The sequence below is a fragment of the Nocardioides sp. YJ-D4 genome, from assembly GCF_054031495.1.
Genome location: NZ_CM132932.1, coordinates 1,917,624 through 1,974,783, shown reverse-complemented (window position 1 = coordinate 1,974,783; position 57,160 = coordinate 1,917,624). Strand labels below are relative to the sequence as shown.

Genomic DNA, 57,160 nt, shown 5'->3' with positions numbered 1-57,160 from the left:
GAGGATCTCGACGTCTCCGCGCCGCTCCCGCACAAGGCTGGTCATGGCCGGTCCACGAAGATGTCGTACTCCAGGTCGCCGGTCCCGCCGTACTTGGAGAAGTCCGTGACTCCAGCGTCCCGAAGCACGTCCACGTCCAGGAACGAGTTGCCGGTGCACTCGCGCGAAGGGCGCCCCAGGATCTCCACCGCGGCGTCGGCGACGATCTCGGGCGTACGCGACCTCTCCACCGCTGCGTCTCCGCCGAGGAGGTTCTGCACCGCGGCCGTGGCGATGAGGGTCTCGGGCCACAGGCAGTTGGCGGCGATGCCGTGCTCGGCGTACTCCGCTGCCCAGCTGAGCGTCAGCAGACTCATTCCGTACTTCGCCAGGGTGTACGCCGGGTGTGCGCCGAGCCACTGCGGCGCGAGGTTGATCGGCGGCGACAGCGACAGGATGTGCGGGTTGGCCGATGCGCGCAGGTGGGGAAGCGACTTGCTCGTGAGCAGGTACGTCCCGCGCAGCTGGATCTGCGTCATCAGGTCGAAGCGCTTCATCGGCAGGTCTTCGGTGCCGTCGAGCGCGATCGCGGAGGCGTTGTTGAGCACGATGTCGATGCCGCCGAACCGCTCGACGGTCTGGGCGACGGCGTTCTCCACCGAGGCCTCGTCACGGACGTCGCCGACCACTGCCAGCGCCTGCCCGCCCGCTTCCTCGATCTCCGCAGCGGCCGTGTGAACGGTGCCGGGGAGGCGTGGGTCGGGTGTGTCCGTCTTCGCCAGCAGCGTGACGTTGGCTCCCAGCCTGGCCGCGGCGATGCCCACGGCCAGGCCGATGCCGCGGCTGCCGCCCGACATGATGATGGTGCGTCCATAAAGGCTCATGCCCGGGGACGTTACAGATCCTCTGCGGCTGTGGCAATGATGTAAATAACACATCGTCTGCGGATGCGGGATTCATGTAAGATCCGCAGCGATGTCACCGACCCATCCCGATGCGAGCGCCCTTCGCCCTGTGTCCGCCCGATCGGCGCTCCTGGGCCTGCTCATGAGCGCCGAGGTGCCGACGTTGTCCGCCCGCGAGCTCGTCGCGGGAGGCCGTCTGGTCGGCTTCTCGGAGACGACGGTCCGGGTCGCGCTCTCCCGCATGGTCGCCGCTGACGACCTGGTCCGAACTGCGGAGGGGAGGTACCGGCTCTCCGAGAGGTTGAGCCACCGCCAGCGCCGGCAGGAGGCGGCGATCCATGTGCAGACCGGCGCCTGGGACGGTGACTGGGACATGGTCGTGGTGACCGCCACCGGCCGCTCCGCCGCCGACAGGGCGAGCCTCCGGGCCACGCTCACCGACCTACGTCTGGCCGAGCTGCGTGAGGGCGTGTGGGTACGCCCGGCGAACCTCGACCTCGAGTGGTCCGATGAGCTCGCCGGCCTGTGCGAGCGGCTGACGATGCGGCCCACGACCGACCCCGCGGAGCTTGCCGGCAGGCTGTGGGACCTGGCCGGCTGGGCCGACCGGGCGCGCGAGCTGCTGGCGGCCACCGACACCGACGACCCGGTGCTGCGGTTCACCGCCTGCGCCACCTCCGTACGTCACCTGCTCGCGGATCCCGTCCTGCCCGGCGAGCTGCTACCCGCGGACTGGCCGGGTGCCGCGCTGCGCAAGGCGCACCTCGACTACAAGGACTGGCTGATCGACACTCGCCGGGCGCTCACCGAGCGCATCTCCTGAGCGTACGAGCGTGATCGGATGTCGCGGTGGCGTGGTAGCCAGCGGGATACGATCCACAGGTTGAAGTACGCCACGGATGGTCGTCCGCAGGCGAAACGTCAGGGATTGCGGGGGAGACGTGAACACTTCTGAGGCCTTGCTCGCTCATTCATCCGACGGCCGCACCTTCGTGTACGTCGGGCAGGAGACCTTTGCCGTCGTTCCGGGCGACATCGTGGTTCTGAGCACCGAGGACAGCGAGGTGCTCGGTCAGGTTCTGGACTGCAACGACCCGGCCGTGCTGGATGACGGTGGGTCCGGCATCCTGCTCGGTCCGCTCGACGAGACCGGCGTACCGCGTCCGGAGCGCCGTCAGCCGTTTCGCAACGCCCGGCTCTCCGCGCCCAGCGCACGGCACCTCGAGCGACTGCAGCAGGTCTCCGGGGCCACGCTGGAGGTCGGCACGTGGCGGTCCGCCGGACACGAGGTCCCCGGTCGGCTGAGGGCTGGCGCCTTCAACCGGCACACCTTCCTGTGCGGCCAGAGCGGCTCCGGCAAGACCTATGCGCTCGGGGCGATGCTGGAGCGGTTGATCTTGAACACCGAGCTCCGGGTCGTCGTGCTCGACCCCAACGCCGACTTCGTCAGCCTCGGCGAACCGCGTGCCGACGCGCCGACGGAAGTTGCCGATCGCCTGTCCGCGACGGCGGTGCGGGTTCTGGGTGCAGACACGACCGACTACGAGCCGCTCAGGCTGCGCTTCTCCACGATGTCGCGCCGAGCCCAGGCGGCGTTGCTCGAGCTCGATCCGATGCGCGATCGCGAGGAGTACAACCTCTTGATCCACCGCATGGACGAGATGGCCTCGTCCGACCTGCAGCAGGTGATCCGCAAGCTCTTGGTGGGTGCCCCGGACGAGCGCGCGCTGGGTCAGCGGATCGAGAACCTGGGCCTCGACCGCTGGGAGGTCTGGGCCGGCGAGCTGCCGTCCGCCGCCGAGATCGTGTCCTCGGGGAGCCGAGCGACGGTGCTCGATCTGAGTGGTTTCGAGGATCCGCACGAGCCGATGGCGGTCAGCCTCGACCTCGTCGAGCGCTTGTGGGCGGAACGCACCAGCCGGGTTCCCACCTTGATCGTGATCGACGAGGCCCACAACCTGTGTCCGGCGGACGCTTCCGGTGCGTTGCAGCAGACGCTGGTGGACCGCATCGTGCAGATCGCGGCCGAGGGTCGGAAGTATGGGCTGTGGCTGGTGCTCTCGACCCAGCGACCCGACAAGATTCATCAGCAGGTCGTATCGCAGTGCGACAACCTCGTGCTCATGCGGATGAACTCGCCCGGCGATGTCGCCGCCGTTGCTCACCTGTTCGGCTTCGCGCCCTCGGCCATGCTGCGTACCGCGCCGTTCTTCCAGCAGGGCGAGGCGCTCTTCGCCGGACGCTTCGTGGCAACGCCGTCGTTCTTCCGGATGGGTGCGCGATTCACGAAGGAGGGAGGCACGGACGTGGCGGTTCCCGTCGCCGCTCCGTGACTCACCTGATCGGTTCGCCGACCAGCTGCCAGCCCGCCGCAGACGTACGCTGCTGCCAGAAGTCCCGATAGCGACCTCCGGCCGCGAGCAGGTCGGCGTGGCTGCCGCGCTCGGCGATCCGGCCGCCGTCGAGGACGAGGATCTGGTCGGCGGCCGTCACCGTCTGGAGCCGGTGGGCGATGACGATGACGGTGCGGTCGGCCGCCAGGGCGGTCAGCGCCTCCTGCACCGCCGCCTCGTTCTCGGCGTCGAGAGCCGCGGTGGCCTCGTCGAGGAGGACCACGGAGGCGTCCTTGAGGAGCGCACGGCAGATCGCGACGCGCTGGCGCTCGCCGCCGGACAGCGTTGAGCCGGCCTCGCCGACGCGGGTGTCCCAGCCGTGCGGAAGGCGGGCGACGATGTCGTCGACGCGGGCCAACCGCGCGGCTTCGTCCAGTCGGGCCGGGTCGGCGTCGGGAGCGGCGAGCAGGACGTTGTCCCGCAGAGTGCCCTCGAAGAGGTAGACGTCCTGGAAGACGATGGACACCTCGGCCATCAGCGCCTGGGTCCCCAGATCGCGTACGTCGACACCACCGACCCGCACCGACCCGGAGGTGACGTCGTGGAACCGGGCGGCCAGCCGGAGCAGGGTCGACTTCCCGGACCCGGAGGGCCCGACGATCGCGGTGAGCGAGCGGGCCGGGGCGGTGAAGGACACCCCGTCCAGCACCGGGGTGGAGCCGTCGTAGGAGAAGGAGACGTCGTTCATCTCCACCGCGCCGTCACGTGGGGTGGCGGGGACGGACGGCTCGGGGAGCGGGGCGGTCTCGAGCAGGTCCAGGACCCGGCGCAGCGACCCCTGGGCGATCCGCAGGGCGCTGGAGAGCTCGCCGAGGTCGACCATCGACTCCACGAACCGCACGCTGAGCACCAGCAGACCGATCGCGGTCGCGGCGGCAAGTGTGCCACCGAGGACGAGCTGGACCGAGAGGGCGACCACCACGGTGAGCAGCGCCTGGACGGCGAGCAGCTGGAGTCCGCGACCGCCGAAGCCGGTCACCAGCATCCGCCGGCTGGCCGCCCGCTGGGCGGCGAAAGCATCCTCGACCAGCTCGTTGCCATGGACGGTGCGGCCGAAGACCCGCAGGGCCTGCTGGTTGAGGGCGAACTCCACCACCCGCGCCGAGCCGTTGGCCATCGCGGCGTCGTAGCCGGCCTCGGAGCGCCCGATGATCACGCTCAGCAGGCGGGTCGCGGCGAAGACCAGGACCACGCCGGCCAGCAGCGCCACCCCGAGCCGCCACTCCATGACCAGCAGTGCGGCGACCACGGTGACCGGGCTGATCACGGCCGAGGTCATCGGCCGGAGCAGGTGACCGGGGATCGAGGAGATGTCGGCCGCGCCCTTGGACGCCATCCGGCCGACCATCCCGGTGCGGTCGGCGTCGTACCACCCCAGCGGCAGCCGGGCGACGTGTTCTCCGAGCCGGGCCAGGGTGCGGTCGAGGAGGTCGCAGGCCAAGTCGTAGCCGGCCAGGTCGGCGAGGGCGAGCAGGACGTGGTGGGCGACCAGCAGCCCCAGTAGCACGGCCGCCCACACGGTCACCCCGTCCCAGTCCTGGGCGAAGAGGGCGACCAGCAGCGGCACCAGCGCGGCGAAGGCGAGCCCCTGGAGGATCCCGGTGGCGACGAAGGTGGCGACCACTCGCAGCAGCCGGCGACGGCCGTCGTGGTCGAGGAGGGTGCTGAGCATGCGTACGACGGAGATCATCGGGCCACCTCGGTGGTCTGGGTGTGGACGGGTTCCAGGTGGGCACGCTGGTCGGCCTGCCACAGCCGCGCGTAGAGGCCGTCGGCGGCCAGCAGCTCGGCATGGGTGCCGGACTCGGCGACCAGGCCGGAGTCGAGGACGACGATCCGGTCGGCGCCGGTGATCGTGGAGAGCCGGTGGGCGATGACGAGCAGGGTACGCCCGGAGACCAGCCGGGAGAGCGCCTGCTGCACCTGCGCCTCGGACTCCGGGTCGGCCGCCGCGGTGGCCTCGTCGAGGACCAGAACCGGGGTGTCGGCCAGGATCGCCCGGGCGATCGCGACCCGCTGCCGCTCGCCTCCCGACAGCAGCGCGTCTTCGCCGACCACCGAGTCCAGTCCGCGCGGCAGGGCGTCGAGACGGTCCAGGATCTGCGCCGCGGACGCGGCATGACGTACGTCCTGGTCGGAGGCGTCGGGGCGGGCCAGCCGGATGTTGTCGCGGACGCTGGTACGCAGCAGTGAGGTCTCCTGGAAGACGAACGAGACCCGCTCGTAGAGCTGCTCGCTGGTCAGGGTGCGCAGGTCGCAGCCGCCGAGGGTGATCGACCCGAGAGTGGGGTCCGCGAAGCGGGGGAGGAGCCTCGCCAGGGTCGACTTGCCCGACCCCGACGGGCCGACGAGCGCGGTCACCGTGCCGGGTTCGAGGGTCAGCGAGATCCCGTCGAGCACGAGCCTGCCGCCCGGTGTGTAGGCGAAGCCGACCCCGCGCAGCTCGACACGGCCGCCCTCCGGGCTCGCTACGGTCGTCGGGGCCGGGAGCTCCGGGGTGTCCAACAGCTCCTGGATCCGCCGCGCGGCACCGGTCGCCTCGCGCAGCTCGCGACCGGCGTACCCGGCTACGGTCACGGGTGCCGTCATCGTCAGTCCCAGCACGAGGAACGGGACCAGGTCGATCGCGGCGAGGTGGCCGCCGCGCACCAGCAGCGAGCCGACGACGGCGACGAGCGCGAGGGCGAGCACCGGGGTCAGGGCGAGCTCCATCACCAGCATCCCGAGGGCGGAGTGCCGCATCCAGTCGCGGTTGAACCCGCCGAAGCGGCCCGCGACCTCGGTGAACCGGCGGTGCGTACGGCCCTCCCGGCCGAAGGTCTTGACCACCGTGATCCCGTTGACCAGCTCCACGGCGGCCGAGCCGAGCTCGGCCAGCCCGCGGTCGTACGTCTGGTAGAGCTCGCTCGCGCCGTGCATCGAGATCCGCAGGCCGATGATGCCGGCGACCAGCGGGACGCAGGTGACCAGCGCCATCGTGACGTCGACCGAGAGCAGGTACGCCGCCACGGTGAGCGGGAGCGTGATGGCAGCGGTCAGCTCCATCGCCGAGTGCGCGACCAGGTGGTGCAGCGCGGCCACGTCGTCCTGGACCGCCTTCTTCACCTGCCCCGAGGAGCGCTCGGTGAACCAGGCCAGCGGCACCCGGCCGAGCCGGGCGACCAGGCTGCGCCGCAGCAGCACCGAGAGGTCCAGGTCTGCGGCGTGGGAGAGCCAGGAGGCGGTCAGGATCGTCGCCAGCCGTACGCCGAGCGCGGCCAGGCTCACCTGGACGACCAGCCAGGCGCGGTCGGCGTCGACGCTGCCGCCGCCGGTGGCCGGTAACAGGATCCGGGCCAGCTCGACGATGCCGATCATTGGCACCAGCCCGGCGACCGTGGAGACCACGGTCAGAGCAATACAGGCGAGAAGGCGGCCGCGTACGGGCCGGAGGATGTCGCTCAGTGGCGAGGCCATCAGGGCATGTCCTTGTCCAGTGGAAAGGTCGAGGTCCGAGAAGCCTGATCAAGCTGGCCGACGGCCACCTCGGCGCTCCACGAGCTCATCCACGCCTAGAATCAGGAATCATTCTCATTTTGACATGATGGGTGGGCAGGAGGAAGTCGCCACGCCCAGGATCCGGAGCGGTCGAGATCGGGCAGAAGGCGGGCCCGGTTGGACGTATTGGCGGGCATGTAGATGGTTACCGTGCTGGGTGCCGACGGAGCCGTCTGGGTGACTTCGTCCGTGGCTTTCTCAGGGCTGTGAGGTTCAGGGCCGGTCGCAGGCAGTGACACCACGATGCGTGCCGCCGGTGCCGTGGCCTCGGACTGCTCCGGGGTCGCGGTCATATTTTCGAGCGGCGAATGATCCTGAACCGCATTCCTTACGCGTCGGGCATCGAGAGCCTGAAATGCAAGAAACTCCCGACCGAAACCGCTGGTCAGGAGCCTTGTTTGGTACGCCATGTAGGGCTTGAACCTAAAACCCGCTGATATCGCCGCGGCCCCGCTGCCATCGTCGCCTAACGGCATCCGCCGCGGCTTGAACCCACGTGTCCGTTGCGGTTGTTCTGTAGCGATCGACCCCCATTGTGTCCGCGATTGTGTCCGCACCCGTGAGGGAGACCAGATGAGTGCCACCGAACCGATAGCCAGCCAAGATTGCTCGGCGTTGCCTGGTGTCAAGGGTGGCGTAGCCCATTGCGTAGCAATGCATTTGCGCCCTTGATGCCAGGTGGCGGCGTGCAAACCCTGGGGATCGGGGCAGGGGCCGGAGGTGCAGCGCGCTGGGTCTCAGTCACCGATGTTGATGCTGAAGGTCGAAGGCTCGCCGTCGACTGGAGTTATGGTCACTGGCCCGAAGGTGATGAAGACGCTGGCAGCGCCGCTACTTCGATAGAACCCCGTAGCGCGAGTAAGCCGGACGGCGAGGGCTGCGAGGGTTGCTGCCAGTTGGTCGTCGGCCTCGAGCTTGGGCACGGTGAGGTTGGTGTTGCCGGTGTCGTTCGCCCAAGAGCGGATCGCTTCGGCGTCGGTGCGCATGGCCGGCAGGATGCTGTCGTTTGCCCAGGCCCACATCCAAGATGCGGCGTCGGCGTTGTAGCTGCCGAGGATCCGCGCAGGTGCGGTGGCCGTCTTGTCGGGGAAGGTCCAGGTGATGATGCCAGTCTGCTGGTCGAGTCCCCAGCGGTCGGCGGTACCGAGTCCCCAGGTGGAGGTGTGAGCGTTGGCGAGCTGCTCGATCATGGCTTCGCCTTCGAGGAGCAGCGTGCTGAGGTCGGTGTCGTGGGGGCTCGGGCTCGGCGGGGTCGAGGCTTGAGCTCGGCGGAAGAGTGCCATGCCGGGCAGTGTCGCAGATCGGCGAGGTCAGCGCTGACGGGATGAGGCCGCCAATGGTCGAGAGCGCCTTGGTCTACGGACTGGGCGCTCTTCTTCGTTTGCGCGGCACGCAGCGTGACCGGCCGCCAGGCCGCACGCCCCCGGAGGCCGCCTTGGGTCAGTAGAGAAAGTTCTCACGAGAACTGGGTAGTCGCGTGAGAACAGCAGACGAGCGTGTTGGCACCGGGGGAGGATGCTCGTGTGGTTGATACACCGTTCGGTGCGTTCGAGGCACGGCGTGATCTCGGCTCTCGGTACGTGGATTTGGAGCCGACGCTAGACGAGGAGCTCCCGGGCTTCGGCGAGGCTGCGGGAAACGTGACGCTCGCGCTGTTCGGGCTGACGGCGCAGGTAGTAGGGGATCAGGCGACTCACGCTGCGGTTCGACTCCTATTGAACTTGGCTGTCAATGACTTCCGGGATCTGCTGGAAGACCTGAAGCGGGGCGCCGGACGATCCGCGATGCGAACTGCCCGTTCACTTATCGAACACGCGATAAACATGCATGTGATTGCGGACGATCTTGCCGAGGCGTCTAGATATCTAGAGCACCTCGACCGGGGCCCAGCAATTCTCGTGGAGTTGGAACCTGGTTTCGCCCGGATTGAAAAGGCGAACAAGAAGGCTGGCAGTTCGTATCGTCACGCGCTGCGGAAGTACGGCGCTGCGGCGAATCGGCGGTTTGCGAAAGCCGTCGCGCAACACGGCCCGTGGTTTCGAAACGGCTGGACGACTACCAAGTTGCGTGATCGCGCGGTGGGGTCCGGCCTTGAGCATCTCTACCCGTACTACCAACTAGCTTCGCTAGTGGTCCACGGAAGCTCTGGTGGGGCTCTGGGCACGGTACGAAACCACTCTGACGGAAGATCCACCTACCGCACCGGCCCAGCGCTGGAGATCGCCCCAGTTGCGATGTGGGCCGGGCTCGCGGCATTCCGAGACGTTCTGTCGGGTTTGAGAAAGGCGCGTCCGGACATTGACCCCGCGCTGTACTCAGGGGACTTGGATTCATTGGACGCGCTCTGGGTTGACTACTTCCTGTTGCTCACGAGGCTCGACAATGAGCTGTGGCCGCGCGAGGGCGTGAGACCGCCGACAACTGTGCTTGCATTTACCCAGAAGCGAACACGGAGGTGGTATCTCCATATTCCTAGTCACGGTGTTCTAGTTCAGGCTGACGAACCGGTGCTTCCCGACTGGATCGAAGCCCAGGTTGACGGAATGATCGACATCATGCTGGCGCAGGAGCCTCAACTATTTCGGTCAGATCAAAGGTGGCTGACTGCGACGGTTCCTCACGTGGGATTGAAGATTCGTGCGGACTCTATCGCTATCCCCGACACTGCTCTACTGGAGACGCCTCCAGAGGGGTGGGAGATCCGAGAAATTGGCCGTGTGGAGCGTGACCGTTGACCTAACGAAATCGGTCGTTCCATACATTGATGTCGCTCTTGGCCGGTCGCATGCGCGGGTCAAGGTCCGGCTGTGGTCCGGGACGATTCGGCCGGTGAAGCGCTCGGGCAAGACGTATGCCGATGCGACCCGTCGTGTGCTCGATGCTGTCCGTGAGCTCCTGGAGCAGGGCGGCGGTCCAACCGGACTTACCAAGGCGTCGACGTTCCGGCAGGCTCACGCTTCGTGGCTGGCCTCGTCCACGTTGCAGGTCGAGAAGGGTAAGCGGGCTGAGTCGCCCCTTGCGCTCTACACCACAGAGAGTGAACGCGTTGTGCTGCCGGCTCTCGGCGATCTTCGCTTGGGCGAGATCAACACTCCGGTTGTGGAGCGGTTCATTCAAGGGGTGGTCGCGGACAAGGGGCCGTCGACTGCGAAGGTCTGCAAGTCGGTGGTCTCCAACACCTGCTCTCATGCTGTGCGTCAAGGCGGGATGAGCACCAACCCGGTGCGCGACCTGACGCCGATTTGAGGCCACGAAGAAGCGGAAGGCCAAGGCGCTGCGCGGTAAGGAGATCAAGGCGTGGCTCGATGCTATTGACGCTAGCGACCTCGGCCGGTGCAAGGACTATCACGTCCTGGCCCGGTTCATGCTGGCGACCGGGGTACGCATCGGCGAAGCGCTCGCGGTGACGTGGGCCGACCTCGACCTCGCGGCCGGCACGGTCAAGATCGAACACACTGCATACCGGTCAAGGGCAAGGGCGTGGTGTGGCGCAAGGTGAAGTCGGCGACCTCGGATCGTGCCCTGCTGCTCCCGACATGGTGTGTGTCCTTGCTTAAGGAGCGGCGCAAGAAGATGCGGGCCTTCGACGGTCCGGTCTTCCCTGACGCCAAGGGTGGTTTTCGGGACCGGAACAACGTTCAGCGCGACATACGCAGCATCCGGAAGGGTACGGGACTTCGAGTGGTTGACGACCCACACCTACCGAAAGACGGTCGCCTCGACGCTCGATGAAGCCGGCATCAGTGGGCGCCAGGTCGCGGACCAGCTGGGGCACTCGCGGGTGTCGATGACCCAAGACACCTACCTCGACCGCCGGCCGGTCAACGAGAATAACCTGCGTGCGCTGGAGGCGATCGACCCTGACGTAACAGAGAGTGACGAAGGCGACGGCGGCGAGGACGAGCTGACCGTGGAGGCGGGATCGTGAATCGCGTGCACTGTGTCCGCGATTCTGTCCGCACTGCTGGATTTGGTCGTGAAATGAAAGCAGCCCCTTACCTGTCATCCCAGGTCAGGGGCCGATTTCCTGTACGCCATGTAGGACTTGAACCTACAACCCGCTGATTAAGAGTCAGCTGCTCTACCAATTGAGCTAATGGCGCATGTCTTGGAGCCCGTCAGGCGCGCTCGGCGACGAGAAGAACAGTAGCAGCGGGCTCGGATGCGCCCCAAATCGAGGACGTCGTCAGCGGAGCTCCAGGACGGCTTGGGCGGCGTTGTGGCCGCCGAGGCCGGAGACGGCGCCGCCGCGGCGGGAGCCGGAGCCGCAGAGCAGGATGCTGCCGATGTCGGTGGCGACGCCCCAGCGGGCGGCGGGGGTGGTCAGGTCGGCGTCGTCGGGGGCCCAGGGCCAGGCGAGGTCGCCGTGGAAGATGTGGCCGCCGGGCATGGCCAGGTCGGCCTCGATCTCCTGGGGGATCTTGGCCTCGATGCACGGCTCGCCGTCCGCGGTCCGCGCGACGACGGAGGAGATCGGGTCGAGCAGGTGACGGTCGAGGGAGGCGATGGCGCGTTCGACCGCCTGGGCCTTGCGCTCCTTGCGGGTAGCCGAGTCCTCGAAGAGGGTCGCGGGAGCGTGCAGGCCGAAGTAGGTGAGGGTCTGGGTGCCGGGCGGTACGTCGCCGAGGATGGAGGGGTCGGTCAGCGAGTGGCAGTAGACCTCGCCAGGCATCTCGGTCGGCACCGAGCCGGCGGCGGCCTCGGCGTACGCCCTCTCGAGCTCGGAGTAGGACTCGCCGAGGTGGAGGGTGCCGGCGAAGGCGACCTTCGGGTCCTCGCCGGAGCGCAGCCGGGGGAGGCGCTCGAGGAGCATGTTGATCTTGAGCTGGGCACCCACCGGCTTGTCCGCGGGGGCGGGGGTGCGGCCGAGGAGGCCGTCGAGGACGTACGGAGCCAGCCCGGAGAGTACGTTGTCGGCCGCCACGGTGTGGGAGCCGGAGGCGTCGGTCCAGGTGACCTCGGCGCCCTCGCCGACGGAGCCGCCGCGGATCGAGGTGACGGTCGCGCCGGTGCGGACCTGCGCCCCACCTGCGTACGCCGCCTTGGCGATCGCCCCGGTGACCGCGCCCATGCCGCCGATCGGGACCCGCCACTCCCCGGTCCCGTTGCCGATCAGGTGGTAGAGGAAGCAGCGGTTCTGGATCAGGCTCGCCTCGCTCAGGCCGGCGAAGGTGCCGATCAGGGCGTCGGTGGCGACCACGCCGCGGACCAGGTCGTTGGCGAAGCGGCGCTCGATCGCCTCCCCGAGCGGCCGCTCGACGATGTCGCGCCAGATCGGCGCACCCACCTCCGAGCGGATCGAAGCACCCGCGGGAAGCGGGGAGGTGAGGGTCGGCGCGACGACCTGCGCGAGCTCGCTGACCTCGGAGTAGAACGACTGCCACGCGGCGTACTCCTCGTCCGACCCGGTCACCGCGCGGAAGCTCGCCGCGGTGGCGTCGCCCTCAGGCGTCTCCACGAGCAGGCCGGTGGCCCGCGAGCCGTCGAGGTAGGGGGAGTACGACGCGGTCTGCCGTGACGCGAGCTCGATGTCGAGCCCGAGGTCGGTGCGGATCTGCTCGGGCAGCAGCGAGACCAGGTAGGAGTAGCGCGACAGCCGGGTCGGGAAGCCCTCGAACGCCTGGGCCGAGATCGCCGCGCCGCCGACGTGGTCGAGCCGCTCGAGCACCAGGACCGAGAGGCCCTCCCGGCTGAGATAGGCCGCGGCGGTGAGGCCGTTGTGACCGCCGCCGGCTACCACTACGTCGTACTTCTCCTGTGCCATGGCCCCGATCCTAGGAGGTGGCCAGAGCGGCGTTGGCCCGTTCGGTGAGGGTGGCCAGGACCCGCGCGGTCACGACCAGGTCCTCGGCCGGGATGTCGGAGAAGAACGTCCTGGTCAGCGGCTGGGTCCGCTCGGTGATCTGCTGCTGGAGACGGTCGCCCTCCTCGGTCAGGTTGAGGCCGTCGGCGATCAGGCCGCGGGCGATCGCGGCGTCGAGATGCGACTCGACCTCGGCCGCGGAGACCTTGATGTTGTCGGCCGTCGATGCGACCAGATCGGCACGCGTGGCATCGCCCTGGCGCAGGTAGTTGAGCAGGAGCGACTGCTCGAAGGTCAGGTCGTAGTCGTCGAGCACGTTGAGGAGGTTCTTGCGCACGGCGAAGTAGGCGACGCCGAGGTTGGCGCCGCTGAGCGGAGGAGTGGCAACGGTCATGATCAGTCTCCAGATGTGGGATCGGTGTCGATGGGGGCGGCGAGCATCGCCTCGAGCGCTGCTTGCGCCTCGGCGGCACGACGGCTGTTGCGGCCGCCGAGCGGTGCGGTGAGCTGGTCGAGCAGCCGACCGGTCACCGCGATCGCCTCGCGGGTCACCTCGGTGCCCTCGGGCGTGATGACGAGGCGTACGGCTCGGGTGTCCCTGGTGTCGCGGACACGCTCGACCCAGCCCCTCGTCTCGAGCTGGCGGGCGAGCTTGGAGACGTACATCGGCTCGAGGCCGGTGAGGTCGGCGAGCTGCTTCTGGGTCGGGGCCTCGGAGGCGCGGAGGCCGTGGAGGGAGGCGATGAGTGAGTACTGCGCATGGGTGAGCCCCAGCGGCGCGAGCGCTCTGTCCATCGACACCCGCAGACGCATGGCCAGGCGCCACACGACGTATCCGATCGTCTGCTTCTTCATGGAAGAAACCGTACATGTTGATCATAAACATGTATAGCAATTAAGAATGTCCGTGGTGCCTGGCAGGATCGGAACCATGGCTGAGCGTCCTGAGGTCCCCGAGGCGATGGTGGCGCGGTTGAGGGAGATCCTCGCCGCCTTCCCGAAGTGCCTGGAGGACGACGCCTGGGTGGGGGTGCGCTGGCGGGTCGGCCAGGAGACGGTCGCGCACGTCTTCGGCGGCGAGGATCAGCTCTTCCGGATCGTGTTCCGGGGCGAGCCCGACGAGGTGGTGGCCTTCGAGCACCTCGGCCACCCCTATTTCAAGGCCGGCTGGGGTGGCAACGTGGTCGGGATGATCCTCGACGACGACACCGACTGGGACGAGGTCGCCGAGCTCCTGACCGACTCCTACTGCATCCAGGCGCCGGCCAAGCTGGCCGGTCTCGTCGAGCGTCCGTCGGTGACGACGGAGTAGGTCCGCTCACCTTGGGCGGGTGGCGTACTCCCGATCAACCAGCTTTCGCTGGTCACGCCCTGGTTTCTCGTGGCGCCGGTGATTCCGGTGCTCGTCTGCCACCTCGTGCCGTGGAGATGACTGCGAAGAGTTGCAGCTCGGATTGGGACTTTAGACCCTAGGCCGACCGGCCAGACTCCGGCATGTTACCTTGGCAAATCCAAGGGAACAGTTTCCCTTCCATGGCAACAAATTTCATAAGGAGTGCGTGTGCGTCGCATGGCCATGCTGATCCTCGGGGGAGCCGTTGCGGCGGCCGGGGTTGGCTGCGGTTCGGACAGTTCCATCGACTACGGGTTCTATAGCAACAACCACGGCGAGAACCCCGCGATGGAGAAGAAGGTGATCACCGTCGACAGCACCGAGAGGATCGAGCAGAACCAGCAGCTCGGGTTGACGGCTGAGGGAACCATCAAGGGCGAAGCACCCGGAATCCTGTTGAGGGTGATCGTGCAGGACGTCTTCGAGACGTCCTTCACGGACGGCACCGAGACCCCGCCGGGGTCGCGCGTGATGGCCGTCGAGATCCAGGTCGTCAACGCCGGGTCGAGGGTCTTCAACGACAGCCCGGCCACCGGCACGACGGTCATCGATGCCTCGGGCAAGAAGTACAAGAGCCTGCCCAGCACGGTGACGGTCGACGGCGGCGAGGTGTTCCCGAACCCGTTCGGTCTGCAGCCGCGTGACCAGCGGACGGCCCTGGTGCCGTTCGTCGTCCCGGTCGGGGTGAACATCAAGCAGGTCGGGTTCCAGATCGACAAGGGCGGCGAGAGCGGCCTGTGGCGGGTTCCGTAAGCCAGAACCTTTAAATCTGAATCCAGCATCAGCCTCCAGGCAACCTTCTGGCGGCATTACGCGTCACCATCTCTGTGGTGATGAGACGATGAGTCTTCTCGGACGTAATGCTGCGTGGTCAAACAGGAGGTGTGGTGCGGGTCCGGGTCCTAGGTGCCGTCGAGCTGGTGTGTGACGACGGCACGGTGCAGAAGCTGTCGCGCACGCGGCGGACTCTGCTTGCCCTGCTGGCGGCCGCGCGCGGAGCGCCGGTCTCCTCGGACCTCCTGGTCGACGAGCTGTGGAGAGGTTCACCCCCGGCAACGGGGGTGAACCTGCTTCACCAGCGCGTCCGTGACCTGCGCCGGGCACTCGGCGAGGATCGCCGCCATCTGCAGAGCCGGGCGAACGGCTACGCGCTGGTCGGCGCCGACATCGACCAGGCCCGCTTCGAGGAGCTGGTCGAGCAGGGCCGTACCTCGGCCGAGGCCGGAGACCACGAGCGGGCGAGCATGCTCTTCGACGCCGCCCTGGGACTGTGGACCGGGGGCGCGTACGGCTCGGTCGGTGAGTCGCCGATGATCGCGACCGAGGCCGCTCGGCTCGAGGAGCTGCGGCTCGTCGCCGTCGAGTCCCGGGCCGCCGCTGACCTGGCGCTCGGCCGGCAGGCCGCGGTCGTGGCCGACCTGGGGCCGATCGTCCGGGCCAACCCGCTCCGGGAGGGCCTGTGGCTGCTGCTGATGACGGCGCTGTGGCATTCCGGCCGCACGGCGGAGGCGCTGGACGCCTACCAGCGTCTCTTCCGTGTCCTCCGCGACGAGCTCGGGGTCGAGCCGTCCAAGGACGTACGCGACCTGCAGCTGCGGATCATCGAGGGAGACGATCCCGAGCCGGTGCAAGCACGGACGTACGAGGAGATCGTGCCGCGCCAGCTGCCGCCGGTCGTCGCCGCCTTCGCCGGCCGCGAGGACCACCTGACGACGCTCGACGAGCTGGTGGCGAAGGAGGACGGCGGTGCCGTCGTGATCTCGGCGATCGCGGGCACAGCCGGGATCGGCAAGACGACGCTGGCGCTCTACTGGGCGCACCGGACCGCTCCCCGCTTCCCGGACGGCCAGGTGTTCGTGAACCTGCGCGGCTTCGACCCGTGTGACGCGCTCGACCCGTTGGACGCGCTCGGGGTGCTGCTCGAGGCGTTCGGGGTGGAGCGGTCCCGCCAGCCCCAGGACATCGACGGCCGGGCAGGGCTGCTGCGCAGCAAGCTCGCCGGCAAGCGGGTGCTGCTCGTGCTCGACAACGCCCGCGACAGCGAGCAGGTACGCAGCCTGATCCCCGGCAGCCCGGGCTGCGTGACCCTGGTGACCAGCCGAAACAGGCTCTCCGGCCTGGTCGCGGAGGCCGGTGCGAGCCCGATGGAGCTGGGCCTGCTCAATGACGCCGAGGCCTACGAGCTGCTGGCCGGGCGGCTCGGCGAGGACCGTCTCCTGGCCGAGCCCGAGGCCGTGGAGCGGATCATCGAGCTGTGCGCCTCGTTGCCGCTGACGCTCTCGGTCGTGGCCGCCCGGGCGGCGATCCGGCCGGCCTACTCCCTCGCCGACCTGGCCGAGGAGCTCGGCGAGTCCCGCCTCGACGGGTTCGGCGGCGGACGCGGTGACCTCCGGGCGACGTTCTCGTGGTCGGTCCGGCACCTGTCCGACGCCGCGGCCCGGCTGTTCCGGCTGATCGGCCTGCATCCCGGGCCGACGCTCACCTGCGTGGCCGCGGCCAGCGTGGCCGGGATCTCCCGCGTGCGGGCCCGCCGCCTGCTCGACGAGCTCACCGAAGCCAACCTGCTGACCGAGGTCGCGCCCGGACGGTTCGTGCTGCACGACCTGCTCCGGGAGTACGCCGCCGACCTCGCCACCGGCGAGCCCGCGGAGGTCCGCGAGGCGGCCGAGCTGCGGATGATCGACCACTACGTCTTCAGCGCTCGGGCGGTGCACAGCGCCTACGACCCGCACCAGCGCCACCTCGATGCGCAGGAGCCGATGCGCGACGGGGTCACCCCCGAGGTCGTCGGCGACAGCGTCGAGGCGCTGGCCTGGATCGGCACCCAGCTGCCGGTGATCTCTCGGGTGATCGACGTCGCCGTCGCCCGGGGACTCGCACCCGACCGGATCGTGCTGCTCGTCGGTGCCCTCGAGCGTCTGCTCGACCTCCAGGGACGCTGGATCGAGCTGGCAGCGCTGGCCGAGGCTGCGCTCCCGGGTGTGCGCCGCAGCGTCTCGCAGGGCGGCGACCCCGCCGGGCTCGGCGTCATGCACCGTGCCGCCGGGGCGGCCTGCGGGCGCCTGGGGCGCGTCGAGGACGCCCTCGACCACCTCGGCCGGGCCCTCGATCTGGCGATGGAGTCCGCCGACCTGGTGGGCGAGGGGAAGACCCTGCACCGGCTGGCCACCGTGGCCACGGCCTCCGGCGATCATGCCGGGGCTGCAGCGTACGCGGCTCGGGCGGCGGAGGTCTTCGCTCGCGCGGGCGACCCGATCCGGGCGGCCTGGACGACCGGGCGGCTGGGTCTCTACGAGGCCCTCGACGGTGCGTACGAGTCCGGGCTCCGTCACTGCGAGGCGGCGCTCGAGGAGCTGCGCCGGGTGGCGCCCGGCTACCGCAGCGAGGGCAACGTCATCGCCACCATCGGCTGGATCCACCAGCAGCTCGGCTCCGTCGACGAGGCGGCCGGTCACTTCGAGGAGGCCGTGACCAAGCTCCGTGCCGCCGGCGACCTGCCCGGTCTGGCCGACGCGCTCGGCCACCTGGCCGACGCCCGCGCCGCCCTCGGCAAGGACGAGGACGCCCGCTGCGCGAGGGTCGAGTCCGCCTCGATCCTCGCGCAGCTGGGCTGACCGCTCCGGCTACGCCGTGGGCAGCTTGTAGTCGGCGTACTCCTCGCGCAGAGTCTTCTTGGAGAACTTCCCGACCGAGGTCTTGGGCACCTCGTCGATGAAGACCACGTCATCGGGCACCTGCCACTTGCCCAGGTTCTCCGCCAGGTAGCCGAGCAGCGCCTCCTTGGTCACCGACTCGCCGTCCTTGACCACCGCGAAGGCCAGCGGCCGCTCGCCCCACTTCGGGTGCGGCACCGCCACGACGGCCGCCTCGGCGATGCTCGGGTGGCCCATGATGAGGTTCTCGATCGCGACGGTCGAGATCCACTCGCCACCCGACTTCACCAGGTCCTTGGTGCGGTCGACGATGCGTACGTAGCCCAGCGGGTCGATCGCGGCGATGTCACCGGTGCGCAGCCAGCCGTCGGGCGAGAACGACGTCGGTGCGTCGACCTTGTAGTAGCCCGACGCGATCCACGGGCCGCGGCACTCGAGCTCGCCGGTCGTCTCGCCGTCCCACGGAAGCTCGTCGGTCGTCCCGGGCTCCACGATGCGGAGCTCGACGCCGACGGCCGGGATGCCAGGGGACGTACGGTAGTCGGCCTTCTCCTGCTCGGAGAGGTCCGTGATCTCGGCGCGCTCGTTGAACACGCTGCCGAGCGGCGACATCTCGGTCATCCCCCAGGCCTGGGTGATCGGCAGGCCGATCGCCTCGCGCCAGGCCTCGGAGAGCGACTTCGGCACCGCGGAGCCGCCGCAGATGACCACCCGCAGCGAGGAGAGGTCGGCGTCCTTCAGCAACGGGACCATGCCCATCCAGATCGTCGGTACGCCGGCCGCGATCGTCACCTTCTCGGCCTCGAGGAGCTTGATGATGCCGGGAGGCGAGAGGTCGGGGCCGGGCAGGATCAGGTTGGCGCCGGCCAGCAGGGAGGAGTGGGCGAAGCCCCAGCCGTTGGCGTGGAAGAAGGGCACCACCGGAAGCACGCGGTCGCGGTCGTTGGTGCCGAAGAGGGTGCCGGCCAGGGAGGCCAGCGCGTGCAGGTACTGCGAGCGATGGGTGTAGACGACGCCCTTCGGGTTGCCGGTGGTGCCGGAGGTGTAGCAGATCCCGGCAGCGGTGCGCTCGTCGGTGACCCGGCCCTCGATCGCCGCCTCCTCGGCGTCGGCCATCAGCTCCTCGTAGGAGACGACCCGCGGGTCCTCGGGAAGCGGGGTCGGCGCGCCGTCATCCATCACCACGATGTGCTTGAGCGTGGTCAGCTGGGGGAGAAGCGGAGCCAGCAGACCGAGCAGCGACCGGTCCACGAAGACGGCCTCGTCCTCGGCGTGGTTGAAGGTGTAGACGAGCTGTTCCGGGAAGTAGCGGATGTTGCCGGTGTGCAGCACCCGCCCGGTGCAGGGGACGGAGTAGTAGAGCGCGAGGTGGCGCAGGGTGTTCCACGCGAAGCTCGCGACCCGGCCGTCCTCGGAGATGCCGAGCCGGTCGAGGACGGTGGCCTGCTTGCGTACCTCCACGGCCAGGTCCTTGAACGTGTTGCGCTCCAGACCTGTGGCGGTCTTGGTGACGATCTCCCGCGTCGGGAAGACGCGCTCGGCGCGCCGGATGATCGTGTCGATGGTCAGCGGTGCGTCCTGGATCAGTCCTTGCATGCTGCACATCGTGACCCAACGTGGCGTGCGTCACAACGTCTTCCGCGAACTTCTTGCCGGGCGATGCGGCCGACCTGTGGCGCGCGGGATGCCCAGCGGTCAGAATCGTCTGCGTGAGCACTCTCTTCGTCGCGGCCGGTGGTGGGGGTGATGCGCTCGGCGTGCTCCTGGCGCGCCGGGTACTCGAGCCCGAGATGGACGACGGCGACGTGTTGGTGTCGACCTGCGCCTGGGAACGGCTCCGCATCGACCCGGTGCCCGGCCCACGCTCGCGCGGCGACTTCATCGGGCTCCGCCTGGTCGATGGCGTCCGGGCGGAGATATCGACCACGACGGACACCCTTCCTCCGGGCCGGTCCGTGCTGCCGCGGCTTGCCGGCGACGTCGACGCGCGCCTCTTCCTGCACGACCTCGCGGACGGTGCGGTCGGACTCGCCGAGCAGTTCCAGCATCTCGCTCGGGCGCTCGGCGCCGACTCGCTCACGGTCGTCGACGTCGGTGGCGACGTGGTCGCCCGGGGAGACGAGCCCGGCCTGCTGAGCCCGTTGGCCGACTCGCTCACGCTGGCCGCGGCGTTGCGCACGGGCCTGCCGGTGCGGCTCGCCGTCGTCGGCCCCGGTGTGGACGGGGAGCTCCCGGCGGAGCAGGTGATCGCCATCCTCGGTGGGCTCGGTGGGATCCATGCGGGAACGCTGGGGACGGCGGATGTGGACCGGGTCGGCGACTCGCTCGGCTGGCATCCCACCGAGGCGACGACGCTGGCCGCTGCAGCCGCGCGCGGCCTTCGGGGCGCCGTGGAGATGAGACGAGGACAGACCCCCGTCCCGGTGAGCGAGGCGAGTGCGACCGTGTGGCGCCTCGATGCCGTCGTGACGTACGACTTCCCGCTCGCCGAGGCGCTGATCAACACCCGCTCCCTGGGGAGCGCGGAGACGATCATCCGCGGCATCACCACCGTCGACGAGCTCGACTACGAGCGGCGACGGGCCCGGGAACGTCGCGAGATCCCGTCGCGAACCGTGACTGCTGCCGACATCGCTCACGCGAGTCTCGCGCGAGGTGCCTCGCACATCACCACTCGCCGCCTTCTGGAGGCGACGAGCGGGGACGTACCGAGCTACGAGGCAGCACGCTTCGACGGGCTCGGGCTGTGGGCCCTGGAGGCTCTCGCCCGGGGTTGAGTCCGAGGTCGAGCTCGGTCAGACGACGGCCTCGGAGGTGGTGAGGGCCAGAGCCGGGGTGGAGGCGGCACGCGGCCAGACCTCGGCGAGGATCTCGACCCCGCGCCGGACGAGCTCGGGCCGGGGCGTGATCGCCAGCCGCAGATGACGCTCGTAGGCGCCGTCGACCCCGAACCGCGGCCCGGCGGTGACGAGCAGTCCGTGGGGGCGGGCGGCGAGGGTGAGCTGGGAGCTGACCGGTGCGGGCAGGCCCACCCAGGCGGAGAGGCCACCGTCGATACGCGGCGGCAGCTCCCAGTCGGGAAGGTGCTCGCGCATCGCGTGGTAGAGCGCGGCGCGGCCGGCGGCGAGCTGCGCGGCGCGCTCCTCGAGGATCTCGGGCAGATGCCGGAACAGGATCGTGGTGACGAGCTGCTCCCAGATCGGGGTGCCGAGGTCGGTGGCCGAGCGTCCGCTGGCGATCTGGGTCAGCAGCACCGGGTCGGCGCGGATCCAGCCGACCCGCAGCCCGCCCCACAGCATCTTGCTCGCCGAGCCGATGTGGACGACGCGGGCCTGGTGCTCGCCGGCCATCGCGGCCAGCGGCGGGAACGTGTGCGGGCGGTCGATGTTCAGCTCGGCGGTGGTGTCGTCGGCCACCAGGAGGGTGTCGACCTTCGCAGCGGCGTGCAGCAGCCGGAGCCGGTCCTCGGTCGACATCGAGCGAGACGTCGGGTTGTGGAAGTCGGGCATGACGTACGCCATCACGGGGGTGGTCCGGGCGATGGCCGCCTCCATCGCGGGCATGTCCCAGCCGGCGTCGGTGGTCACCGGACTCGTGATGATCCGCGCTCCGGCGAGGCTCAGGGCGTCGTACGCGTTGGGGTAGGACGGGCTCTCGGCGTAGGCCCGGTCGCCGCGGTGGATCACGGTGCGGGCGAGCAGGGCGATGGCGCTCTGGCCGCCGGTGGTCACCATGATCTGGTCGGGATCGGTCGGCAGACCGCGGTCGGTGTAGCGCGCCGCGATCTCCGCGCGAAGCTCCTCGATGCCCCACAGCGTGTAGCCGGGGCCGGTCATGTGGTCGGCCAGCCGCCGGGTCGCCTCGACCGCGGCCTCCGGGAGCCGCCGGGTGGCGGGCAGAGTGGCCCTGACCAGGTCGATCTCGCCGCCCTCGGTGAACGAGTCGGGCGCGGTGGGTGGGAGCTTCGTCGTCGTACCCGACCCCTGGACGCTCAGTGCGTACCCGTGCTCACGCAGGCGCCGGTAGGCGGCCGTGATCGTGGTGCGGCTCAGCATCAGCCGCTCGGAGAGCTCCCGCTCGGAGGGGAGACGTACGTCGGCGGAGAGCCGTCCGTCGATCAGCAGCAGCTGGATCCGTTCGGCGAGGTTCTCGTACGCCGGGCCTTCCCCTTGCCACTGACCGAGCAGGCCAGCGAGCGCAGTGGCACCGATTCTTCCGCGAGGCATGAGGCCACCTTACCGCGATTGGCTTCTTTACCTTCGATTGGACCCGTGATTGGCTTTGCAATCGTGAAGGATCTCTCTGTGAAGTCGCTCTCCTGGTTGATAACTGGACTCTTCCTCTACGGCATCGCACTCGCCATGCTCCTGCGGGCCTCGCTCGGCGTCGGGCCGTGGAACGTGCTGACCTCGGGTCTGGTCGAGGTCACCGGCATCTCGTTCGGCCTGATGACCAATCTGATCGGGCTCGGCGTGCTGCTGATATGGATCCCGCTGCGCCAGCGGCCCGGGATCGGGACGGTGCTCAACGTGCTCCTGGTCGGCACCTCGGCCGACATCGGCCTGTGGCTCATCCCGCCCGTCTCCGGCGTGTTCGTCCAGATCGCGATGTTCGCGGGCGGGCTGTCGCTGCTGGCCGCGGCGACCGGCATCTACATCGCGCCCGGCCTCGGTCCGGGCCCGCGCGACGGCCTGATGACCGGCCTGCACCAGCGGACCGGCGCCCCGGTCTGGCTCTGCCGTGCGGGCGTCGAGATCACCGTCCTGGCGATCGGCTGGCTGCTCGGCGGACTGGTCGGCATCGGCACCGTCGCCGAGGCGCTGCTCATCGGTCCGATGGTGCACCGCACCCTGCCGTTCTTCCGGACCCTGTACGCCGGGCGGGCGGCCGCTGCGGCGCTCAGCGCCGAAACACGCGCGAGTGCATGATTTAACCCACACGAATTTCCTGTGGCGCCCCCGACAGGATTCGAACCTGTGACCGTCGGATTAGAAGGCCGATGCTCTATCCAGCTGAGCTACGGAGGCGTGGCCTGTGTGAGCACCCCGCTGGAAGGGGGTTTGCGCAGGCCGCGCACGATCTTACCGGTGCCCGTATCCCCTGTGTGCATCGGAATCCGAAACGCTGGCCGGAGTGTTACCAAGGTGTGGGGGGTATTTGGGTGCACTGTCCCCACACTGTCGACGTGAGTGTCCGATTGGCGGACCACGAGGGTTCGAGACTGGGCCCGATCATCGGTAAGGTCCCCGGACATGACTATGGAGTCCATGTGCACCTCGTGCGGTGCAGCCGTCACCGGTATGCGCTTCTGCACAGGTTGTGGGACCCCCGTCAGAAGCGCTCATCAGCCGCCGTCGCAGGGTGCACCGGAGCCGGTCGCACCGCCGCGACTGCCGCAGCGGGGTGCCGATCCTGAGCAGGGTGGTCTGTCGTTGCCGAGGCGTGGGCAGGGAAGTGCTGCGCCCGCACCCGAGGCCGACACGGAGCCGGCCCCGTTGCCGCTCGAGCAGGTCAGGCGTACGCCGGGGGCCTCGATGGCGCCTCAGCTGAGCATGACCGCGCCCAGCGGTGAGCAGCCGGCCTTCGGTGGTGGCATGGCCCCGCCGCCGGCGGGTTCGGACGGTGGTGGCCTGTTCGGGCTGGCGGCGCGTACGCCGAAGTTCGAGCCGGAGCTCGCCTCCCAGTCGCAGTCGCTCTTCCTGCCCAAGCGCAAGCGCGTCGCGGAAGAGCCCGAGCCGGCCCCGGAGCCGGATCCTGAGCCCGAGGCACCGGTGGCCGCACCGGCGCCGCTGCCGGATCTCCCGACGCGGCCGGCAGCACAGGACCGCGCGGCCGAGCCGCTCGCGCCAGCGCCCGCCCCCGCCCCTGCGCCCGATCCGCAGATGCCGGAACCGCAGGTGCCGCAGACCCCGGAGCCCATGGCCGCGCCCCCGCTGCCGGAGCGTCCGGCCGCTGCGTACCAGAGCGCGGAGCACCCGACCTTCGTCGAGCCCGCGCCGCAGTTCGGTGGCCAGGCCCCCGAGTCGGCCTACGAGGCGACCCACGAGGCGATGCCGCCGGTCGAGCGACGCCAGCCCGAGCCGGTCCGTCCGGACGAGACCCAGGTCGCGATGAGCCCCCGGTTCGACGCCGTCGACGAGGAGGCCTCCGGAGGCACCCGTCCGCGCGACGAGTTCGAGCAGTTCGCGCCGCCGCAGCCGCAGTTCGACGCCCCGGCGCCCGAGTCGCGCTACGACGACGGCCAGCCCGATCTCGGCCAGCCCGACCAGGGACAGCAGGCCCCGACGTACGGTGACCCCGCCTACGCCCCGCTCGCACCGCAGCTGGAGCCGGACCAGGGCCAGTGGTCGCCGGGCTACGACCAGCCCTACGGACAGCCGTACGGACAGGGCGCCGACCAGGGCTTCGACCAGGCGTACGAGCAGTCCTACGGCCAGCCGCAGGACCGGTCCCAGGACGACTTCGGCCAGCCGTACGGCGACCCCTACGGCCAGAACCCCTACACCGACGCCACCCTCGTCGGGCAGCCGCCGGTCGGCGGCGGGCCCAACACCCCGGCGCCGCCGCCGATGGCGCCGCAGGGCTACGACCCGTACGGGAACGGCTACGACGCCCGCTATGAGCCGCAGCGCGGCCAGGGCGGCCAGGGCAAGGGCCCTGGTGGTCTCGACCTGAAGCGCTGGGGCCTGATCGTCCTCGCGCTGGCCGTCGTGGTCGCGATCATCGCCTTCGTCATCGGTCTGACCAGGAACGACGACGCCAACGCGAAGACGGGCTCCACCACGGATGCCACCACGACCGAGGGCGGTGCCGCGGCCGAGGCGAAGAAGATCGACGACCTCATCAAGACCTCGGCCAAGGACAAGGCGGCCATCGGTGCCGCTCAGGCCGACCTCAAGGCCTGTGAGAACATCGACGAGGCGATCCAGACCTTCCAGGACGCCGCAGCCTCCCGCGAGAAGCTGGCTGCGGATGTCGCCAAGATCGACACCGCCGTCCTCCCGGGGTCGCGGAAGCTCGTCAAGAACCTCGAGTCCGCGTGGATGACCTCGCAGAACGCCGACCTGGCCTTCGCGGCCTGGGGCGAGAAGCGCAGGGTAAACGCCGATGGCGAGTGCGTGGGCGGCAAGGGCAAGCTGGAGAAGGCGACCACGCTCAGCCTGGCCAGCCACGACCCGAAGAAGGCGGCCGCCAAGGCGTGGGGGCCGATCGCGGAGGAGTACGGCCTCGAGCCCGTCGAATGGACGAAGCTCTGAGACGACTGGAGCGAGGCCGAGCGGCGAGCTTGCTCGTCCGCTCGCGCCGAGCGAAGGAGTGACCGCGCGAAGCGCGGAGCTGAGGCTTGGTCTCAGCGTGAGCGGAGGTACGCCGCCATCGCCCGTTTGATGGCGGCGGCCGTCCGCGCCTGGAACCGGTCCGACTTCAGCAGGCGCGCGTCCTCGGCGTTGCGCATGTTGCCGGTCTCGAGGAGCACCTGCGGCACCGTGGTGAGGTTGAGGCCGGCCAGGTCGTCGCGCTCCACGAACCCGCCCTCGCCGAGGTAGGAGGCCAGCGGCATCCCGGTCTTCCGCATCTCGGTGCGGAGCAGCTGCGCGTAGCGTCGCGAGGGCTCGACGACCTCGTCGTTGGTGCCCGAGGGCACCGGGATCAGCAGCGAGTAGCCCCGCTCGGAGGCGGCCGCGCCGTCGGCATGGATGTCGATCGCGACGTCGGCCTTCGCGTCGTTGATGATCTTCGCGCGCTCGTCGATGCACGGCCCGACCCCGTCGTTGCTGTCGCGGGTCATGACCACCTTCGCGCCGGACTCGCGCAGATCGGCCGCGAGCTTCGTGGCGACGGCCCAGGTGAAGTCGGTCTCCGGGTAGCCGTCGTCGGTCGCGGTGCCCGTCGTGTTGCACGGGCTCTGCGAGCGCCCGTTCCACACCGGCTCGTTGATCACCTCGGGCGCGCCCGCGTTGCCGCCGTTGTGGCCCGGGTCGATCCCGACCACGGCTCCCGCGAAGACGTCGTCGGAGCTGCTCGACGCGGGCGCGGACGCCGTCGCTGATGGCGAGGCGGCGGGCTGCTGCCGTGGCGTACTTCCTGGGCTGCAGGCCATCAGGGCCGAGGCCAGGGCGACGCAGCCGGCCACGGCGATCGCCGACCGAGGTAACTCGGTCAGCACCCGCTTCCCTCGTGGAACTCCACGAGGGAAGCGCGACTCGACTGAGTTACCTCGGTCAGCATTCACCTCACAGATACTGACCCATCCACGCCTCGACGTCGTCGGCCGTACGCGGCAGGCCGGCGGAGAGGTTCACGGAGCCGTCCTTGGTGACGACGATGTCGTCCTCGATGCGGATGCCGATGCCGCGCAGCTCCTCGGGGACGAGCTTGTCCTCCTTCTGGAAGTAGAGGCCCGGCTCGACGGTGAGGACCATGCCTTCCTGCAGCGGTCCCTCGATGTAGGCATCCTTCGACGCGGAGGCGCAGTCGTGGACGTCGAGGCCGAGCATGTGAGAGACGCCGTGGAGGGTCCAGCGGGAGTAGGTCTTGTTGTCCTCGGAGAGCGCCTCGTCGACCGAGACCGGCAGCAGGCCGAGGTCGTCGAGGCCGTGGGCGAGGATCTCCATGGCGGCGAAGTGGCCGGCCCGGAAGGTCACGCCCGGGCGGATCGCCTCGATGCCGGCCTGCTGCGCCTTGTAGACGAGCTCGTAGAGGTTGCGCTGCAGCGGCGTGAAGGTCCCGGAGATGGGAAGGGTGCGGGTGATGTCGGCGGTGTAGAGGTTGTGGCCCTCCACGCCCATGTCGAGCAGCACCAGCTCACCGGGGACGATCGGCCCGTCGTTGTCGATCCAGTGCAGCGTGGTGGCGTGGGACCCGCCGCCGACGATCGAGTCGTAGCCGAGGTCGTTGCCCTCCGCGCGGGCGCGGCGGAAGAAGGTGCCCTCGATCCAGCGCTCGCCGTGCTTCAGGACCTGGTCCCACTCGCGCACCGCGTCGGTGAAGCCCCGCACGGTGATGTCGCAGGCCTCCTTGAGCTCGCCGAGCTCCCACTCGTCCTTGATCAGGCGCAGCTCGGAGAGCGCCTTGGCGAACTCCTCGTCACGGGAGGCCTCGGCCGGGGCGACCAGCTTGTCGACGTCGGCCGAGACTCCGCGAAGGACGCGGGTTGGGGTGTTGCCGGAGAGGTCGGACTCGAGCTGGTCGACGTGGCGTACCTCGATGCCCAGCGAGTCGGAGAGCTCACGGGCCGAGGGACGCGCACCGGCCCAGAGCGCGCCGTACTGACGGTCGCGGAAGAACTCGTCGGTGTCGCGGCCGCTGCGCGGGCGGGCGTACAGGACCGAGGTGCCGTCGGGCTCGATCACGGCGACGGCGTCGGAGGTCTGGTTGCCGGTCAGGTGCACGTGGGCGGTGTCGGCGCGGAAGCGGTAGTCGGTGTCGTTGGCGCGGACCTTGTAGGTGCCGGCCGGGACGACCAGGCGCTCACCCGGGAAGATGCCCGAGAGGCGCTCCCGGCGGGCGGCCGCCCACGGCGTGATCGGATGCTCGGGAACCTCGACCTCGCGGTCGTCCCAGCCCTCCCTCATGAACTTGGACCACGCCTCCGGAACCGTCTGGTCGTGGCTCTCGGTGTGGTCGTCTGCAGGAGTGGGGGCGCCTTTGTCCGTCATACCGGAATCGTACGCCGCGCCGGATCGACAACGCTCGTGAGTTCCCAGGCCACGCGGGTGGCGAGGACGTCTCGATCGGTGTCTGGTCGCACGTGCGGTCCGGCCGCCCGATAGTCTGGCGCGCATGGGGGCGATCCCGAAGGATCCGACGAGAAGCAACCGCACGTTCACCATCGTGGTGGGCGTGCTTGTCGTGCTGACCTCTTTGCCGGTGCTCGGCATCGTTCTGCTCAGCACCAGCGTCGTCAACGACCATCTTGCCCCGACCGGCGCGATCCTGGGTGTGCTCTTCGCGGCCATCCCGGTGGTGCCGCTGGTCTACGCCTTCCTGTGGCTGGACCGCTACGAACCCGAGCCGAAGTCGCTGCTCGCGCTCGGCCTCGGGTGGGGCGCCTTCGTCGCGGTCGCGGCCGCGCTGATCGTGCAGAGCGTCGGGGCGCTGCTCGCCGGGTGGAGCGAGCCGACCCAGCTCGCGATCGTGGCTCCGGTCACCGAGGAGGCGGCCAAGGGGCTGTTCCTCTTCGTGCTGCTGGTCTGGCGCCGCCACCTCCTCGACGGGGTGCTCGACGGGATCGTCTACGCCGGCATGGTCGGCATCGGCTTCGCCTTCACCGAGAACATCCTCTACCTGGGCGGCACCTACAACGGCACGCCCGGCATGGGCGACAGCTCCACGGGACACATCGGTGAGTTCACCGCCGTCTTCGTGATGCGCTGCCTGTTCAGCCCCTTCGCGCACCCGCTCTTCACCGCCTTCACCGGCATCGGTATCGGCATCGCGGTGGTGACGCGCAAGCGCTGGCTGAAGGTCGTGGCGCCGCTGCTGGGTTACGCCATCGCGGTGCTCGCCCACGGCACCTGGAACGGCTCGACACTGCTCTATGACGGGGCCGGGTTCCTGCTGGCGTACGTCGTGGTGATGGTGCCCGCGTTCGTCTCGATGGTGGTCTTCGCGGTGTGGCGGCGAAAGTCCGAGCGCATCGTGCTGACCCGGTCGCTGACCGACGCCGCCCAACGGGGGCTGATTCCCTACACCGACATCGGCTGGGTGGTCGATCTGCGGCGCCGGGAGCAGGCGCGGAGGTTCGCGTCGACCCATGGAGGGGCTCAGGGGGTTGCGGCCATGCGTGAATACCAGCAGGCTGCCATCGAGCTCGGATACTTGCACTGGCGATTCCTGCGCGGCAACCCGCCGCCAGACTTCGCCGCCCGGGGGAGGGCATACGTTGACCGCATCAGTGAGGTACGTCCACACATCGCGTTCCCGAGCGGGCAGGTGATGACCGGATGAACGAAGAACACAGAGACGACGACGCTCCGGAGGCGGCTCCGGAGACCAGGCCTGCTGCCTACGAGGCGCTGACCGCAGGGATGCTCGCGGAGAAGCCGACCACCGAGTTCGAGGCCGCCCGGGCCGAGATCGAGGCGTCCGGCGGCGAGGGCAACCGGATGGTGACCTCGCTCATCCAGCTCCACCGCGCGCTGACCGAGGTGACCCTGCCGCTGGACCTGCCCGGCGCCGACGAGCAGCGGGCCGCCAGGCAGAACATGGTCGAGCAGCTCGAGGACTACGTCATCCCGCGGATGATGACCATCGACGCGCCGCTCCTCGCGGTCGTCGGTGGCTCCACGGGCGCCGGCAAGTCGACGCTGGTCAACTCGCTGGTCGGCACCAAGGTGACCACGCCGGGGCTGCTGCGGCCGACGACCCGCTCGCCGGTGCTGGTGCACCACCCGGACGACGGCCGCTGGTTCGGCCAGGACCGCCTGCTTCCCGAGCTGGAGCGGGTGAACCACCCGACCAACGACCCCGGTGCGCTGCAGCTGGTCGCCAGCGACCGGCTCCACCCCGGCCTGGCGATCCTGGACGCGCCCGACGTCGACTCGGTCGAGGAGGCCAACCGGGTGCTCGCGGCCGAGCTGCTCGCCGCGGCCGACCTGTGGATCTTCGTCACCTCGGCCGCACGCTACGCCGACCAGGTGCCCTGGGAGTTCCTCCAGCTCGCCGCCAACCGCTCCACCGCGGTGGCAGTGGTGCTCGACCGCACTCCGACCGAGGCCGTCCAGACCGTCGCCGGCCACCTGGCGCGGATGCTCGCCTCGCGCGGGCTCAAGGATTCACCGCTCTTCATCGTCCACGAGGGCGAGGTCTCCGAGCAGGGGCTGCTGCCCGCCGAGCACGTCGCCGAGGTACGCGCCTGGCTCGACATGCTCGCCGACGACGCCACCGCGCGACACCAGGTCGTCACCCAGACCCTCGACGGTGCGGTGCGGGCGCTGACCCTGGAGGTCCACCCGATCGCCGACACCGCGGACGGTCAGGGAGAGGCCGCGCAGCGGCTGCGTACGGATGCGGACATGGCCTACGACGAGGCGCTCAGGTCCATCATGGCGGCGACCGCCGACGGGACGCTGCTGCGCGGCGAGGTGCTCGCGCGCTGGCAGGAGTTCGTCGGCAGCGGCGAGATCCTCAAGGCGCTCGAGACGAAGGTGGGGATGCTTCGCGACAAGATCCTCGGCTCGATCAAGGGCAAGCCGCAGCAGGCCGAACGGGTGACCGCTGCCGTACAGGGCGGCCTGGAGATGCTGATCCTGGAGCAGTGCGAGGCGGCTGCCGAGAGGGCCGAGGCGGCCTGGCAGATGAGCCCCGCGGGCCGCGGGCTGCTCGCCACCGGCCCCGCCGACCTCGGCCGGGCCTCCCGTGCGCTGCGGCCCAAGGCCGAGCGTGCGGTGCGCGACTGGCAGCAGGACGTGCTCGACATGGTGCGCAGCGAGGGTCAGGACAAACGTACGACCGCGAAGTTCCTCTCCTACGGGGTCAACGGCCTCGGGGTCGCGCTGATGGTGGTCGTCTTCGCCTCGACCGGCGGGGCTCTCGTCGGTGCCGAGGTGGGCATCGCCGGCGGCACCCTCCTGCTCGGCCAGAAGCTCCTGGAGGCGGTCTTCGGCGACCAGGCCGTGCGCGGGCTCGCGTCCCGGGCGCGCAAGGCGCTGGAGGTACGCATCGTGGGGCTCGTCGACGAGGAGCGTGCGCGCTACACGGGTCAGGTCGACGCGCTGCAGATCGACCATGGTGCACCGGAGCGACTGCGGCACGCTGCGCGGAAGGTCGGCGACGCCCGTTTCGCCAGCCAGCGCGGCGATGACTGAGACTTGTCAGACTGAGCTTTTTCAGGAAGGGAAGGGGGATCCTTGAGCGGTCTGCTCGAAGGTGCAAAGAACCTGGTCAGCCGAGGCGGAGACCTCGGTGATCGGCTGGACGGACTGACGGCTGCGACCGTGGCGGCGACGGGGCGTCTCGACGACGGACTCGTCGAGGACGCGCGCGCCGTGGTCAACAAGGCTCAAGGACGCCTCAAGCTCTCCGCCGACCACACGGTCGTCGGGGTCGCGGGGGCGACCGGGTCGGGCAAGTCGTCCACGTTCAACGCCCTGACCGGGCTGGAGCTCTCCGCCGTCGGTGTCCGGCGGCCGACCACCTCGTGGGCCACCGCCTGCGTGTGGGGTTCGGAGGGCGCTCAGGAGCTCCTCGAGTGGCTGGGCATCCCCGAGCGTCACCAGACCACCCGCGACTCGATGCTCGACACCCGCCGTGAGGGGCACGAGCTCGACGGCGTGGTGCTTCTCGACCTGCCCGACCACGACTCCACCGAGGTCTCGCACCATCTCGAGGTCGACCGGCTGGTCGAGCTCGCCGACATGCTGGTGTGGGTGCTCGACCCGCAGAAGTACGCCGACGCGGCCATCCACGACCGCTATCTGCAGCCGCTCCGGACCCACTCCGAGATCATGGTCGTGGTGCTCAACCACATCGACCGCGTTCCCGAGGACCGTCGTGAGGCGATGCTGGGTGACGTACGCCGCCTGCTCGACCAGGACGGGCTGCGCAACGTGCCGGTGATCCCGGTCTCGGCCAAGCTCGGCTGGGGGATCCCGCAGCTCAAGACCGAGATCGCCCAGCGGGCCGCGGCGAAGCGGGCCAACAAGTCCCGGCTCTCCGCCGACATCAAGACCGCCGCCGTGAAGCTCGCCAAGGCGTCCGGTGACGCCAAGCCGCGTTCCCTGGCCAAGCCCCGGGTGGAGGCCCTCGAGGACGCCATCTCCGAGGCCGCCGGAGTGCCGACCGTGGTGGACGCGGTCGAGCGATCCGTACGCACCCGGGCGAGCGCGGCCACGGGCTGGCCGCTGGTCTCGTGGGTCTCCCGGCTGAAGCCGGACCCGTTGAAGCGGCTTCACCTGGCGCTGGGGGAGGAGGCGACCCAGCTGGCCGGGCGCGCCCGGACCTCGCTGCCGCAGACCACCGCCGTCGAGCGCGCGCGGGTCGACACCGAGGTGCGTCAGCTGGCCGACGAGGCCGGCGCCGGGCTCGCCTCGCCGTGGCGGGACGCGATCCGGCGGGCATCGGTATCCCGGATGGACGACCTCGCCGACAGGCTCGATGCCTCGGTCGGCGGAGTCGACCTGAACGCCGAGCGGCTGCCGCTGTGGACCGGGCTGGTCAAGGCGCTCCAGTGGCTCCTCATCATCCTCGCCACCGTCGGGTTGGTGTGGTCGGTGGCGCTGCTTCTCTCCGGAGCCGCTCAGATCGGCGACGTGACGCCCTCTGTCGCCGGGGTCGAGCTGCCGTACGTCCTCGTCATCGGGGGTGTCGGGCTCGGGCTGGTGCTGTGGGCCGTGTGCCATCTGCTGGTGATCAGCACCGCTCGACGTCGGGCGCGGGCGGCCGATGCGCGGCTGCGTACGGCGGTCGCCGACGTGTCCCGTGAGCTCGTCGTCGACCCGATCGAGACCGAGCTGGGGGCCTACACCGCCCTTCGGCACGGGGTGGCCAAGGCGCTGCGCTGACCGGTCGACGGGCCGATCACTGTCCACAGGCACGGTTCGATCCGGGGTTGTCCACAGGCGGACGTACGCCGCCCGGAACTGTCGGTGGTCGAGCGCAGGGTTGTCTCCGAGGCCCGCATCAGGCGGGCGCGAACACGAGGAGACAACGATGAACGACTCGATCATCACCCTGCGCGGCAACGTCGGCGCCGACCCCGTCGTGCGGAACGTCGGTGAGGTCTCGGTCGCGAACTTCCGGATCGCATGCACGCCGCGGAAGCTCAACCGGTCCACCGGAGAGTGGAGCGACGGCGTGACGCAATGGTTCTCGGTGAGTGCCTGGCGTCAGCTGGGGGAGAACGTCGGGCGCTCGCTGCGCAAGGGCGACCCCGTGGTCGTCCAGGGACGGCTGTCCGCCCGCAGCTACGTCAACAAGGACGGGCTCGAGGTCAACACCTTCGAGGTCGAGGCGACCGTCGTCGGCCACGACCTCAACCGTGGCATGTCCAGCATCTCGCGCAACCCGCGCTCGCTGGCCGCGGTCGCTGCTCCGGCCCCCGGACCCCGCGACGACGACCCCGAGCGCGACCCGCTCTCCGACTGGCGGGCGCCGGGTGCGGACCCGTGGGACCAGCAGCCGGCGACAACGGACGATGGCGAGGCGACTGATGAGACGGAGGCGTCTGTGGCAGCCTGAGGTGAGCCGGGCGGTCGCACGGCCCTGTGGCAAGGTGCGCCGGTTGTACCGGCGTGCCTCTCCCTCATTAGGGTGGGCACCATGGCCGACTACATCCTCTCCCTGCGCAATGTGCGCAAGGCCCACGGCGACAAGGTCGTCCTCGACAACGTCACCCTCTCGTTCCTGCACGGTGCCAAGATCGGCGTCGTCGGCCCGAACGGCATGGGTAAGTCCTCGCTGCTCAAGCTGATGGCGGGGCTGGACCACCCGAACAACGGCGACATCGTCCGGGACCAGGACGCGACCGTCGGGATGCTCCAGCAGGAGCCGCCGCTGACCGAGGGCAAGACCGTCCTCGAGAACGTCGAGGAGGCGGTCGGCGAGATCAAGTCGAAGATGAAGCGCCTCGAGGACGCCTACATGGAGATGGGCGACCCCGACGCCGACCAGGACGCCCTGATGGCCGAGACCGGTGAGCTCCAGACCTTCCTGGACAACATCAACGCCTGGGACATCGACTCCAAGCTGGAGCAGGCGATGGACGCGCTGCGCTGCCCTCCGGGCGACGCGCTCGTCGACAACCTCTCCGGTGGTGAGCGCCGCCGCGTCGCGCTGTGCAAGCTGCTCCTGCAGGAGCCCGACCTGCTGCTCCTCGACGAGCCCACCAACCACCTCGACGCCGAGTCGGTGCAGTGGCTGGAAGGTCACCTGAAGAGCTACAAGGGCGCCGTCCTGGCGGTTACCCACGACCGTTACTTCCTCGACAACGTCGCCGAGTGGATCGCCGAGGTCGACCGCGGCTCGATCCACGGCTACGAGGGCAACTACTCCACCTACCTGGAGACCAAGAAGGACCGTCTCAAGGTCGAGGGCCTCAAGGACGCCAAGCGCGCCCGGATGCTCGAGAAGGAGCTGGAGTGGGTCCGCTCCAACGCCAAGGCCCGCCAGACCAAGTCGAAGTCGCGTCTGGCCCGCTACGAGGAGCTCGCCGCCGAGGCCGACAAGGCCCGCAAGATCGACACCGCCGACATCAACATCCCGCCGGGCCCGCGCCTGGGCGACGTGGTGATGGAGGCCAAGGGCCTGGTCAAGGGCTTCGAGGGCCGCACGCTGTGGGACGACATCTCGTTCTCGCTCCCGCGTGCGGGCATCGTCGGCATCGTCGGCCCTAACGGTGTCGGCAAGACCACGCTGTTCCGGATGATCACCGGCTCGGAGAAGCCCGACGCGGGTGAGCTCAACGTCGGCCAGACGGTGAAGATCTCCTACGTCGACCAGAGCCGTGGCGGCATCGACCCCAACAAGAACGTCTGGGAGGTCGTCTCCGACGGCCTGGACTTCATCAAGGTCGCCAACTTCGAGATGAACTCGCGGGCCTACGTCGCCTCCTTCGGCTTCAAGGGTCCCGACCAGCAGAAGAAGGCCGGCGTGCTCTCCGGCGGTGAGCGCAACCGCCTCAACCTCGCGCTCACCCTGAAGCAGGGCGGCAACATGCTGCTGCTCGACGAGCCGACCAACGACCTGGACGTCGAGACCCTCTCCTCGCTCGAGGACGCGCTGCTCGACTTCCCCGGCTGCGCCGTGGTCACCTCCCACGACCGGTGGTTCCTCGACCGCATCGCCACCCACATCCTCGCCTGGGAGGGCACCGAGGAGAAGGAGGGCGAGTGGTTCTGGTTCGAGGGCAACTTCGAGTCCTACGAGGCCAACAAGATCGAGCGCCTCGGCCAGGAGGCCGCCCGCCCCCACCGCGTCACCCACCGTCGCCTCACCCGCGACTGACCAACCCGCGCCGAGTCGGCGCGTTCTGACCAGAACCATCGCCGAGTCGGCTCGTCATAACGAGCCGACTCGGCGCGTTTGTCACAGGGGTGCGGGCTCGTGGGCCGCTGCCGGGCGTACACCGTTCACGGCGGGGGTGATCCGGCGCTCCAGGCGCATCGAGGCGGCGACGATGAAGACACAGCCGACCACCATCAGCGCGATGAATGCCGTCGACTGGCCGTGCTCGAGCAGGAAGCCGGCGAGGATCGGGCCGATGATCGCCCCGGTCTGGAACGAGGCGGAGTTGATCGCGTTGTAGCGCCCTCGGAGATGGTCGGGCGCCATGTCGTTGGTCAGGGCGGGGTAGGCCGACTGCATCAGCGTCTCGCCGAGGGCGAAGAAGATCCCCTGGAAGGCGACCACGCCGACGATGGCCGCGACGGAGCCGGGGACCAAGCCGGTCGCCCCGAACACCACCCAGGCCAGGCCCCAGATCGCGGCGGTGGCGACGAGCACTCGAGTGCGCCGTCGGCCGCTGACCCGGTTCATCACCCAGAACTGGGCGAGCACGATCACCGCGCAGTTCACCACGAACGCGAACCCGATGACGCGGGTGGAGACCTCGGCGATCTGACGCGAGTAGGCCGGGAACCCGCTCTCGATCTGGCCATAGCCCAGGGTCGAGAGCAGCACCCCGATCACCACCAGCCAGACGACCTCGGGACGGCGCAGGATCGTGGCGTACGACGCGGTCGCGTCGGGCTGGTCGGCGGCAGGTCGCGCGGCGCGGCCGTGTAGATGACGCAGCGGGCCGAGCAGGACCAGGGCCGGGATCGTGAAGGTGGCCGCGTTGGCGAGGAAGGCGTAGGTGAACGTCTCGGGCCGGCTCACGTCGATGAAGAGACCACCGACGACGCCGCCGACGCCGATACCGAGGTTGATCAGCGCGAAGTTCACCCCGTAGTAGCGCTGCCGGAGCTCACCTTCGACCACGGTGGCGACCAAGGCGTTGGCTGCCGGCCAGGACACCCCGGCCTGGACGCCCAGCAGGCACAGCGCCGCCGCGGCGAGCACCGGCGTGGTGGCGAAGGCGAGCATGACGTCGCCGGCGATCGCGCAGACCAGGCCGCCGAGGATGACCGGACGGGCTCCGTACTTGTCGATCAGGCTGCCCGCTGGGCCGGTGACGATGAAGCCGGCGATGGCGATCAGGCCCATCAGGGTGCCGGAGAGACCGAGGTCGAAGCCGCGTACCTCATGCAGGTAGATGATCGTGAACGGCAGCGTCATGCCGCGACCGAGGAGCTGGATCGCAACCGTCGACAGGAGCCAGCGGCCCTCGCGTGGAAGTGCGGCTATGAAGTCACGGAGACCGAGAGCAGGGGGAGTCGACACCGAACAATTCTCGCCTTTACCTGGAGCCGTGGCGAATTGTTTCTGGGGCCTGCGATGCCTCGGTCTGGTCTCATCGCCGGTCTCCTCGCCCGTCTCATCGCCGGGCTTAGGTCCCGGCTCATTCTGCCGTTGGTCCCGACTGTTTCATGGCTCTCGTCCCGGGTTCGGATCGAACCTTCGGTGACAACTTCCTCGCTGTTAAGGGGTGCCAGTGCATGGAACAGCCCGTAGAGAGGGCTAACGTAATGCCCCGTGGGTGATGAGACTCGGTGGCTGGACGAAGAGCAACAGCGCTCCTGGCGTGCGCTGATGATGGGGATGACCCTGCTCGATGACCGCCTGGACGCCGACCTACGCACCCGCTTCGACATCTCGCTCCCGGAGTACGAGATCCTCGTACGCCTCTCCGAGAACGACGGCGCCATGCGGATGGCTCAGCTCGCCGACTCCCTGGCCCACTCGCGCTCCCGGGTCACGCACACGATCACCCGGATGGAGCGTGCCGGGCTGGTCGAACGCCGCAACTCCGCCGAGGACGGTCGCGGTGTCGTCGCCAACCTCAGCGAACGCGGCTTCGAGCTGCTGCGGGAAGCGGCCCACGTTCACGTCACCGGCGTACGCGAGTACCTCATCGATCTGGTCAGCGAGGAAGACTTCGCGGCTCTGGGGCGAGTGATGAACGCCGTCTCCGACCACCTCATCAGCGACCGCCCCGGCATCGAGATGCGCTGAAACGCCGACTCGGCGCGCCTGCCTGGGGCAGACGCGCCGAGTCGAGGGGTGGGTGTCAGATGCGCTCGAGGATCATCGCCATGCCCTGGCCGCCGCCGACGCACATGGTGATCAGACCGGTGGTCTTGTCGTGCCAGTCGAGGCTGTTGAGCATGGTGTTCTGCAGGCGCGCGCCGGTCATGCCGAAGGGGTGACCGACGGCGATGGCGCCGCCGTTGATGTTGAGGCGGTCGATGTCGATGCCGAGGTCCTGGTAGGACGGGATCACCTGGGCGGCGAAGGCCTCGTTGATCTCGACCAGGTCGATGTCGCCGATCGACATGCCGGCGTACTTCAGCGCGTTGCGGGTCGCCTCGACCGGGCCGAGGCCCATGATCTCAGGGGAGAGGCCGGAGACGCCGGTGGACACGATCCGGGCCAGCGGGGTGACGCCGAGCTCGGCGGCCTTGGTGTCGGACATGACCACGACGGCGGCGGCGCCGTCGTTGAGGGCGCAGCAGTTGCCGGCGGTGACGGTGCCGTCCTCGCGGAAGACCGGCTTGAGGCCGGAGATGGCCTCCAGGGTCACGCCCGCGCGGGGGCCGTCGTCGGCCGAGACGACGGTGCCGTCGGGGGTCGTGACCGGGGTGATCTCGCGGGCCCAGAAGCCGTCGGCGATCGCCTTCTCGGCGAGGTTCTGGGAGCGTACGCCGAACTCGTCCATCTCCTGGCGCGAGATGCCGCGCGAGGTGGCGAGGTTCTCGGCGGTCTGGCCCATCGCGATGTAGACGTCCGGCAGCAGGCCGTCCTCGCGCGGGTCGTGCCACTTCTCGTTGGACGTGGCGGTGGCGGTGGTCCGCGACTGGGCGTCGTCGAAGAGGTGGTTGACGGTGTCGGGCAGGTGGTCCGAGGTGCCCTTGAAGAAGCGGGACACGGTCTCGACACCGGCCGAGACGATGATGTCGGCCTCGCCGGCCTTGATCGCGTGCAGCGCCATCCGCGAGGTCTGCACCGAGGAGGAGCAGTAGCGGGTGATGGTCGCGCCGGGCACCTTGTCCCAGCCGTTCAGCACGGAGACCACACGGCCCATGTTGTTGCCCGACTCGCCGCCCGGCAGACCACAGCCGAGCAGCAGGTCGTCGATGTCGTTGGGGTCGAGACCCTCGACCTTGCCGACGGCTTCCTTGGTGATGAGCGCCGCGAGGTCGTCGGGACGGAAGTCCTTCAGAGATCCCTTGTTGGCTCGCCCGATCGGGGTGCGGGCGGCGGCGACGATGACTGCCTCAGGCATGAAGACTCCCGGTTACTGATGAGTAGGTAGAACTGTGGTCGACACCATACTCGCCCGGACAGCGTCTGGTCGCCAGGCCCAGTGCCCAAGATGATCTGGAAGGATCGGCCACGTGCGCCACCTCTACGAATGCCCCATGCGTTGGGCCGACCTCGACATGCTCGGCCACGTCAACAACGTCGTCTACGTCGACTACCTCCAAGAGGCGCGCGTGGACATGCTGCGCACGCACGCCCGGAGCCCGCAGACCCAGGGCCTGGCTGAGGGAGTCGTGGTGGCCAGCCACCAGGTCACGTACGTCGCCCCGCTGCTCTTCGACTTCAAGCCGGTCTACGTCGAGTCGTGGGTGACCGACATCCGGGCGGCCAGCTTCACGATGGCCTACGAGATCTTCCGCGACCAGCCTGATGGCACCCGCAAGATCTTCCTGCGGGCGAGCACGGTCCTGGCGCCGTACGTCTTCGCCACCGAGTCGCCGCGCCGGCTCAAGCCCGAGGAGAAGGCCAACCTCCAGCCGTACCTCGAGGGCTACCCGGAGGAATGGTCGCCGAAGCCGCTCGCCCTGGGCGAGCCGAAGCGGCTCGAGGACGGGCGCTTCCCGCTCTACGTCCGGTTCTCCGACGTCGACGCCTACGGGCACGTGAACAACGTGAAGTACTTCGAGTACTTCCAGGAGTCGCGACTGGCACTGATGATGCGGCTCAGGTCGCAGCACGGCATCGAAGGCTGGCCGTCCGTCGTGGTCGCGCAGACGGACGTCACCTACCACGCTCCGGTCCTGGCTCGCTCGGAGCCGTACGACGTGTGGAGCTACGTCTCCCGGCTGGGCACCAAGTCGATGACGATCGAGTCCGAGATCGCCGACGGAGACCTTCGGCTCGCCCGCGGGCAGGTCACGCTGGTCTTCTACGACCTGGAGTCCGGGAAGGCCGTCGAGCCCAGCCCCGAGGTGCGTGCGGCCGTCGAGAGCGTGCTCTAGTTCGCCTCAGTCGCGCCGGTCGTCATCGTCGCAGTCGTCGCGGCGGTCGTAGCGGTGCTCATAGTGCTGGTCGCGCCGGCAGTCGTCGCCGTCGTCGTCGCTGTCGTCGCTGTCGCCGTACCAGCCATCCGCGTCCCACTGACTCCAGTCCCAGCCGTCCTGGGTCGCGGTGAAGTCCTGCCCGGGCATGGCCGGGACCTGACCTGAGGTCTCGTCCGACTTCTCGCCGCCGCGCGTCTTCCGGGCGCTCAGTGTCCTGCCCTCGGTGGGCTGGTTCGCTTTCGGCGCCGAGTCGGGCGGCGCGAGCAGGTCGCGGGAGGCGAGCTGGGTGGCGGCGTCGGGAGGAGGAGGCAGCGTGCCGACCGAGGTGTCCTCGGCGGCGTCGATGGGCTCGGGCGGGCCGGTCGGGTCATCGGCGAGCGGAGTCTGCTGACCGGTCGCCTGCTGCGCGGGCTGGGTCGCCTGGTCCGGTCCGATCGACCGTATCCCTCCGATGAGCAGTGCCATCGCGACGAGGGCGACGACTGCAAGCCCGACTCCGACGATAGCCCGCTGAATTGCCCGCATGCGTCCTCCGAGAGCGCTCTGGTCAACTAAATGTTCTGCTTGAGTCCAGTAGCCTCCCAGTGCTTGCGTCAGATGTCGAGAAGCGGGACCTTTGTCAGCGTTTCCTGACCCTCCGGACGAACCGGGCGCGTCGCTCGGAGATCCGTTTCCACACCACCTGCTGGATGCCGAGCGTCGCCCAGCCGGCGAGCGCCATCCCGGTGATGTTGAGGAGCAGTTGCAGCACGCTGCCCCGGATCTCGTGGCCCACGCCGAAGGCGAGACCCAGGGCGATGTTGGCGGCTGCCGGGATGGTGGTCACCGAGATGAAGACCCCGGAGAGGCCGCCGACCCGGGCCGAGGTGAGGGCGAGCACGCCTGCCGACGCCGCGATCAGCGCCACGATGAACGACCACTTGTCCGGGGTGTAGATGAAGCCGGTCCCCGGCCGGTCGGCGAGCACGTCCTCGAGATCGATCCAGCCGAGAGCGCGGCCGATGAGCGCGGCCACCGTGGTGACCGCGATGCCGACCAGGAATCCGAGGGCGAGAGTGCCCAGCGAGCGGCCGAGGAGGTGATAGCGGTGCCGGACCAGGGCGACTCCCAGCGCCGCGATGGCGCCGAACTCGGGGCCGATCACCATCGCCCCGATCACCAGGATCTGGGAGTCGAGGACGATCGCGATCCCGGCCAGCAGCGTCGCCAGGGTCATCAGGCTCATGAAGGTCCAGTTGGCCTCGGTGTCGTCGTAGGCCTGCTGGGTGACGTCGGCCCACACCACGCTGTCCGCGCTGCTGCCCGGAGCCAGGTCGGCGGCCTTCAGTGCACTCTCCGAGAGCCACGCCTTGGCCGAGTCGACGTGGATGCTGCCCTCCTTGTGCACGTCCAGGTCACGGAGCCGGTCGATGACGTCGTTGGCGGCCTCCCGCGCCACCCCGGCCATCACCACGTCGCCCTCCGGACGCAGCGATGCGCCGGGCAGCGAGGAGAGCTCGCTGACCGCCGGGTCTGCGGTGAGCACGTCGATGACCTGAGGCGTCAGATGTGCCGGCGAGGTGATCCGCAGCTGCAGCATGGCGCACATTGTCGCCTACCGGATCGCCGCGTGGCCGCACCCGTCGCCCGGACCTCGGGTCAGAGCCAGTGTTTGGCCTTGAACGCCCTGTGCAGGACCACCGCGGTGACGATGATGGCGATGGTCGAGGCGATGAAGCCAGTGGTCTCGCCGGACCCGGGGTAGGGCACGTTCTGCCCGAAGAAGCCGGTGATCAGGGTCGGTGCGGCGACGATCGCGACCCAGGCCGAGATCCGGCGCATGTCGTCGTTCTGCCGCACCGAGGTGGCGGCCAGCTCCTCGGTGGCCAGGGCCAGGTGGGTGCTGGTGCGGGCCTGGTAGAAGTCGATCACCCCGCGGACGAAGTCGCCCTGCCCGTCGGCCATGGTGCGCACCATCTCGAACCGGTCGGCGATCTCCGCTGCGCGCACCGCCAGGCCCGCGACCGGTCCGTTCCCACGCCGCGCCACGGCTCGGTAGGTCTCCGCGCTGTGGGTGGCGATGGTGCGTACGGCCAGCAGTGCGTGCCCGACCTGGAACAGCTCCTCCAGCAGCGTCTGTGGATCGTCGTCACGGTCGTCGTCGGTGACCTGCTGCTCGATCCGGCCGGACTCCCGGGCGAGGTCGGCCACCAGCTGGGTCTCGCGGCGCACCATCGAGGAGACGATGGAGTGGGACAGGTCCCAGGACGTACGGGGATGGATGTCGCCCTTCAGGATCCGCTGCCGCACGCCGTCGGTGTCGATGTGCGCCACCTCGGGGTCGACCACCGGGTTGAGCGGACCGTGCACGGTCACCAGGTAGTTCGGGCCGATGAACTGGTCGAGCTCGACATAGTGCACGTGTCCGCCGCTGCCGAGCTTCGGGGCGTGCAGCACCGTGAAGACGTGGTCGTCGTAGAAGTGGAACTTCGAGATGTGGTTGCGGGCCACGCAGTCGCTCAAGGCGAGGGAGTGGAACGGGAACCAACGGCTGAGCTGCTCGGACATGGCCGCGTCGCACTGAGGAAGGTCGATCCACACCACGGTGTCGGGTTTGTCGAGCAGCTCGGTGACCTCGTCGAGGTCGTGCTCGGTGAGTCCGGTCGGACGTAGTGCGTAGACCGTCATGTGGGGGCCTCTCAGATCCAGTTGCGACGGCGGAACAGGATATAGAGCACCACGTTGACGGTCAGCATCAGCCCGAGCGCCATGAAGTAGCCGTAGCGCCACTGCAGCTCGGGCATGAAGTCGAAGTTCATCCCGTAGACCGTGCCGACCAGTGTGGGAGCGAACAGGATCGCCGCCCAGCCGGAGATCTTCTTGACCTCGTCGTTCTGCTGCACACTGAGCTCGCTGAGCGCCTTCATCTCCTCGTTCTGCTGCTGGGCGACCAGGGTGGCGTTGACGGTCAGGATGTCGCGCAGCAGGTTGCGGAACTCGTCGATCTGCTCGACGGTCCCGATCACGTGGTCCTCGACGTCGCGCAGGTAGCGCTGGAGCTCCTCGTCGGTGCGGTACTTCTCGAATCCAGCAGAGAGGGAGCGGACCACGTTCAGCAGCGGCCGGGTCGCCCGCTGGAACTCGACCACCTCGCGGGAGAGCTCGTAGATACGACGGGACACCTGAGTGTCACCGCGGAACATCTCGGTCTCGATCTCGTCGATGTCGTTGGCGAGTCCGGCGACCACCGGCGCGTAGCCGTCGACGACGCGGTCGAGGATGGCGTACAGCACCGCCTCCGGGCCGAGCCTGAGCAGATCGGGGTTGCTCTCCATCCGGCGCCGCACCGGGGACAGGTCGGGCTGGGCGCCGTGGCGGACGGTGAGGACGAAGTCGGGACCGACGAAGAGGTGCAGCTCGCCGAAGTCGATGTTCTCGGTCTCGTCGACGTACCAGGCTGCCCGCAGCACCACGAACAGCGTCTCGTCGTAGCGCTCGATCTTCGGTCGCTGGTGAGCCAGGATGGCATCCTCGACGGCGAGCTCGTGCAGGCCGAACTCCTCGGCCAGCGAGGCCAGCTCGTGCTGGTTGGGCTGGTACAGACCGATCCAGGCCATCGCGTCGTCGTGGTCGCGCAGCGAGCGGTACGTCTCGGCCAGGGTCGAAGGCGAGTCGACCCGGTCGCCGCCGACGTAGACGGCGCTGTCGATCATGCTGCCGCGCGCCGCCGGCACCGGCGTCGTCGGCCGACCGCCTCCGCCGTGCAGCGGCGGGATCGTGGGCGGGTCGGAACGGCGCTGCTTGGTGAACGGGCGCAGGAACGGGTGCTCGGACATGATGGCCTCCGGAATGATGCGAGCGGGATCGCGACGCGGGAACGCGACGCACCAGCCCGGCACGCTCTCCAGGTGGGCCGGACCGGTCAGGGCGAGGTGGTACTCGGAGGTTGGCCGTCCATCTCAGCCACCTCCTCTTCTCGCTCGCGGTAGCAACCGACTGCCTGTTCATCTGCGCGGAGCCACGTCCGCACGGGGACATGGTAGGCGCCCCCGGTCAAGGATGCGTCAATCGCGAGGCGTACCCCGTCAGGGAACCGTCAAGGCCGGCCCTCTACGGCCTCGGGCGGGGCTGCAATGGAGCCGTGCTAGATCTCGTCTACATCCTCATCACGCTGGTGTCCTTCGCAGGGCTCGCCGCGCTGGTCGGAGTCATCGACCGGCGGTTGGGCCAGCCCTCCGACACCGACACCGGCGCCGCCCCCACCGAGACCGAGCCGCGGGCGGTGAGCCGATGAGTCCCGTCGCCGCCGCCATCCTGCAGATCGTCGTCCTGATCGCAGCGCTGGCCCTCGCGGTTCCTCTCCTCGGGCGCTACCTCGCCCACATCTACACCAGCCCGAAGCACCTGCGTGCCGAGACGGTGGCCTACCGGGCGCTCAAGGTCGACGCCGAGGCCGACCAGCACTGGCGCTCGTACGCGACGTCGGCGCTGGGCTTCTCGCTGGCCGGAATCCTGTTCCTGTTCGCCTTCGGCCGGCTGCAGAACCTGCTGCCGCTCGACGGAGGCTTCGACCCGCTCCCCAGCGACGGCGCCTGGAACACCGCGGTCTCGTTCGTGACGAACACCAACTGGCAGTGGTACTCCGGCGAGGCGGCCACCGGCCACCTGATCCAGATGGCCGGGCTCGCCGTGCAGAACTTCGTCTCCGCCGCGGTCGGTCTCTCCGTCGCCGCGGCCTTCGCGCGTGGGCTCGCCCGCACCCGCAGCCAGGGGAGGATCGGGAACTTCTGGGTCGACCTGGTGCGTACGACGGTCCGGGTCCTGCTGCCGGCGGCGTTCGTGGTCGCGATCGTGCTGGTCGCGGCCGGGGCGGTGCAGAACCTGCACTCCGTGCACGAGATGACGACGCTGACCGGCGGCACCCAGCCCTTGACCGGTGGCCCGGTCGCCAGCCAGGAGGCGATCAAGGAGCTCGGCACCAACGGCGGCGGCTTCTACAACGTCAACTCCGCCCACCCCTTCGAGAACCCCAACCCGTTCACCAACCTGCTCGAGATCTGGGCGATCCTCGTGCTGCCGTTCTCGATGGCCTGGGCCTTCGGCCTGATCGTCAAGGACAAGCGCCAAGGGGGCGCGGTGCTGGCTACGATGGGCACCCTCCTCACCGTCGGCATCACCCTGCTGACCTGGGCGGAGATGGCCGGTCCCGGCACCGCTCCGCAGCTCGCGGGAGCCGCGATGGAGGGCAAGGAGACCCGCTTCGGCGAGGCGGCCACGGCGCTGTTCGCCGCGGCCACCACCGGCACCTCGACCGGTGCCGTCAACGGCATGCACGAGAGCCTGACCGCACCCGGTGGCGGTGTCGCGCTGTTCGGCATGATGCTCGGCGAGATCGCCCCCGGCGGCGTCGGCTCCGGTCTCTACGGCATGCTCATGCTCGCCGTGGTCACCGTCTTCCTGTGCGGCCTGATGGTGGGACGTACGCCTGAATACCTCGGCAAGAAGATCAGCCGCGACGAGATGGTGCTGGTCGCGGTCTACATCCTGACCACCCCGATCCTGGTGCTGGTCGGCGCGGCGATCGCGCTGACCGCTCCGGCAGGCTTGGCCGGCCTCTCGACCGACGGCCCGCACGGCCTCTCCGAGGCGCTGTACGCCGTCACCAGCGCCGCCAACAACAACGGCTCCGCCTTCGCCGGCATCACCTCGGGCACCCCGTTCTGGAACACGCTGCTCGGGATGCTGATGCTGCTCGGCCGGTTCGTCCCGATGGTCTTCGTGCTCGCCCTGGCGGGCAGGTTCGCGACCGCCGGCCGGCTGCCGGACAACGCCGGCACCCTGCCCACCCACCGCCCGCTCTTCGTGGGCCTGCTGACCGGCGTCGCGCTGGTCGTCGTCGGCCTGACCTTCGTCCCGGCTCTCATGCTGGGCCCGATCGTGGAGTCCCTGTCATGACCCAGACCCCCGAACGTACCCGTGAAGAAGACACCGAGCACCCGCCCCGTGTCGAGGCGGCACCGTCGGTGCTCACGACCAAGCAGATCGCCGAAGCGGTGCCTGGTGCACTGCGCAAGCTCGATCCCCGCAAGCTGGTGGCGACGCCGGTCATGCTCGTGGTCGAGATCGGTGCGGCCGCCACGACCGTCATGTCGGTCCTCGACCCGTCAGTGATGGGCTGGCTGGTCACGATCTGGCTGTGGCTCACCGTCGTCTTCGGAGCCCTGGCCGAATCGGTCGCCGAGGGCCGCGGCAAGGCTCAGGCGGCCAGCCTGCGTGCCCTGCAGACCGAGACCACCGCGCGCCGCCTGCATGGTGGCCCGGGCGGTGCCGAGGAGGTCGTCGCCTCCACCGGCCTGCGCGCCGGCGACGTCGTCGTGGTCGAGGCCGGCGAGCGGATCCCCGGTGACGGCGACGTCATCGAGGGGGTCGCGAGCGTCGACGAGAGCGCGGTGACCGGCGAGTCCGCTCCGGTGATCCGCGAGTCCGGCGGCGACCGGTCGGCGGTCACGGGCGGCACCCTGGTCCTCTCGGACCGGATCGTCGTCCGGATCACCTCCGACTCGGGCCACTCCTTCGTGGACCGGATGATCGCCCTGGTCGAGGGCTCGGAGCGGCAGCGTACGCCGAACGAGATCGCGCTCAACGTGCTCCTGACCAGCCTGACCGCCATCTTCGTGGTCGTCTGCTGGAGCCTCTACTACCTCGCCGGCTACTCCGGCGCGCGCCAGTCCTGGCTCGTCCTCACCGCGCTGCTGGTCTGCCTGATCCCGACCACCATCGGCGCGCTGTTGAGCGCGATCGGCATCGCCGGCATGGACCGGCTCGTACGCCGCAACGTCCTGGCGATGTCGGGAAGGGCCGTCGAGGCGGCTGGTGACGTCGACGTGCTCCTGCTCGACAAGACCGGCACGATCACGTACGGCAACCGGCAGGCGTACGAGATCATCCCGGTCACCGGGGTCACCCTGACCGGCGCCGAGAACGCAGCGGTCCTGGCCAGCCTCTCCGACCAGACGCCGGAGGGCCGGAGCATCCTGACGCTCGTGGGTCGCTCGATGGGCGGGCCGGCGGAGGCCACGATGGTGGAGTTCTCGGCCACCACCCGGATGTCCGGCCTGGACAGCCCCGGTCTGAGCGTACGCAAGGGCGCCGCCTCCGCGGTGACGGCCTGGGTCAAGGAGAACGGGGGCCAGGTGCCCCCGGAGACCGGGGTGATCGTCTCCGAGATCGCCGAGACCGGTGGTACGCCGCTCGTCGTCGCCGAGCACCGCAACAGCGACCCGGCACGGGTGCTGGGCGTCGTACATCTCAAGGACGTCGTCAAGGACGGCATCCGCGAGCGGTTCGACGAGCTGCGCGCGATGGGCATCAAGACGGTCATGATCACCGGCGACAACGCCGCCACTGCCGCGGCGATCGCCAAGGAGGCGGGCGTCGACGACGTCCTCGCCGAGGCGACCCCGGAGGACAAGCTCGCACTGATCCGGCGGGAGCAGCGCGGTGGGCGGATGGTCGCGATGTGCGGCGACGGCACCAACGACGCGCCCGCGCTGGCGCAGGCCGACGTCGGCGTCGCGATGAACACCGGGACGACCGCGGCCAAGGAGGCCGGCAACATGGTCGACCTCGACTCCGACCCGACCAAGCTGATCGACGTGGTCGAGATCGGCAAGCAGCTGCTGATCACCCGGGGCGCGCTGACCACCTTCTCGGTGGCCAACGACGTCGCGAAGTACTTCGCGATCCTGCCGGCCATGTTCGTCGGCGCCTTCCCCGCGCTCGACGTCCTCAACGTCATGCGGCTCTCCACGCCGGAGTCGGCCATCGTCTCCGCGGTGGTCTTCAACGCGCTGATCATCATCGCGCTGATCCCGTTGGCTCTGCGCGGCGTCCGCTACCGGCCCTCCTCGGCCTCGGCCCTGCTGCGCCGCAACCTGCTGCTCTACGGAGTCGGTGGCCTGATCGTGCCGTTCGTCGGGATCAAGCTGCTCGACCTCGTCATCTCTCTCATCCCAGGACTGTGAACATGTCTGATCTCTTTGCACTGCTACGTCACTCCCTCGCCGGGCTCCGCGTGCTCATCGCCGCGACCCTGCTGTGCGGGATCGTCTACCCGCTCGTCGTCACCGGCGTCGCTCAGGCCGCCTTCGGATGGCGTGCCGACGGCTCCCTGGTCACAGAGTCCGGCGCGCACACCAACGACCCCGCCGAGGCGGTCGGCTCGGCCCTGATCGGCCAGGGCAACGACGACGAGGGGCTCTTCTACCCGCGTCCCAGCGCGGCCGGCGACGGCTGGGACACGCTGTCCACCTACGGCTCCAACCTCGGCCCGGAGGACCCGGACCTGGTCAAGGCGATCACCGAGCGCCAGCGCGAGATCGCCGCGCGCGAAGGCGTCCCGGTCGACCAGGTCCCCGCCGACGCCGTCACCACCTCTGCATCCGGCATCGACCCCGACATCTCACCGGCTTACGCAGCCCTCCAGGTGTCCCGGGTGGCCCGCGCCAACGGGCTCTCGGAGGAGGAGGTGACGGCGCTGGTGGCCGAGCACACCGACGGCCGGACCTTCGGGATCCTCGGTGAGCCGCGGGTCAACGTGCTCGAGCTCAACATCGCGGTGCGCACGCAGAGGGTTGAATAGGGACGTGCAGACCACGTCAACGGACGGACGGTCCCCGCGGAAGCGGGGCCGTCTGACCGTCTATCTCGGAGCCGCGCCAGGTGTCGGCAAGACGTACGCCATGCTCGGCGAGGCGCAGCGGCGCCAGGCGCGCGGGACCGATGTGGTGGTCGGGTTCGTCGAGACCCACGACCGCAGCAACACCGCGCGCCAGATCGAGGGACTCGAGGTGATCCCGCGCCGGGAGATCGACTATCGCGGGGCGACGTTTACCGAGCTCGACGTGGAGGCGGTGATCGCCCGCGACCCGAAGGTGGTCTGCATCGACGAGCTCGCCCACACCAACGTGCCGGGCAGCCGGCACACCAAACGGGCCCAGGACGTCGAGCAGATCCGGGCGGCCGGGATCGACGTGATCACCACGGTCAACATCCAGCACCTGGAGTCCCTCAACGACGAGGTCGAGCGGATCACCGGCGTACGCCAGCGGGAGACGGTGCCCGACGACCTCGTGCGGACCGCCGACATGATCCATCTGGTCGACATGGCTCCGGAGGCGCTGCGGCGTCGGATGGCTCATGGCAACGTCTACAAGCCCGAGACCATCGATGCGTCGCTGACCTCCTACTTCCGGGTCGGCAACCTCACCGCGCTGCGGGAGCTGGCCCTGCTGTGGCTCGCGGACCGGGTCGACGATGCGCTGGGGGACTACCGGCGCGAGCACCGGATCGAGCACCCCTGGCCGACCAAGGAGCGGATCGTGGTCGCGGTCACCGGAGGCCCGGAGTCGGAGACGCTGATGCGGCGAGCGGCCCGGCTGTGCCAGCGCGCGAAGGGGTCTGAGCTGCTGGCGGTCCACGTGGTCACCGCCGATGGGCTGGCCAGACCGGAGGCCGGTTCGATCGAGCGCGTCCAGGCGCTGACCGCGTCGCTGGACGGCACCTTCCACAGCGTGATCGGTGAGGACGCGGCGACCGCCGTGGTCGACTTCGCGACCGGTGCCAACGCCACCATGATCATCGTCGGCGTCTCCCGGCACGGGCGGTTGCGTCGGCTCTTCACCGGCACCACCGGAGACCGGATCGCGGCCGCGGCCGGGTCGATCGACGTACACCTCGTCACCCACGAGGAGATCGCCCGCGGCTCGCGGGTCCGCGGCGGCCTCGGCTCACCGCTCAGCCGCACCCGTCAGGCTCTGGGCTGGCTGTGCGCGCTCCTGGTGCCCTCGGCGCTGGTCTGGCTGCTCCACAACGACGGCATCGAGGGCGACATCTCCAACCAGCTCCCGCTGGCCAGCATGCTGCTGCTCGCCGCCACCGTCCTGGTCGCGCTCGTGGGTGGGCGCTGGCCGGCGGTGGCCGCCGCGCTGGCCGGGTTCCTCCATCTGAACTGGTGGTTCACCCAGCCCGTACACCGCTTCACCATCGCCGAGCCACGCAACCTGGTGATGTTGGTGATCTTCGTCGCGGTCGCGGTCGGCGTCGCCACCGTCGTCGACCGCGCCTCCCGGCGAGCGGCCGAAGCACGCCAGGCCAGGGGAGAGGCGGCGACGATGGGGGCGCTGTCGCGCTCGGTGCTGACCGGCCAGGACACTGCCGAGGCGATCGTGAGTCGGGTGCGCGAGACCTTCGCCCAGCAGGCGGTGGTTCTGCTGGAGGAGACACCGCAGGGATGGGTGCGGCTGGCTGGTGCCGGGGTCGGCTACCCGGCAGACCCGGACCAGGGCGACGCCCAGGTGGCCGTCGACGACACCCACGTGATCGTCTTGCGCGGCACCCCGCTGCGGGCGCGCGATCGGCGGGTCCTGGAGGCCTTCGCGGTGCAGACGTCACTGGTGCTGGAGCATCGCCGACTGCGCGACCAGGCCGACCGTGCCCTCGCCCTGGAGCGGGCGGAGCAGACCTCGACGGCCCTGCTTCGAGCGGTCTCTCACGACCTGCGTACGCCGCTGGCGACGATGCGGGCCGCCCTGGACGGACTGCTCGTGGGCAGGGTGCCGGAGGAGGACCGCAAGGAGCTCGTCGAGTCGGCCGCGACCTCCGCCGACCAGCTCGAGGCGCTCATCGACAACCTGCTCGACCTCTCCCGGGTCGAGGCCGGTCTGGTGCACCCCGCGATGCGGGACGTCAGTCTGGAGGAGTCGCTGCCGCTGGCGGTGGCCGGCCTGCCGCCCGGATCGATCGCCTTCGAGGTCGGCGAGGACACCCCGCTCGTACGCACCGACTCGGGCCTGCTCGAGCGCATCGTCGCCAACCTGGTCAGCAATGCGGTCCGGGTCAGCCGACAGGGACCCAACGCCGGCGAGCCGGTGCGCGTCCTCGCACACGAGACACCGGAGACTGTGGAGGTGATGATCGTCGACCGTGGACCAGGGGTGCCCGAGGAGCAGCGGGACCGGATGTTCGAGCCCTTCCAGCGTCTCGACGACACCTCGGCCGGCGGGCTCGGGCTCGGTCTGGCCGTGGCCAAGGGCCTGAGCGAGGCGCTGGGCATCCGGCTCTCGGCCGAGGACACCCCCGGCGGCGGCCTGACCATGGTCGTCGCGGTGCCGCGCGCGAGGAGCGGGCGATGAGCCGCGTACTGGTCGTCGATGACGAGCCCGCGCTGCTGCGGGCGCTCGCCATCAACCTGCGCGCCGCCGGCTGGGAGGTCGAGACGGCGACGGACGGCCGCTCGGCGTTGGCCGCCGCCGCGGCTACCCACCCCGACGTCGTCCTTCTCGACCTCGGGCTCCCGGATCTGGACGGCACCGAGGTGATCGAGGGGCTGCGAGGCTGGACCCAGGTGCCGGTGGTCGTGCTCTCCGCTCGCCAGCATGGCGACGACAAGATCGAGGCGCTCGACCTGGGCGCCGACGACTACGTCACCAAGCCGTTCGCCATGAACGAGCTGATGGCCCGGCTGCGGGCCGCCGCACGCCGCTCCCAGGAGTCCGCGCCCCCGGCCGCGACCACCCTCGCGATCGGTGACCTGGAGATCGACTTCGCCCGTAAGCGGGTGCACAAGGCAGGCGATGACGTACGCCTCACCCCGACCGAGTGGTCCTTCCTGGAGCTGCTCGCCCGCAACGTCGGCCGGCTGGTCCCGCGCGAGCAGATCCTCAAGGAGGTCTGGGGTCCCGCCTATGCCAAAGAGACTCACTATCTGCGCGTCTACGCCGCCCAGCTGCGCCGCAAGCTCGAGGACGATCCCTCCCACCCGAGATACCTCGTCACCACCTCCGGGGTCGGCTACACCCTCGACCCGGACGGATCTTGACGAAATCCTTACGGTCTCCCGCGTAGCCGGGATGTGGCGTCGCGACGCCTGAAACGGAAGCGTTGTCCTCGTGACCGCAGCGATCGCAGAGAGCGGCCGGGCGGCCGTCCCGGAGCCCACGGAGACCCCCGAGAAGAAGCATTCGTGGTGGCAGGTGATGTGCCTGACCGGTGTCGACTACTTCTCGACGCTGGGCTACCAGCCGGGCATCGCGGCGCTCGCCGCCGGGCTGCTGTCGCCGATCGCGACGCTGGTGCTGGTCGGGCTGACCCTGCTCGGTGCTCTTCCGGTCTACCGCCGCGTCGCGGCCGAGAGCCCGCACGGCCAGGGCTCGATCGCGATGCTGGAGCGGCTGCTGTCCCGATGGGGCGGCAAGGCGTTCGTGCTCGCCCTGCTCGGCTTCGCGGCCACCGACTTCATCATCACGATGACCCTCTCCGCCGCCGACGGCGCCGCGCACGTGGTGGAGAACCCGCTCTTCCCGTCCACGTGGCACGGGCACAACATGGTGATCACCCTGGTGCTGCTGGCCGCCCTGGCCGCGGTCTTCCTGAAAGGGTTCAAGGAGGCGATCGGGATCGCGGTCGCCCTGGTGGTCACCTTCCTCACCCTCAACGCCGTCGTCATCGCCGTCGGTCTGGTGCATGTGTTCAGCGACCCCAGCGTCTTCACCCGCTGGAACGACGCCCTCTTCGTCGAGCACGGCGACATCACGACGATGATCGCCGTCTCGCTCCTGGTCTTTCCCAAGCTCGCCCTGGGGATGAGCGGCTTCGAGACCGGCGTCGCGGTGATGCCGCAGGTCAGGGGCGGCAAGGGCGACACGGAGGAGAACCCTGCCGGCCGGATCCGGGGCACGAAGAAGCTGCTCACCGCGGCCGCCCTGACGATGAGCGTGTTCCTGATCGCCTCCTCCTGGGTGACCACCCTGCTGATCCCGGCCGAGGCGTTCGAGGAGGGCGGCGCGGCCAACGGCCGAGCGCTGGCGTACCTCGCCCACGACTACCTCGGCAGCGGGTTCGGCACCGTCTACGACGTCTCCACGATCCTCATCCTGTGGTTCGCCGGCGCCTCGGCGATGGCCGGTCTGCTCAACCTGATCCCGCGCTACCTGCCGCGCTACGGGATGTCACCGGAGTGGGCGGCAGCGACCCGGCCGCTGGTGGTGACCATCTCGGCCGCCGCCTTCCTGATCACCTGGATCTTCGACGCCGACGTGGACGCCCAGGGCGGGGCGTACGCGACGGGTGTGCTGGTCCTGATGCTCTCCGCGGCAGTCGCGGTGACCCTGGCCGCGCACAAGGCCGGCCAGCGGGTCCGGACGGTGCTGTTCGGCCTGATCGCGGCCGTGTTCGCCTACACCACGGTCTCGAACGTGATCGAGCGTCCCGACGGCGTCAAGATCGCCGCCTGCTTCATCGCCGCGATCATCGGGGTCTCGCTGGTCTCCCGGATCATGCGCTCTTTCGAGCTGCGGGTGACCGGCGTCGAGCTGGACAAGAGGGCCGAGACATTCCTGCGCGAGTGCGCCCGCCGCCAGATCCGGCTGATCGCCAACGAGCACGAGGGCACCGAGGGGCCCGAGGAGTACGAGGACAAGCTGCGCCAGATGGTCCTCGACAACGATCTGGCCGACGACGGCGACATCATCTTCGTCGAGGTCCTCGTCACCGACCCGTCCGACTTCGAAGGCACCCTGAAGGTACGCGGCGAGGTGACCGGACGCCGGCGGGTGTTGCGTCTGGAGGCACCGGCGGTGCCCAACGCACTGGCCGCCGTCCTGCTCCATGTCCGCGACGTCACCGGCGTGGTGCCGCACATCTACTTCGAGTGGACCGAGGGCAACCCGGCGGTCAACCTGCTGCGGTTCCTGTTCATCGGGGTCGGCGAGGTCGCCCCGACCACGCGCGAGATTCTGCGCCGTGCCGAGCCGGACAGGTCACGCCGGCCGCATGTGCACGTGGGGTGAGGGTTAGAGCCGTGCGAAGGCCTCGACCTTGTGCTGCGGCCCGGAGACGACGATCTCGTCGTCGGCGCGGATGACGGTCTCGGGCGTCGTGTAGGTGAACCTGCCCCCGGCAGGTTTGACGCCGACGACGGTGACTCCGTAGTTCTGCCGGACCCCGACGCCGGTGAGGCTGCGGTTGTGCAGCGCGGCCGGCGGCCGGGTCTTGACGAAGACGTACCCGTCGTCGAACTCGATGTAGTCGAGCATCCGCCCACGGACGAGGTGGGCGACGCGCTGCCCCATGTCGTGCTCGGGACGGACGACGCGGTGCACCCCGATCTGGGAGAGGATCCGGGCATGAGGTGCGCTGATCGCCTTCGCCCAGACGTTGCGTACGCCGAGGTGGACGGCGACGGAGGCGGTGAGGATGCTCGCCTCGATGTCGGTGCCGATGGCCACGACCACGGTGCCGAACTCGCTCAGGCCGAGCTCCCGCATCGCGTCCTCGCTGGTGGTGTCGGCCTCGACCACGTGGGTGAGCAGGCCGGCGTGCTCCTGCACCGTTCGCGGGTTCATGTCGGCGGCGAGGACCTCCTCGCCCTCCTCGACGAGCTCCAGGGCGAGGGCGCTGCCGAACCGGCCGAGGCCGAGCACAGCGACTCCGCCGCGGGTGGTGGTGTCTTTCCTAGCCAATGAGGGGCCGTCCTTCCGGGAAGCGGTGCAGGCGCTCGCGGTCGCGGAGCGCCAGTGCGGAGACGAGGGTGATCGGGCCGATCCTGCCGACGAACATCATCGCGATGAGGACGAGCTGACCGCCCGAGGGCACGTCGTAGGTGAGGTTGGCCGACAGGCCCACGGTGGCGAAGGCCGAGACCGCCTCGAAGAGCACCTGATGGGTGGGTGCCTCGACCAGATGGAGCAGGGCGATGGTGCCGGAGACCACGAAGCCGACCGAGAGCAGCGCGACCGTGAGCGCCTGACGGATGGCGCGCGGGTCGATGCGCCGGTCGAAGGCCTCGACCTCGGCCTGGCCGCGCACCTCGGCGAGGATGACGAAGAAGAGCAGCATGAACGTGGTGATCTTGAGGCCACCTGCGGTGCCCGCAGACCCGCCTCCGATGAGCATCAGCACGTCCGTGCCGAGCAGGGTGCCCTCGTTCATCTGCTCGTAGTCGAGGCTGTTGAACCCGGCCGTACGCGTCATGGTGCTCTGGAAGAAGCCGGCCAGCACCTTCCCCGGGGTGCTCAGCGCCCCGAGGGTGTCCGGGTTGCGCCACTCCGTGGCGATGAAGAACACCGTCCCGATGAGCAGCAGGCCGATGGTGCCGGTGACGGTCATCTTCGTGTGGAGGCTCCACATCCGTACCTTCGTACGCTGCAGCAGCTCCAGCCACACCGGGAACCCGAGGCCGCCGGCGATCACGGCGACGACGATCGGCAGACAGATCCAGGGGTCGTCGACGTAGCCCATCAGGTTGTCCGACCGCAGCGCGAAGCCGGCGTTGTTGAAGGCGGAGATCGAGTGGAAGACCCCGTCGTAGGCGGCCCGTTCGAGGGAGGAGCCGTAGCCGAGCCAGAACCGCAGCATCAGCGGGATCGCGATGATCAGCTCGATGACCAGGCTGATCCCGACCACGCCTTTGACCACGCTGCGTACGTCGCCGAGGCCGGAGCTGGTGTGCTCCACGGCGGCGGTGAGCCGAAAGCGCAGCCCGAGGCGGCGGAAGACGATCAGCGCCAGCAACGAGGCGAGGGTCATGATCCCGATCCCGCCGACCTGGATCAGCCCGAGGATGGTGACCTCGCCGAACGTCGACCAGTAGGTCGGGGTGTCGACCACGACCAGACCGGTGACGCAGACCGCGCTGGTTGAGGTGAACAGCGCGGTCAGGAACGGCGCGTGGCCGGGCTCCGTGCGGGCCACCGGGAGCATCAGGAGCAGCGTGCCGATCAGGATCGCGACCGCGAACCCGGCGACGACCACCTGGCCCGGATGGCGCAGCAGCGGTCGTGGACGGCGCGCCCGACGGATAGGGGAGCTCATCGACACGGGCGCCACTCTAGAGGCACGGCACGGGCCGGCAGGGCGAGCGGGGCCGCCGGAGGGTCAGCTGGGGGTGTTGATCATGAAGTTCGCGGCGTGCTCGGCGTACGCCCAGAACTGCGCGTCCTGCTCCGGGGTCAGTCCGGCGGCGTCGAGGCCCTCGCGGAAGTGCTGGAGCCAGCGGTCGCGGGCCTCCGAGGTGACCTCGAACGGGGCGTGACGCATCCGCAGCCGCGGGTGGCCACGCTGCTCGGAGTAGGTCGTCGGGCCGCCCCAGTACTGAGCCAGGAAGAGCGTCAGCCGCTCCTGTGCCGGACCGAGATCCTCCTCGGGATACATCGGCCGCATCAGCTCGTCGGTCGCCACGCCCTCGTAGAACTTGGCCACGATCGTGCGGATGGTGTCCATCCCGCCGATCTCCTCATAAAACGTCACTGAGCCATTCTTCCACGCGGGTCCGCGCTCGCCTGCCGTGGCAGGATCGGGGGCGTACGCATTCACACGAACTTTGGGAGATAACGATGGCCACCACCCGCACCGCCACCACCGTCTGGGAGGGCTCGCTCTTCGAGGGCGCCGGCAAGGTGACGCTGGACTCCTCGGGCCTGGGGACCTACGACGTCTCGTGGCCGGCCCGCACGGAGGCGCCCGGCGGCAAGACCAGCCCCGAGGAGCTCATCGCCGCGGCCCACTCCTCCTGCTTCTCGATGGCCTTCTCCAACGGTCTGGCCCAGAACGGCACCCCGCCGACCAGCCTGCAGACCAGCGCCGAGGTCGAGTTCACCCCCGGCAAGGGGATCACCGGCATCAAGCTGACCACGCGTGGCGTGGTCGAGGGCCTCGACAACGATGCCTTCGTCAGGCTCGCCGAGGAGGCCAAGGCCGGCTGCCCGGTCAGCCAGGCCCTCACCGGCACCACGATCACCCTCGACGCCGCCCTCGCCTGAGATCTCGCCTGAAATGTGGTGATGCCCCGGCTCAAGCCGGGGCATCACTGGCGGCGTACGTCAGGCCGTCTGCTCCTCGGCGGCGGCCTTCTCCTCGCGGTGCCAGATGACCCGCTGCGGGAACGGCATCTCGATGCCCTCGTAGTCGAGGCGGGCCTTGATCCGCTGGCGCATCTCGCGCGCGATCGCCCACTGCTTGAGCGGCAGGGTCTTGATCAGCACCCGGAGCGTGATGGAGTCGGCGGCCAGCGCCTCGACGCCGGTGACCTCGGGCTCCTCGATGATCTGGCCCTTGAAGTCCTCGTCGACCCACAGGTCGTGGGAGACCTCGCGCAGCACGCGCTGCACCTTGTTGAGGTCCTCGTTGTAGCCGACGCCGACGTCGATGACGGCGCGGGCCCAGTTCTGGCTGTGGTTGCCGACGGTGAGGATCTCGCCGTTGGGGATGTACCAGACCGTGCCGTCGAGCGAGCGCAGCCGGGTGATCCGCAGCGTCACGGCCTCGACGGTGCCGCTGATGTTGTTGACCTCGATGCTGTCACCGACGCCGTACTGGTCCTCGATGATCATGAAGATGCCGGACAGGTAGTCCCGCACCAGCGACTGGGCGCCGAAACCGAGCGCCAGACCGACGATTCCGGCCGAGGCGATGATCGGGGCGATGTTGATGCCGAGCTCGTCCAGGATCATGGTGGCGAAGATCGCGACCAGGACGCCGGTGACGACGCTCTTGAGCAGCGAGCCGATCGCCTGGCCGCGCTGGCTGCGGCGGGAGGACGCGAAGGTGGCGTCGCCCGCATCGTGCGTCTTGGTGATCTTGCTGGCGAGCGTGGGCGCCTCGACGGTGCGGCTGACGATCTTGTCGATCACCCGGTGGAGGATCCAGCGCAGCACGAGCGCCAGCACGATCAGGCCGAGGATGCGCAGGGGGATGCCGATCACCCATTCGCCGAGCGTCGACCAGGAGACCGAGACCAGTGGGGGGTTCGGGGGGATGGACATGGGTTCCAGTATCCAAGCCGTTCAAGGTCGACGGCCAATCCCCGGCCGGGCATCGACTCCCGCCGCGGCGACGAGGGGCAGAGATGAGAACCACGATGTACGCCGGTTAGTATCTGCCCCGTGAGCAACCAGATCCTGCGCCGCGCCGGCCTCCTCGGCGCCTCCGCCTCCGCCGCCGTCGTCGCCTCTGTTGCTACCGCCGGCCCCGCCAGCGCCGAGGTTCCCAACGGCTGGCCGGTCGCCGAGGAGATGACCGCCTCCGGTCTGCTCCTGCTCATCCTGCTCATCCCGGTGATCCTGATGGTGGTCATCTCCCTCCTGGTGCTCCTGCCGGGTGTGTTCCGCGGCGAGGGGCTGC

50 protein-coding genes and 2 tRNA genes (2 of these 52 only partly in view) are annotated in these 57,160 nt (G+C 69.4%); 28 read left to right on the top strand and 24 right to left on the bottom strand.

Features of this window, described 5'->3' with window-relative positions:
* Both ACW14X_RS09470 and ACW14X_RS09465 read right to left on the bottom strand, forming a co-directional pair.
* Positions 1-45 carry the 5' portion of an enoyl-CoA hydratase/isomerase family protein gene (locus tag ACW14X_RS09470; RefSeq protein ID WP_457165437.1) on the bottom strand. The gene continues 669 nt to the left of window position 1, outside the view, so the window shows 45 of its 714 coding nt (coding positions 1-45); it begins with the start codon at positions 43-45; its stop codon lies beyond the left edge, outside the window.
* Entirely contained in the window at positions 42-863 is an 822-nt protein-coding gene (locus ACW14X_RS09465) for an SDR family oxidoreductase (protein ID WP_457165436.1), read from the bottom strand. The genes ACW14X_RS09470 and ACW14X_RS09465 overlap by 4 nt, the downstream gene beginning before the upstream one ends.
* Positions 864-954: 91 nt before the next feature.
* Here ACW14X_RS09465 and ACW14X_RS09460 point away from each other — a divergent pair, with 91 nt between their 5' ends.
* Together ACW14X_RS09460 and ACW14X_RS09455 are read left to right on the top strand one after the other, a co-directional pair.
* Positions 955-1,707: a PaaX family transcriptional regulator C-terminal domain-containing protein gene (locus ACW14X_RS09460; RefSeq protein ID WP_457165435.1), complete on the top strand. Its 753-nt coding sequence runs from the start codon at positions 955-957 to the stop codon at positions 1,705-1,707.
* Between the two features lie 118 nt (positions 1,708-1,825).
* On the top strand, positions 1,826-3,217 hold the full coding sequence (locus ACW14X_RS09455; RefSeq protein ID WP_457165434.1) for an ATP-binding protein: 1,392 nt from the start codon (positions 1,826-1,828) through the stop codon (positions 3,215-3,217).
* A gap of 1 nt (position 3,218) precedes the next feature.
* Here the strand turns inward: ACW14X_RS09455 and ACW14X_RS09450 are convergent, their stop codons facing one another.
* The 3 genes from ACW14X_RS09450 to ACW14X_RS09440 form a co-directional block, all read right to left on the bottom strand.
* On the bottom strand, positions 3,219-4,967 hold the full coding sequence (locus ACW14X_RS09450; protein ID WP_457165433.1) for an ABC transporter ATP-binding protein: 1,749 nt from the start codon (positions 4,965-4,967) through the stop codon (positions 3,219-3,221).
* Positions 4,964-6,733 carry an ABC transporter ATP-binding protein gene (locus ACW14X_RS09445; RefSeq protein WP_457165432.1) on the bottom strand — a complete coding sequence of 590 codons (1,770 nt, stop codon included), beginning with the start codon at positions 6,731-6,733 and terminating at the stop codon, positions 4,964-4,966. The genes ACW14X_RS09450 and ACW14X_RS09445 overlap by 4 nt, the downstream gene beginning before the upstream one ends.
* An 818-nt stretch (positions 6,734-7,551) precedes the next feature.
* Positions 7,552-8,097, bottom strand: a complete 546-nt coding sequence (locus tag ACW14X_RS09440) for a DUF6882 domain-containing protein (RefSeq protein WP_457165431.1) — start codon at positions 8,095-8,097, stop codon at positions 7,552-7,554.
* 240 nt (positions 8,098-8,337) lie between these two features.
* Between ACW14X_RS09440 and ACW14X_RS09435 the strand changes: the two genes are divergently transcribed.
* Genes ACW14X_RS09435 through ACW14X_RS09420 form a run of 4 tightly spaced genes read left to right on the top strand, consistent with a single transcriptional unit; the run spans position 8,338 to position 10,742 of the window.
* Positions 8,338-9,549, top strand: a complete 1,212-nt coding sequence (locus ACW14X_RS09435) for a DUF5677 domain-containing protein (RefSeq protein ID WP_457165430.1) — start codon at positions 8,338-8,340, stop codon at positions 9,547-9,549.
* On the top strand, positions 9,530-10,060 hold the full coding sequence (locus tag ACW14X_RS09430) for a phage integrase central domain-containing protein (RefSeq protein ID WP_457165429.1): 531 nt from the start codon (positions 9,530-9,532) through the stop codon (positions 10,058-10,060). The genes ACW14X_RS09435 and ACW14X_RS09430 overlap by 20 nt, the downstream gene beginning before the upstream one ends.
* 28 nt (positions 10,061-10,088) lie before the next feature.
* Positions 10,089-10,313 (top strand): tyrosine-type recombinase/integrase, encoded by a 225-nt coding sequence (locus ACW14X_RS09425; protein ID WP_457166058.1) that lies wholly within the window; start codon positions 10,089-10,091, stop codon positions 10,311-10,313.
* A gap of 18 nt (positions 10,314-10,331) precedes the next feature.
* On the top strand, positions 10,332-10,742 hold the full coding sequence (locus ACW14X_RS09420) for a tyrosine-type recombinase/integrase (protein WP_457165428.1): 411 nt from the start codon (positions 10,332-10,334) through the stop codon (positions 10,740-10,742).
* A 102-nt stretch (positions 10,743-10,844) separates the two neighbouring features.
* Here the strand turns inward: ACW14X_RS09420 and ACW14X_RS09415 are convergent.
* The 4 genes from ACW14X_RS09415 to ACW14X_RS09400 form a co-directional block, all read right to left on the bottom strand.
* Positions 10,845-10,917, bottom strand: a tRNA-Lys gene (locus ACW14X_RS09415).
* Between the two features lie 83 nt (positions 10,918-11,000).
* Positions 11,001-12,578 carry a phytoene desaturase family protein gene (locus ACW14X_RS09410; RefSeq protein WP_457165427.1) on the bottom strand — a complete coding sequence of 526 codons (1,578 nt, stop codon included), beginning with the start codon at positions 12,576-12,578 and terminating at the stop codon, positions 11,001-11,003.
* A 10-nt stretch (positions 12,579-12,588) separates the two neighbouring features.
* Positions 12,589-13,011 (bottom strand): hypothetical protein, encoded by a 423-nt coding sequence (locus ACW14X_RS09405; protein ID WP_457165426.1) that lies wholly within the window; start codon positions 13,009-13,011, stop codon positions 12,589-12,591.
* Between the two features lie 2 nt (positions 13,012-13,013).
* Positions 13,014-13,472 (bottom strand): MarR family winged helix-turn-helix transcriptional regulator, encoded by a 459-nt coding sequence (locus ACW14X_RS09400; RefSeq protein ID WP_457165425.1) that lies wholly within the window; start codon positions 13,470-13,472, stop codon positions 13,014-13,016.
* A 76-nt stretch (positions 13,473-13,548) separates the two neighbouring features.
* Here ACW14X_RS09400 and ACW14X_RS09395 point away from each other — a divergent pair, with 76 nt between their 5' ends.
* The 3 genes from ACW14X_RS09395 to ACW14X_RS09385 all read left to right on the top strand — a co-directional run bounded on the left by ACW14X_RS09395 (position 13,549) and on the right by ACW14X_RS09385 (position 17,624).
* Positions 13,549-13,929 carry an MmcQ/YjbR family DNA-binding protein gene (locus ACW14X_RS09395; RefSeq protein WP_160025173.1) on the top strand — a complete coding sequence of 127 codons (381 nt, stop codon included), beginning with the start codon at positions 13,549-13,551 and terminating at the stop codon, positions 13,927-13,929.
* A 258-nt stretch (positions 13,930-14,187) separates the two neighbouring features.
* Positions 14,188-14,763: a hypothetical protein gene (locus tag ACW14X_RS09390; RefSeq protein ID WP_457165424.1), complete on the top strand. Its 576-nt coding sequence runs from the start codon at positions 14,188-14,190 to the stop codon at positions 14,761-14,763.
* Between the two features lie 134 nt (positions 14,764-14,897).
* Positions 14,898-17,624 (top strand): BTAD domain-containing putative transcriptional regulator, encoded by a 2,727-nt coding sequence (locus ACW14X_RS09385; RefSeq protein WP_457165423.1) that lies wholly within the window; start codon positions 14,898-14,900, stop codon positions 17,622-17,624.
* Between the two features lie 9 nt (positions 17,625-17,633).
* Here ACW14X_RS09385 and ACW14X_RS09380 read toward each other — a convergent pair whose 3' ends face one another.
* Positions 17,634-19,259: a long-chain fatty acid--CoA ligase gene (locus ACW14X_RS09380; RefSeq protein ID WP_457165422.1), complete on the bottom strand. Its 1,626-nt coding sequence runs from the start codon at positions 19,257-19,259 to the stop codon at positions 17,634-17,636.
* A gap of 113 nt (positions 19,260-19,372) precedes the next feature.
* Between ACW14X_RS09380 and ACW14X_RS09375 the strand changes: the two genes are divergently transcribed.
* Complete coding sequence (locus ACW14X_RS09375; RefSeq protein WP_457165421.1) at positions 19,373-20,440, top strand: DUF1152 domain-containing protein; 1,068 nt, start codon at positions 19,373-19,375, stop codon at positions 20,438-20,440.
* A gap of 18 nt (positions 20,441-20,458) precedes the next feature.
* On the opposite strand, the gene yczR is transcribed toward ACW14X_RS09375, so the two are convergent.
* On the bottom strand, positions 20,459-21,889 hold the full coding sequence (yczR, locus tag ACW14X_RS09370) for a MocR-like transcription factor YczR (protein ID WP_160025168.1): 1,431 nt from the start codon (positions 21,887-21,889) through the stop codon (positions 20,459-20,461).
* 78 nt (positions 21,890-21,967) lie between these two features.
* On the opposite strand from yczR, the gene yczE reads away from it, so the two are divergent.
* Entirely contained in the window at positions 21,968-22,591 is a 624-nt protein-coding gene (gene yczE / locus ACW14X_RS09365) for a membrane protein YczE (RefSeq protein ID WP_350719415.1), read from the top strand.
* 22 nt (positions 22,592-22,613) lie between these two features.
* Here yczE and ACW14X_RS09360 read toward each other — a convergent pair.
* Positions 22,614-22,690 (bottom strand) — tRNA-Arg (locus ACW14X_RS09360).
* A gap of 468 nt (positions 22,691-23,158) precedes the next feature.
* Between ACW14X_RS09360 and ACW14X_RS09355 the strand changes: the two genes are divergently transcribed.
* Entirely contained in the window at positions 23,159-24,919 is a 1,761-nt protein-coding gene (locus tag ACW14X_RS09355) for a hypothetical protein (RefSeq protein ID WP_457165420.1), read from the top strand.
* A gap of 92 nt (positions 24,920-25,011) precedes the next feature.
* On the opposite strand, the gene ACW14X_RS09350 is transcribed toward ACW14X_RS09355, so the two are convergent.
* Both ACW14X_RS09350 and ACW14X_RS09345 read right to left on the bottom strand, forming a co-directional pair.
* Positions 25,012-25,827, bottom strand: coding sequence for an N-acetylmuramoyl-L-alanine amidase (locus ACW14X_RS09350; RefSeq protein WP_457165419.1), 816 nt, complete (start codon positions 25,825-25,827; stop codon positions 25,012-25,014).
* A 67-nt stretch (positions 25,828-25,894) separates the two neighbouring features.
* Positions 25,895-27,319 (bottom strand): aminopeptidase P family protein, encoded by a 1,425-nt coding sequence (locus ACW14X_RS09345; protein WP_457165418.1) that lies wholly within the window; start codon positions 27,317-27,319, stop codon positions 25,895-25,897.
* 124 nt (positions 27,320-27,443) lie between these two features.
* On the opposite strand from ACW14X_RS09345, the gene ACW14X_RS09340 reads away from it, so the two are divergent.
* The 5 genes from ACW14X_RS09340 (at position 27,444) to ettA (ending at position 34,604) form a co-directional block, all read left to right on the top strand.
* Positions 27,444-28,610 (top strand): PrsW family intramembrane metalloprotease, encoded by a 1,167-nt coding sequence (locus ACW14X_RS09340; protein ID WP_160025163.1) that lies wholly within the window; start codon positions 27,444-27,446, stop codon positions 28,608-28,610.
* Positions 28,607-30,469, top strand: a complete 1,863-nt coding sequence (locus ACW14X_RS09335; RefSeq protein ID WP_160025162.1) for a dynamin family protein — start codon at positions 28,607-28,609, stop codon at positions 30,467-30,469. Before ACW14X_RS09340 ends, ACW14X_RS09335 begins: the two co-directional genes overlap by 4 nt.
* A gap of 42 nt (positions 30,470-30,511) precedes the next feature.
* Positions 30,512-32,164, top strand: a complete 1,653-nt coding sequence (locus ACW14X_RS09330; protein ID WP_457165417.1) for a GTP-binding protein — start codon at positions 30,512-30,514, stop codon at positions 32,162-32,164.
* Positions 32,165-32,312: 148 nt separating this feature from the next.
* Positions 32,313-32,840 (top strand): single-stranded DNA-binding protein, encoded by a 528-nt coding sequence (ssb, locus tag ACW14X_RS09325; protein WP_160025160.1) that lies wholly within the window; start codon positions 32,313-32,315, stop codon positions 32,838-32,840.
* Positions 32,841-32,921: 81 nt separating this feature from the next.
* Positions 32,922-34,604, top strand: coding sequence for an energy-dependent translational throttle protein EttA (ettA, locus tag ACW14X_RS09320; RefSeq protein WP_160025159.1), 1,683 nt, complete (start codon positions 32,922-32,924; stop codon positions 34,602-34,604).
* An 81-nt stretch (positions 34,605-34,685) separates the two neighbouring features.
* On the opposite strand, the gene ACW14X_RS09315 is transcribed toward ettA, so the two are convergent.
* Complete coding sequence (locus ACW14X_RS09315; RefSeq protein WP_457165416.1) at positions 34,686-35,981, bottom strand: MFS transporter; 1,296 nt, start codon at positions 35,979-35,981, stop codon at positions 34,686-34,688.
* 252 nt (positions 35,982-36,233) lie between these two features.
* Between ACW14X_RS09315 and ACW14X_RS09310 the strand changes: the two genes are divergently transcribed.
* On the top strand, positions 36,234-36,713 hold the full coding sequence (locus tag ACW14X_RS09310; protein WP_160025157.1) for a MarR family winged helix-turn-helix transcriptional regulator: 480 nt from the start codon (positions 36,234-36,236) through the stop codon (positions 36,711-36,713).
* Between the two features lie 55 nt (positions 36,714-36,768).
* On the opposite strand, the gene ACW14X_RS09305 is transcribed toward ACW14X_RS09310, so the two are convergent.
* Entirely contained in the window at positions 36,769-37,983 is a 1,215-nt protein-coding gene (locus tag ACW14X_RS09305) for an acetyl-CoA C-acetyltransferase (protein ID WP_160025156.1), read from the bottom strand.
* A 136-nt stretch (positions 37,984-38,119) separates the two neighbouring features.
* On the opposite strand from ACW14X_RS09305, the gene ACW14X_RS09300 reads away from it, so the two are divergent.
* Positions 38,120-38,962: a thioesterase family protein gene (locus tag ACW14X_RS09300; protein ID WP_160025155.1), complete on the top strand. Its 843-nt coding sequence runs from the start codon at positions 38,120-38,122 to the stop codon at positions 38,960-38,962.
* 6 nt (positions 38,963-38,968) lie between these two features.
* On the opposite strand, the gene ACW14X_RS09295 is transcribed toward ACW14X_RS09300, so the two are convergent.
* The 4 genes from ACW14X_RS09295 to corA form a co-directional block, all read right to left on the bottom strand.
* Complete coding sequence (locus ACW14X_RS09295; protein WP_457165415.1) at positions 38,969-39,529, bottom strand: hypothetical protein; 561 nt, start codon at positions 39,527-39,529, stop codon at positions 38,969-38,971.
* Between the two features lie 94 nt (positions 39,530-39,623).
* Positions 39,624-40,583: a DUF389 domain-containing protein gene (locus tag ACW14X_RS09290; RefSeq protein WP_457165414.1), complete on the bottom strand. Its 960-nt coding sequence runs from the start codon at positions 40,581-40,583 to the stop codon at positions 39,624-39,626.
* Between the two features lie 59 nt (positions 40,584-40,642).
* The gene (locus ACW14X_RS09285; RefSeq protein ID WP_457165413.1) at positions 40,643-41,671 is read right to left on the bottom strand and encodes a magnesium transporter CorA family protein; all 1,029 of its coding nucleotides are present in this window, start codon (positions 41,669-41,671) and stop codon (positions 40,643-40,645) included.
* Positions 41,672-41,682: 11 nt separating this feature from the next.
* Positions 41,683-42,819 carry a magnesium/cobalt transporter CorA gene (corA, locus tag ACW14X_RS09280; RefSeq protein WP_160025151.1) on the bottom strand — a complete coding sequence of 379 codons (1,137 nt, stop codon included), beginning with the start codon at positions 42,817-42,819 and terminating at the stop codon, positions 41,683-41,685.
* A 305-nt stretch (positions 42,820-43,124) separates the two neighbouring features.
* Here corA and ACW14X_RS09275 point away from each other — a divergent pair, with 305 nt between their 5' ends.
* The 7 genes from ACW14X_RS09275 (at position 43,125) to ACW14X_RS09245 (ending at position 52,830) form a co-directional block, all read left to right on the top strand.
* Positions 43,125-43,277, top strand: a complete 153-nt coding sequence (locus ACW14X_RS09275; protein WP_457165412.1) for a hypothetical protein — start codon at positions 43,125-43,127, stop codon at positions 43,275-43,277.
* Positions 43,274-44,938, top strand: a complete 1,665-nt coding sequence (kdpA, locus tag ACW14X_RS09270) for a potassium-transporting ATPase subunit KdpA (protein WP_457165411.1) — start codon at positions 43,274-43,276, stop codon at positions 44,936-44,938. The genes ACW14X_RS09275 and kdpA overlap by 4 nt, the downstream gene beginning before the upstream one ends.
* The gene (kdpB, locus tag ACW14X_RS09265; RefSeq protein WP_457165410.1) at positions 44,935-47,007 is read left to right on the top strand and encodes a potassium-transporting ATPase subunit KdpB; all 2,073 of its coding nucleotides are present in this window, start codon (positions 44,935-44,937) and stop codon (positions 47,005-47,007) included. The genes kdpA and kdpB overlap by 4 nt, the downstream gene beginning before the upstream one ends.
* A 2-nt stretch (positions 47,008-47,009) precedes the next feature.
* Positions 47,010-47,624, top strand: a complete 615-nt coding sequence (gene kdpC / locus ACW14X_RS09260; RefSeq protein ID WP_457165409.1) for a potassium-transporting ATPase subunit KdpC — start codon at positions 47,010-47,012, stop codon at positions 47,622-47,624.
* A gap of 4 nt (positions 47,625-47,628) precedes the next feature.
* Entirely contained in the window at positions 47,629-50,175 is a 2,547-nt protein-coding gene (locus ACW14X_RS09255; RefSeq protein ID WP_457165408.1) for a DUF4118 domain-containing protein, read from the top strand.
* The gene (locus ACW14X_RS09250) at positions 50,172-50,861 is read left to right on the top strand and encodes a response regulator (protein WP_457165407.1); all 690 of its coding nucleotides are present in this window, start codon (positions 50,172-50,174) and stop codon (positions 50,859-50,861) included. Before ACW14X_RS09255 ends, ACW14X_RS09250 begins: the two co-directional genes overlap by 4 nt.
* Positions 50,862-50,931: 70 nt before the next feature.
* Entirely contained in the window at positions 50,932-52,830 is a 1,899-nt protein-coding gene (locus ACW14X_RS09245; protein ID WP_457165406.1) for an amino acid transporter, read from the top strand.
* Between the two features lie 3 nt (positions 52,831-52,833).
* On the opposite strand, the gene ACW14X_RS09240 is transcribed toward ACW14X_RS09245, so the two are convergent.
* The 3 genes from ACW14X_RS09240 to ACW14X_RS09230 all read right to left on the bottom strand — a co-directional run bounded on the left by ACW14X_RS09240 (position 52,834) and on the right by ACW14X_RS09230 (position 55,288).
* Positions 52,834-53,502: a potassium channel family protein gene (locus tag ACW14X_RS09240; protein WP_457165405.1), complete on the bottom strand. Its 669-nt coding sequence runs from the start codon at positions 53,500-53,502 to the stop codon at positions 52,834-52,836.
* Complete coding sequence (locus ACW14X_RS09235; protein WP_457165404.1) at positions 53,495-54,853, bottom strand: TrkH family potassium uptake protein; 1,359 nt, start codon at positions 54,851-54,853, stop codon at positions 53,495-53,497. The genes ACW14X_RS09240 and ACW14X_RS09235 overlap by 8 nt, the downstream gene beginning before the upstream one ends.
* A gap of 63 nt (positions 54,854-54,916) precedes the next feature.
* Positions 54,917-55,288: a globin gene (locus tag ACW14X_RS09230; protein ID WP_160025142.1), complete on the bottom strand. Its 372-nt coding sequence runs from the start codon at positions 55,286-55,288 to the stop codon at positions 54,917-54,919.
* An 86-nt stretch (positions 55,289-55,374) separates the two neighbouring features.
* On the opposite strand from ACW14X_RS09230, the gene ACW14X_RS09225 reads away from it, so the two are divergent.
* Entirely contained in the window at positions 55,375-55,800 is a 426-nt protein-coding gene (locus tag ACW14X_RS09225) for an OsmC family peroxiredoxin (protein WP_160025141.1), read from the top strand.
* A 60-nt stretch (positions 55,801-55,860) separates the two neighbouring features.
* Here ACW14X_RS09225 and ACW14X_RS09220 read toward each other — a convergent pair whose 3' ends face one another.
* Positions 55,861-56,802, bottom strand: a complete 942-nt coding sequence (locus ACW14X_RS09220; RefSeq protein ID WP_160025140.1) for a mechanosensitive ion channel family protein — start codon at positions 56,800-56,802, stop codon at positions 55,861-55,863.
* Positions 56,803-56,922: 120 nt separating this feature from the next.
* Here ACW14X_RS09220 and ACW14X_RS09215 point away from each other — a divergent pair, with 120 nt between their 5' ends.
* A protein-coding gene (locus ACW14X_RS09215) for a hypothetical protein (RefSeq protein WP_160025139.1) crosses the window boundary here: on the top strand, positions 56,923-57,160 show its 5' portion. 53 nt of this gene lie beyond the right edge of the window; the window shows 238 of its 291 coding nt (coding positions 1-238); it begins with the start codon at positions 56,923-56,925; the stop codon falls past the right edge of the window.

Bases quoted from the DNA above. Each gene is read 5' to 3' on its own strand.
- ACW14X_RS09445 (WP_457165432.1), bottom strand. From the start codon at position 6,733: ATGGCCTCGCCACTGAGCGACATCCTCCGGCCCGTACGCGGCCGCCTT.
- ACW14X_RS09305 (WP_160025156.1), bottom strand. From the start codon at position 37,983: ATGCCTGAGGCAGTCATCGTCGCCGCCGCCCGCACCCCGATCGGGCGA.
- ACW14X_RS09380 (WP_457165422.1), bottom strand. From the start codon at position 19,259: ATGCAAGGACTGATCCAGGACGCACCGCTGACCATCGACACGATCATC.
- ACW14X_RS09410 (WP_457165427.1), bottom strand. From the start codon at position 12,578: ATGGCACAGGAGAAGTACGACGTAGTGGTAGCCGGCGGCGGTCACAAC.
- ACW14X_RS09285 (WP_457165413.1), bottom strand. From the start codon at position 41,671: ATGACGGTCTACGCACTACGTCCGACCGGACTCACCGAGCACGACCTC.
- kdpA (WP_457165411.1), top strand. From the start codon at position 43,274: ATGAGTCCCGTCGCCGCCGCCATCCTGCAGATCGTCGTCCTGATCGCA.
- ACW14X_RS09335 (WP_160025162.1), top strand. From the start codon at position 28,607: ATGAACGAAGAACACAGAGACGACGACGCTCCGGAGGCGGCTCCGGAG.
- corA (WP_160025151.1), bottom strand. From the start codon at position 42,819: ATGTCCGAGCACCCGTTCCTGCGCCCGTTCACCAAGCAGCGCCGTTCC.
- ACW14X_RS09405 (WP_457165426.1), bottom strand. From the start codon at position 13,011: ATGACCGTTGCCACTCCTCCGCTCAGCGGCGCCAACCTCGGCGTCGCC.
- ACW14X_RS09295 (WP_457165415.1), bottom strand. From the start codon at position 39,529: ATGCGGGCAATTCAGCGGGCTATCGTCGGAGTCGGGCTTGCAGTCGTC.
- ACW14X_RS09225 (WP_160025141.1), top strand. From the start codon at position 55,375: ATGGCCACCACCCGCACCGCCACCACCGTCTGGGAGGGCTCGCTCTTC.
- ACW14X_RS09250 (WP_457165407.1), top strand. From the start codon at position 50,172: ATGAGCCGCGTACTGGTCGTCGATGACGAGCCCGCGCTGCTGCGGGCG.
- ACW14X_RS09400 (WP_457165425.1), bottom strand. From the start codon at position 13,472: ATGAAGAAGCAGACGATCGGATACGTCGTGTGGCGCCTGGCCATGCGT.
- ACW14X_RS09300 (WP_160025155.1), top strand. From the start codon at position 38,120: ATGCGTTGGGCCGACCTCGACATGCTCGGCCACGTCAACAACGTCGTC.
- kdpC (WP_457165409.1), top strand. From the start codon at position 47,010: ATGTCTGATCTCTTTGCACTGCTACGTCACTCCCTCGCCGGGCTCCGC.
- ACW14X_RS09290 (WP_457165414.1), bottom strand. From the start codon at position 40,583: ATGCTGCAGCTGCGGATCACCTCGCCGGCACATCTGACGCCTCAGGTC.
- kdpB (WP_457165410.1), top strand. From the start codon at position 44,935: ATGACCCAGACCCCCGAACGTACCCGTGAAGAAGACACCGAGCACCCG.
- ACW14X_RS09395 (WP_160025173.1), top strand. From the start codon at position 13,549: ATGGCTGAGCGTCCTGAGGTCCCCGAGGCGATGGTGGCGCGGTTGAGG.
- ACW14X_RS09460 (WP_457165435.1), top strand. From the start codon at position 955: ATGTCACCGACCCATCCCGATGCGAGCGCCCTTCGCCCTGTGTCCGCC.
- yczR (WP_160025168.1), bottom strand. From the start codon at position 21,889: ATGCCTCGCGGAAGAATCGGTGCCACTGCGCTCGCTGGCCTGCTCGGT.
- ACW14X_RS09390 (WP_457165424.1), top strand. From the start codon at position 14,188: ATGGCCATGCTGATCCTCGGGGGAGCCGTTGCGGCGGCCGGGGTTGGC.
- ACW14X_RS09440 (WP_457165431.1), bottom strand. From the start codon at position 8,097: ATGGCACTCTTCCGCCGAGCTCAAGCCTCGACCCCGCCGAGCCCGAGC.
- ACW14X_RS09450 (WP_457165433.1), bottom strand. From the start codon at position 4,967: ATGATCTCCGTCGTACGCATGCTCAGCACCCTCCTCGACCACGACGGC.
- ACW14X_RS09220 (WP_160025140.1), bottom strand. From the start codon at position 56,802: ATGTCCATCCCCCCGAACCCCCCACTGGTCTCGGTCTCCTGGTCGACG.
- ACW14X_RS09345 (WP_457165418.1), bottom strand. From the start codon at position 27,319: ATGACGGACAAAGGCGCCCCCACTCCTGCAGACGACCACACCGAGAGC.
- ssb (WP_160025160.1), top strand. From the start codon at position 32,313: ATGAACGACTCGATCATCACCCTGCGCGGCAACGTCGGCGCCGACCCC.
- ettA (WP_160025159.1), top strand. From the start codon at position 32,922: ATGGCCGACTACATCCTCTCCCTGCGCAATGTGCGCAAGGCCCACGGC.
- ACW14X_RS09340 (WP_160025163.1), top strand. From the start codon at position 27,444: ATGGGGGCGATCCCGAAGGATCCGACGAGAAGCAACCGCACGTTCACC.
- ACW14X_RS09465 (WP_457165436.1), bottom strand. From the start codon at position 863: ATGAGCCTTTATGGACGCACCATCATCATGTCGGGCGGCAGCCGCGGC.
- ACW14X_RS09235 (WP_457165404.1), bottom strand. From the start codon at position 54,853: ATGAGCTCCCCTATCCGTCGGGCGCGCCGTCCACGACCGCTGCTGCGC.